The organism is uncultured Tateyamaria sp., assembly GCF_947494755.1.
Lineage (GTDB): Bacteria > Pseudomonadota > Alphaproteobacteria > Rhodobacterales > Rhodobacteraceae > Tateyamaria.
Window position 1 is genome coordinate 163,484 of sequence record NZ_CANLVZ010000005.1, and the last position, 54,073, is coordinate 217,556.

Consider the following 54,073-nt stretch of genomic DNA (forward strand, 5'->3'; position numbering starts at 1 on the left):
TGGCGTCATCCATCCGCCCGCGCATATAGGGATCAAGCGACATGTAGTGGACACGCACCAGTACCTCGCCCTCTCCGGGGGGCGGCACATCGCTGGTCTGCATCTCGAAATTGGCAGGGGTCGGCGCGCCGTCGGGGCGGCTTTTGAGGGTGATGTGGCGCATATGGTCGGGCATCGGACGCTCCTGTGATGTGTCCGTCAGCCTGCACATCCCGCGCCCCCCTTGGCAAGGGCATCCATGGGGCGTATAGCGCGGCTCTGGCCCCCTCATCCCTCGGAGAGACCTCATGCAAGGCAGCGCAAATCTGAACATCATGATGAAGGCCGCGCGCAAAGCGGGCCGCTCGTTGGTCAAGGACTTTCGCGAGGTCGAGAACCTGCAGGTGTCGATGAAGGGGGCGGGTGATTTCGTCTCCAAAGCCGATATCGCCGCCGAAGAGATCATACGTGACGAGTTGCGCACCGCCCGGCCCACTTATGGCTGGCTGGCCGAAGAGGGCGGCGAGGCGGATGGCGAGGACCCCACGCGTCGCTGGATCGTGGACCCGCTGGATGGGACCACAAACTTTCTGCATGGGCTGCCCCACTGGGCGGTGTCCATTGCGCTGGAACACAAAGGGCAGGTCGTGGCGGGCGTGGTCTATGATCCGGCCAAGGACGAGATGTTTTTTGCCGAGAAAGGGCAGGGCGCGTTTATGAACGACACCCGCCTGCGGGTGTCGGGGCGCCACAAGATGATCGAGGGGCTGTTTTCGACCGGCCTACCGTTCGGGGGCCGCGCCGACCTGCCCGAGACGCTCAAGGAATTGGCGCGTGTCATGCCCGCCTGTTCGGGTGTGCGTCGGTTCGGGGCGGCGGCGCTTGATTTGGCCTATGTGGCGGCGGGCCGCTATGATGGCTATTGGGAACGTCGTCTCAATGCCTGGGACATCGCCGCAGGTCTGCTGATCGTGCGCGAAGCGGGTGGGCTGGTCGAACCGCTCACCCCCGGCAAGGACATGCTTGCCGATGGCGAGATCATCTGCGCCAACGAGGGTCTGTTTTCCCCGTTGGCCAAACTGGTGCGCGCCTAGTTGTCGCGATCGGACGGGTGGTTGATGCCATCGGTCCACGGGATCGGCTCGTGCCGGGCCGGGTTCACCCCCTCAAGCGTGCCCATGTTCACCCCGATCTCATCCGGGTCCGAGCGGCGATTGTGGTACATGTAGATACCGCAGATTTTGCAGAAGTGGTGCTTGGCGGTCTTGGTGCCCCATGTGTAGGTCGTGAGCGCATCAGCCCCTTGGATGACCTGCACGCCGTCCTTGGGCGCGGTAACGGCCGGGGCAGCGCGCCGGGCACAGAACGAACAATCACAACGCCCCGCCGTGCTCAGCCCGTCAGTCAGCGTGACTTCAAGCACAACCGCGCCGCAATGGCAGGACGCTTTCATCGGCGCACCTTTGGGATGCTTGAGCGGGCATAGACCGCTTCAGGATGAGGCGGCCGCCCATGGGTGCGGTCCCAGAATGTTGGCCCGCCAAGGCGCAGCCACAGCGGCGCGGTCAGGATCAGCCCTGCGATAAAGCCACCCGCGTGGGCCCAGTAAGCGACGCCTCCGGCTTGTGGATCAGAGCCAAGACCACCCATGAATTGCATCCCGAACCATACCGCCAGCATGATCCAAGCCGGGATGGGAAAGATTTTGACGTAGACAACCAGAAACAGAAAGATATCGACCCGTGCGCGTGGAAACAGCAGCAGATAGGCCCCCATGACCCCGGCAATCGCACCCGATGCCCCGACCGTGGGCACAAGTGAGTACGGGGCGGACACCACGTGGATCAGCCCGGCCGCAATGCCCGTGACAAGATAGAAGCCAAGGAAGGGCAGATGGCCCATCTCATCCTCCACATTGTCGCCAAAGATCCACAAAAACAGCATGTTACCGATCAGGTGCATCCAGCCGCCATGCAGGAACATGGATGTGACAAGCGTCTGAAAGCCATCTCCGGTCGAGATGCGCGCAGGCAGGATCGCGTAGGCGTTGAAGAAAGCGTTGATCGCACGCGCGTCGTCAAACAGTCCGACATAAGACACGAACATGCCGATATTGGCCGCGAGCAGCATGTAGGTGACATAGGGCGTGCGCCCCGACGGATTGTGATCGCGGATGGGAAACATATGCGCAGGCTGTGTCAGTCACACGGGCGGGTCAAGTGATTGTGTCGTGCAGCTGAGAATCGATATGGTACGTTATCCGAACTATATGGCGCGTGTCTGACAAAGGAAGCTCTGCATGAAACTTGGACTACAGATCGTCGTGGGGGTGCTGAGCCTGATCCCCGGGTTCTACGGGGTGGTAAACCTTTGGGTGGGGGCAGCGCGGTTCTTGCCGCCCGAGGCCGTCAATGCCGCAATAGACAGCCAGTTTCGGTTCCAGTCCGGCGTCTATTTCGGGCTCGCGGTGATGATCTGGTACGTGATCCCGCGCATTGATCGTGAGGTTGCGTTGTTTCGCATGATTGCGCTCGCGATCTTTGTGGGCGGGGTGGGGCGCGTGGTATCCTGGGTCACTGTGGGTCAGCCGGATGCGATCATGTCAGGGGCGACGGTGCTTGAACTGACCGTGCCCCTGTTGATCATTTGGCAAAACGCGATCCGGCAGAGCGCGGCCTAGCTGGCCGCCCCAAGCAGTGCCGCGTTCCCGCCCGACGCGGTTGTATCGACGCAGATGTGCCGCTCCACCGTCGCATGGGCGCGGTCGGGCGTGCCGGTGATCAGCGGGATGATCGCAGTTTGCCGGGCGGCAAGGGCACAGGCCATGGCGCGCCCCGTTTCGCTATCCCCCCACCACAGAACGCCGCCATACTCGGGGCCATCCGTCAGATCGGTGGGAGTGATCTGGCCCGTCGCCTGCACGGCCTGACCGCCCAATTTGGTGATCGCTTCGGCTTGTTGTGCCGCAGCATCCGCACCCGGACCAGCGCAGAGGATGGCGGGGCGGGCGCGGTGGCTCAACACGTTGGACTCGCCCGTTGGTCCGGGCAAGGGCATGTCGCCAAAGCTGACGCGCGCCGGTGTTGGAAGTGCAGGCAACGCCGCATCACTTGTCCATGTGCCAGCTTGCGGCGTGGCACCACCTAGGCGGAACCGGGACAGATAGTCCGGCCCGCCTGCTTTCGGCCCTGTGCCGGAAAAGCCAATACCACCAAAGGGTTGGCTGCCGACAATAGCCCCGATCTGGTTCCGGTTCACATAGATGTTGCCTGCCAAAATTCGATCCGACACGTGCTGCACCCGGTCATCGATGCGGGTGTGCAGCCCGAAGGTCAGCCCGTAGCCCGTTGCGTTGATGTCGTCGATCACCCGGTCCAAATCACGGGATTTGAAGGTACACAGGTGCAGAACGGGGCCAAAGACTTCGCGTTTCATGTCGCCGATGCCATCGACCTTGATCAAGGTTGGGGCGACAAACACGCCGTCCGTGGGCGTCTTGAGACGGTGCAACACCCGACCTTCGGACTGCGCGGTGGCGATATGGGCGTCGATGCCTTTACGGGCGTGCGTGTCGATCACAGGCCCCACATCGGTAGGCAAGTCCCACGGGTTGCCGACGCTCAGCGCGTCCATGGCCCCCATCAGCATCTCCGTGAAGGCGGGCGCGATATCGTCCTGCACATAGAGGCAGCGCAGTGCGGAACAGCGCTGGCCTGCGGACTGGAACGCGCTTTCGACAATGCTGCGCACCGCCTGTTCGGGCAGGGCGGTGCTGTCCACAATCATGGCGTTCAGCCCGCCGGTTTCCGCGATCAGCGGGGTGCCGGGGGCGGCGTGTTCGGCCAGTGAGGCGCGGATGCGCAGGGCGGTGGCAGTTGATCCGGTAAAGGCCACGCCACCCACGCGGCTGTCTGCCGTCAGGGCCGCCCCTACATCTCCATCACCGGGCAAAAGCTGTAGCGCGCTCAGCGGCACGCCCGCCTCGTGCAGCATCGATACGGCGCGATGCGCGATCAGGGGTGTTTGCGCTGCGGGTTTGGCAAGGACTGCGTTGCCCGATGCAAGGGCGGCTGCAATTTGGCCGGTGAAAATCGCCAGCGGAAAGTTCCAAGGCGAGATGCACACGAAAGTGCCTGCGGGTGCGTCATTCGTTGCTTGCGCTGCATAATAGCGCAGAAAATCGACGGCCTCGCGCAGTTCGGCAACCGCGTCCATCAGAGTCTTGCCAGCCTCTCGGGCCAAGAGGGCAAAGAGTTCGCCAAACTGCGCCTCATAAAGATCCGCAGCCGCATTGAGCACCGCGCGTCGGTCAGCCACCGGCGCATCCCACAGCTGCGCATCACCATAGGCCTGCGTCACAGTCTGGGTGGTTGCCGGGATGACAGTGCCCACCAGGTCATTCGGATTGGCGGGGTTGAGGACCGGGTACGCCGTGCCATTGGTCGCAGTCACCGTCACGGGCGCAGCCGTCCAGTGATGCGCACGAAACGGATCGCGGGCGGCGTCGATCCGCGCGAGCGTTGGCGTGTGCGAAATGTCAAAGCCGACGGAATTGACCCGCTCTGGCGCGAACAGCGCCGGGCCGGTTGGGATGGTGACGGCGGCATCTTCCAGTGCGGCAAAGGGGTCAGCGGCCACAACCTCGGGCGGCACATCTTCGTCCACGATCTGGTTCACGAAACTGGAGTTCGCCCCGTTTTCGAGCAGCCGTCGGACAAGATAGGCCAGCAAATCCTTGTGCGCGCCGACCGGGGCATAGATCCGGCAGCGCGTGCCCTGTGTGCGTAACACGATGGTGTGCAACGCCTCGCCCATGCCGTGAAGGCGCTGAAACTCAAAGGGCTGCCCGTCGGCCATATGAAGGATTGCCGCCACGGTATGGGCGTTATGCGTGGCAAATTGCGGATAGATGCGATCGGTCATGCCCAGCAGGCGCCGCCCGTTGGCGATGTAGGACACGTCCGTCGCGGGCTTGCGGGTGAAGACGGGAAACCCGTCCATCCCCTCGACCTGCGCGCGCTTGATTTCGGTGTCCCAATAGGCCCCCTTAACCAGCCGGACCATGATCTTGCGGTCGTGGCGGGTGGCCATGTCATAGACCGCCTCAATGGCCGCGCCCGCACGCGGGCTGTAGGCTTGCACGACGATGCCGAACCCGTCCCATCCCTCAAGCGCTGTGTCGCCCATCACCGCGTCGATCACCTCAAGGGACAGGGACATTCGGTTGGCTTCTTCGGCATCGACATTCAGCCCCATGCCAGCCGATTTCGCCAGCATCGCAAGCGAGCGTAGACGCGGCACCAGATCGCGCAGGACGCGGGCCTCCTGCGCGCGCTCATAGCGGGGGTGGAGGGCGGAGAGTTTGACGGAGATGCCCGGATTTTCGCGGATATCAGCGCTGGCGCAGGCTCGCGCGATGGCGGAAATCGCACGCGAATAGCTGAGATGGTAGCGCCGCGCATCCGCATCCGTCAGCGCCGCCTCGCCCAGCATATCGTAGGAATAGGTGAAGCCCTTGGCCTCCATCCCCGCCGCGCGGTCCATCGCGCGATCGATATCCTCGCCCAGCACAAACTGGCGGCCCATCTCCTTCATCGCCCGGCTAACGGCGGCACGAATGACCGGCTCGCCCAGGCGTTTGACCGCTCCGCGCAGGTGTTTGATGGGGCCGGGCTGGTCATCGTCCAACACGCGCCCTGTCAGCATCAGCGCCCATGTGGACGCATTCACGAGGCTTGAGGTGGAATGGCCCATATGCTTGCCCCAGTCGGAGGGCGCGATCTTGTCTTCGATCAGGGCATCAATGGTGTCGGCATCGGGCACGCGCAACAACGCCTCGGCCAGGCACATCAGCGCAATGCCTTCGTCGGTCGACAGCCCGTATTCGGCCAGAAACACTTCCATCAGCCCTGGCGCGGCGCTGGTGCGGATGCCAGTCACAAGGTCGGCGGCCTGTGTGCAAATGGCGGTGCGGTCCTGTGGTGACAGATCGGCCAGCTGGATCAGATCGGACAATGCGGCGCCAGGATCGCCATACATGCCCGTATCCAATGCTGTTGCCATGTCTTGCGCTGTATCACGTGCCATCGTGCATTCCCTTTTCCGCTTTGATCAGTGTAACAGGGTCCGCAAAGTGAATTTCATCGAAATGCGCGGTCAATACAGGTCATATGGGTAAAATACCATGAAACAGAAGTCATCCCGCCTGTCTGGGCTTGATGCGTTTGATCAGGCGATTCTGGTCGCCCTGGCCGAGGATGGGCGGATGAGCGTCACCGACCTTGCCGCCCGCATCGGTCTGTCCAAATCCCCCACCCAGGCCAGGGTGCGGCGGCTTGAGGCGACGGGAGTCATAATGGGCTACCGCGCCCTGCTGGATCCGATCCTGTTGGGGCTGGATCACGTCGCCTTTGTCGAAGTGCGCCTCAGCGATACCCGCGAGGCAGCGCTAAAGGCATTTAATGAGGCCGTTCAACAGGTTGCAGAGATTGAACAGGCCCACATGATCGCAGGTAATTTCGACTATCTGCTCAAGATACGCACCCGGAACATGGCGCAATATCGCGCCTTTCTGGGAGATGTCATTTCGACGTTGCCCTTTGTCGCCTCCACATCGACCTTCGTGGCGATGGAAGCGGTGAAAGAGATCATGCTGCCCGGTATCGACTGACCTTGGCGGGTGCGCACTTGACCTGCGGTGCGTGGGGCGCATCATTCAGGGATGAAACACATTTTGCTTTTGCTGGCCTTCGCCGCCCCCGCCTGGGCCGAAACGTGCCCCGATCTGCCCGACTATTCCGACGAATTAACCACCTTGATCGAAGCCGCCCGCTCCGCGCCAGACGAACAGGCAGGGCGGCCCATTTCGGATCAGATGTGGCAAATCTGGCTGCGTGCACCGGACGCTGCGGCCCAGGAGGTGCTGGACCGGGGCATGCGCCAGCGCAACAACTTCGATCTGATCGGCGCCGTTGCCACGTTTGATCAGCTTGTCGCCTACTGTCCTGACTATGCCGAAGGGTACAACCAGCGCGCGTTCAGCAACTTTCTGGGTGGAAATTATGAGGCCGCCTTGGACGATCTGGATGCCGCCCTTGCCCTGTCGCCGCGCCATGTGGCGGCCCAATCAGGGCGCGCGCTGACGTTGATGAACCTGGGCCGAAGAGCCGAAGCACGGCTTCAACTTTTGGCAGCGGTCGAAAACAATCCATGGCTGTCGGAGCGGGCATTGCTGGCCAAGGGGGCCGCATTGGGGCCGAACGGCGAAGATATCTGAGACGCTCTTGAGGTGTGCCGCCCGATTGCCTAACAAGAAGGCATGCGGGCGTGATGGAATGGTAGACATACCAGACTTAAAATCTGTTGGGGCCTCGCCCCGTGTGGGTTCGAGTCCCACCGCCCGCACCAAACTATCAAGAGAATCAACCGATTATGCCGGTCACTCCCTGCGTTCGACATGAGATCTTGATCCCCGTTCAGAAAAGTGAGGTGCGTGCGGTCGGAATTGTCCCGAAGCGCGACAGAGCGAGGGTCCTGACCCTAGACCGCAGGACCACGTGCGGGCGTCCCCACATCCCATATCCGCTGGCATTAAGGGAGTGGTAAGGCACGTGCGATAGGAGATCGGAACCGCGCCCCTTCAAGGTTGAGTGGCGCTTTCGGTCAAGGATCTTTCGATGGGCTTTTTCGACACTCTCAGGAAAACCGGATACCGGTTGAACACATTGCTCGTCAAATCGGCGCTGCTGACGGGTGTTTTGACAGTCGCCGTCTTGTCCGCGCAGACGACGATTGATCACCGCGAAAAACGTCTGATGGCAGCCGATCAGATGTCGGCACGGGCCGTTGATGTAACCCGATTGCTGGCGGATCAGATGGCTGGGTCCATCAAGTTTGGCAATGAGGTGGCCGTCGCGGACATCTCCACCGGGGTTGTTGAAACTGCGCAACCCGATGCCATAGGTGCGTTTGTGACGAATGCCGATTTGATTGTCATGTTCGCGAGTGAAGGATTAGACGGCAACAGATCGACGTTCATGGATTTGGCCGAACGGTCCCTTGCCAATGGTGAACTTGTGACATCCGATGACGGTTTATATGTCGCGGCACCGGCGACCTTTGGCGGTGAAGGGGCGATTGCAGGCGTTGTCGTCACGGCGTGGACCAATGACCACGTCATGGCGCAGGTTATCGCGGCTGAGCGGAGGGCCTACATCATCGCAGCCTTCATGTTTCTGGCGACCATGATGATGGCGGTGACGTATGTCTGGTACGCGGTGTCGCGTCCGGCCCTCTATTTGGGCCGATCCATGGAAAAGATGGCGCGCCGCGTCTATAATATCGAGATTCCTTACACCGGCCGTCGGGATGAGATCGGCGAAATCGCCCGCCAGATTGACGGGTTTCGCGTCTCCTTGTCCAAGGCAAAGCGGGCCCAACGCGACAGCGCCTTCAAAAGTGCAGCGTTCGAGGGAAGCACCGCGCCCATCATGATGGTGGATGAAGCCTGCAAGGTGATTTTTGTGAACCCGGCATGCTGTACGTTGTTGTCTCAACTGATGCCCGATTTGACGGAAGTCTGGCCTGATGCCGTCGATGGGGCTTGGGTCGGTGCGGATCTGACGACCATGTCCGGGGTCAAGAACGTGTTTGCCCAGGTCGGCGAGGCAGATGGTCAGGATGACATGTCGTTTTTCAGCCGGATCGGGGCGCGTCATGTCCGGATCAAACTCAACCCGGCGCGTGACCATAAGGACAGGCTGATAGGTGCCGTCATTGAGTGGAGCGATCGCACCAGTGCGCAGCGCGATGCGGCGGTTTTGCAGGGTATCGATACGACCCAGTTGCGGATGGAATTTGACGGGGCAGGGCGGTGCACGCTGATGAACGAGTTTGCAGCCAAATTGCTTGGATATGCCGAGGATCGTCCGAATAATTTGATGCTTCATGACATATTGAGTGACACGCAAACAGATGCCGCACTCCCTTCGAACTTGGCGGTCGCGGCGCTGTCTCACGCCTCGGTTCACGGTAAGATCGATATTCAGAGCAGGGATGAGGTGTGTCTGGTTGTTGATGGCGGCTTCATCACGGTCAATGCCGAGGACGGCAGCGTCGAACGCAGCATCCTCATCGCGTCCAATGTGACACAATCCGAGCAGGATATCCGGGCCGCGCGCCTGGATCAGGCTCGGGTCAGCGAAGAGCAGATGCGCGTTGTGCTGGCGTTGGGTGATGCATTGCAACGTTTGGCCAATGGGGATTTGACGACAGAGCTGTCACAGGACATTCCCGAGGATTATCAAACGCTTCGGACGAATTTCAACTTGGCCTTGGTCGCTCTGCGGGATGCGCTGACGACGGTTGCACAAAACGTGCACTCCATCCGTAGTGAAACGACCGAGATCACCAGCGCGGCTGATGACCTGTCACGCCGGACGGAACGGCAGGCGGCAACGCTGGAAGAAACCGCAGCAGCACTTGATGAGCTGACCTCGTCTGTCCGGTCGGCGGCCGAAGGTGCCGATGCGGCAAGCAAGATGTCGGGTGAGGCGCAGGCCAACGCTGAAAGAGGCGGCGAAATTGCCGGTCAGGCGGTTCACGCGATGGACGGGATCAAGACGTCTTCCCAGGAGATTTCGAAAATTACCAGCGTGATCGATGATATCGCCTTTCAGACCAACCTGCTGGCTTTGAATGCAGGCGTGGAAGCGGCGCGCGCGGGTGAGGCGGGGCGCGGGTTTGCGGTTGTTGCCACTGAAGTACGCGCCCTAGCGCAGCGATCATCGGATGCGGCACGCGAGATCAATACACTCATTTCAACAAGTGCCGAGCAGGTCGAACAGGGTGTAGAACTTGTGGACCGGACTGGAACAGCGCTGTCGGCGATTGTGTCGTCGGTTGCGGAAATCTCGGAAAGGGTTGCCGAGATTGCGAGCTCAGCGCGCGAGCAATCCACTGGTTTGAACGAAATCAACGTCGCTGTGAATGAGCTGGACCATGTCACGCAACAGAATGCCGCGATGTTTGAAGAGACGACAGCTGCAAGCCATGCGTTGACATCCGAAGCTGATGCGCTTGCCGCCGCCGTTGCCAAATTCCAACTTGGCGACGCAACGCAGGCCAAAGAGCCGGTTCCTGCGCCGACAGCACCTAGACATGCGTCCGCTGCCACGGTTGTTGGAAACACGGCACTGGCTTTGGACACGGAAATTGCCGCGGTGGAGACTGGTTGGGAAGAGTTCTGACCCAGACCTCTGACGGATCAGGGTGTGGACAGACTATGGCAGGGCCCGACGCCCACTCTGATCACATCGGATAGCAAGCGCCGCAGCAGTCCTTAGTCACGGGTGCCGGAAAATTGTTCTTTCCATTTTTCGGTGTCTTCACTGGTAATCTTTGTGAACAGATTGTCCGGCACGGTGAATGGGTGGTCGGGCGACAGCTGCGTGAGGGCTTGTGCCATATCCGACGGCCATTGCGCGTCTTCCACACCCATTGCCATCAGCATCTTTGCCGAGGCATCCGGGATGAAGGGGGACGACAAGGTCCCGTAAAGCGCGATGAGGTTCAATCCCATCCGGATTTGCATGGCGGCCGCTTCCGGATCTTCCTTTATGGTTGTCCATGGAGCACAGGATTGCAGATACTCGTTGCCCGCAACCCAGATGGCGCGCAATTCCTGAGCGGATTTGCGGACTTCCATCGCTTCCATCATGGCGACGTAGCGCGCAACGCGGGCATCCAGATCCTCGATCAGGGCCTGCTCGCGCGGCCCGTAGGCCGCCCCGGCCGGCACGGTTTCACCAAATTTCGAGCGGCAGAACTTTGTCACCCGGCTGACGAAGTTCCCCAACACGTCGGCGAGGTCCTTGTTGACACCCTGCTGAAACAGTTCCCACGTGAACTCCGAATCCGAGGTTTCCGGGCAGTTTGACAGCAACCACCACCGCCAATAGTCAGCGGGCAAAATCGCAAGAGCCTGATCCATGAACACGCCCCGGCCCTGGCTGGTCGAGAATTGGCCACCATCATAATTCAGATAATTGAACGATTTGAGGTGATCGACCATTTTCCAGGGCTCTCCCGAGCCAAGCAATGTGGCGGGAAAACTGAGCGTATGAAACGGTACGTTGTCCTTACCCATGAACTGGGTATAGCGCACATCGCCCGCGCCCTTGTCGGTGCGCCACCAGCGTTCCCAATCCGCGTGCCCGTTTGCGTCCGCCCATTCGCCCGCGCATGCGATGTACTCAATCGGGGCATCAAACCAGACATAGAACACCTTGCCTTCCATCCCGGGCCATTCCGCATCGCCGCGCCGCACCGGAATGCCCCAGTCAAGATCGCGCGTGATCCCGCGATCCTGTAGACCATCGCCGTCATGCAACCACTTTTTGGCGATGGACGTGGTCAGCACGGGCCAGTCGGTCTTGCTGTTGATCCAGGCATCAAGGTCGCCCTTGAGGGCGGATTGGCGCAAATACAGGTGCTTGGTGTTACGCACTTCAAGGTCCGTAGAGCCGGAAATGGCCGAGCGCGGTTCAATTAGATCAACCGGGTCAAGCTGTTTGGTGCAATTCTCGCATTGATCGCCGCGCGCCTTGTCATATCCGCAATTCGGGCAGGTCCCCTCAATGTAGCGATCCGGCAAATAGCGCCCGTCGGCGTTGGAATAGACCTGCTGCTCGGACACTTCGTGGATCAGATTTGCGTCCGCCAGCCGCCCGGCAAAGTGCTGCGTCAAGGCGTGGTTCTGGGGCGACGACGAGCGACCGAAGTGATCGAAAGACAGTCCGAACCCCTTTGCGATCTCGGCCTGGACCGCGTGCATCTCGGTGCAGTATTCCGCAACCGGTTTGCCCGCCTTGGCGGCTGCCAATTCCGCCGGGGTTCCGTGTTCATCGGTGGCGCACAAGAACAGCACTTCGTTGCCCCGCGCACGTTGGTAGCGGGCATATAGGTCGGCGGGCAGTTGGCTCCCGATCAAATTGCCGAGATGTTTGATCCCGTTGATATAGGGAATGGCGGATGTGATCAGGTGACGTTGCATGGCGGGCCTTTGGATGAATGTCGCCCGTGTACCAGCGCCGCGCGGCAGGGAAAAGGCCCTGTCGGCCCTAGTGGCGATCCCGGCTGCGCCCGGTCAGCCGCCCGATCAAGAACGACGTGCGCGGTGCGTAAATATAGGCGGTGCGTTTGCTGGGCGTGGCGCGGGCCCGCATCCGGGCCAGACCGAACAGGATCAGTCCGCCATGCCCAATCGCGATCATGGCAAACAGCGCCGGGGGCCCAAAGTTGTCGATGAGCGCCGAGGCGGTGAACGGTGCTGCGATTGCACCAAGCGCGAAATAGAACATGAGCGCGGCCGACAGCTCAACCCGTTCAGAACTATCAGCAAAATCATGGGCATGGGCGGCAGCGACGGAGTAAATCGGAAAGGTTGTCAGCCCGAACAGCCCGGCCGACAGCATGATCCCATAAGTGCCCAACCCGGCGCTGAGTGCTGTGATCGCACAACTGCACATGGCCGCCGCCGACAGCCAGATCAGAACCCAACGACGGTCATATTTGTCAGCGATCCAGCCCACCGGATATTGCGCCAGCGCGCCGCCAAGCACGAAAGACGCCATGAACCAAGCGATTTGCGGTGTCGTTAGCCCGACCTCCTGCCCATAGATCGGGCCCACCATTCGAAAAGAGGCGCTTGAAAGCGCGGCGACGATCACCCCCGCCGCCGCCAATGGAGAGCGTTGCGCGGCCAAGCGCGGGCGCAGCCGTGGGGCATCGGGTGTTTCGGGCTGTTTGATTGTGGTCAATGTCAGCGGCAACAGAGCCGCGCAGCAAACAATTGCAAGCAGATTATAGCTGACATAGCTGGCTGGTTCGAGCACCCCAATGACCAGTTGGGCCGCCAGTGATCCGCCCATGTCGATCAGCCGATAGACCCCCATGGCCCGCCCACGGGACTCGTTGGTGACCTTGGCCTGCAACCACGCCTCGACCACGGTATAGCAGCCCGCCACGCACATGCCGGACGCCACCCGCATCAAGGCCCATGCGATGGGATCGACGATCAGCATATGCGCGATCAACCCGATTGCACCCGCTGCGGTAAAGGCGGCAAAGGCGCGCGAGTGGCCGACACTGCCCATCAGGCGCGGGGCCCACCAGCATCCGATGAAAAACCCCAGGAAATGGGCCGAGCCGAGCATGCCGATCTCTTGCCGTGTGAAATCGAGCGCGAGGCCCGACAGGGCGTCCAATGGCCCGAGTGAGCCGGAGCTGAGCTGCAACAGAACAACGGACAAAAAGAGAGCGGCAAAGGAAATGATCAGGCGCATATGGGAGCACCTTGGCGTAGGTGGGTGCGCGGTCCATGTGCGGATTCGACCGCCGCGCGTCGTTTTTATCCGTTTGCCGAGATTTCTGCGGTGATGTCGATGCCCACGATGTCTTCGACCAGATCGGGATAGCCGACGGCCCCAAAGTCGCGCCGGTTGATCTGGCTTGAAAGCTTGACAATGAGCGCGCTGAAATCATTGGAACTGCTGCCGCGTGCGCGGAACAAGCCTGCCTGAAACTGAATGAGGCGGGTCACACCGCGCAGGGTCAAATCCCCCCGCAACGCGGCTCCGTCCGAAATACGCCCGCCCGGTCCCAGTATCACTTGGGTCGAGCGGAAGCGCGCCAACGGGAATTCTGCGGCGTTGAGCACGCTGGCCGACTTCAACGCTTCGGTGGCAAAGATCAGCCCGGTGCGTGCGGCCCGCACGTCGGCCGTCACATCTGCGGTGGAGGCGGCGAGATTGGTGGGATCGACTGTCACATCCGCTTGGGTGATCGGCACGGTGCCCTGCACGCGGTTTCCATTCAGCACGAATGTATAGGTGATGGTTGAGCGGCCGGGCGCCAGACCATAGGGCTGCGGTGCCCCGATGCTGGGCGCTGCAATCGAGGCGAGGGCGAGTGTCAGAAACTGTCGGCGAAACATGCGCGTGTCCTTTTCGGGCATGAAGTTATGTCAGGGTAACACGGCAATCCGCGAATTTATGCGCGGACACATGTTGTTGATATGTGGGCGAGGGCTGAACCTGATGATGGTCCGCCCGTGATTTTACTGCCCGAGGGTGCTGGCGAAAATCTACTTGCCCGTGTACGCCGCACCGCTAGGGTCAGCCCCGATCACAACTCAAAGGACATCCCCATGGAAAGACGCAAACTCGGCCGCACGGATATCGACGTCTCGGCCCTGTGCCTGGGGTCAATGACCTGGGGCACCCAGAACACCGCCGAAGAGGGGCACGCCCAGATTGATCGCGCTTTGGACGCGGGCATCAACTTTGTCGATACGGCTGAGATGTACCCCGTCAATCCGGTCAGTGCCGAAACCATCGGGCGGACTGAGCGGATCATCGGCCTGTGGGTCGAGCGGGGCGGCACCCGTTCGGACATGGTGCTTGCAACCAAGCATTCGGGGGCGGGGTTGTCCCATGTGCGCGATGGCGCGCCCATCACGGCGGACACAATCCCTGCGACCATCGAGGGCTCTCTGCGCCGTTTGCAGACGGACTACATCGATCTTTACCAGTTTCACTGGCCCAATCGCGGCAGCTACATGTTCCGCCAGAACTGGACATTTGACCCCTCCGATCAGGACCCCGCAGCCGTGCGGCAGAATATGGAGGACTGCCTTGGCGCGTTGCAGGCCGAGGTTGATCGCGGCACCATCCGCGCCTTTGGTCTGTCCAATGAAAGCGCGTGGGGAACGGCTGAATGGCTTTCGGCGGCTGCGCGCAATGGTGGGCCGCGCGTGGCGTCGATGCAGAATGAATACTCGCTGATGTGCCGGCTTTACGACACTGACATGGCAGAGTTGAGCGTCAACGAAGACGTTGGTTTGCTTGCATTTTCCCCGTTGGCCGCCGGGCTGCTGACCGGCAAGTACCAGGGCGGCGCGGTCCCGGACGGTTCCCGCCTGTCGTTGAGCCCGGATCTGGGCGGGCGCAAGACCGCGCGCGCGTTTGAGGCGGTGGATGCTTACCTTTCTGTGGCGGGGCGGCATGGGCTGGACCCTGCGCAGATGGCGCTTGCGTGGTGCATGACCCGTCCCTTCATGACCTCTGTCATCTTCGGGGCGACAACTCTGGATCAATTGGAGGTCGCGCTCGGGGCTGCTGATCTGACACTGAGCCAAGAGGTGATGGACGATATCGACGCTGCTCACCGTGCCCATCCGATGCCGTATTGACCGGGCTTGCGCTTATCTTTGAGGTGAAAGCGCCTGCCGTGTCTTGCGCGGTTGCTCTCCAAAGCGCGCCATATAGGCACGGCTAAAGGTCGAACCGGACGTGAAGCCGGTGGCCAGCGCCACTTGCTGAACGGTGTCCATGCCGATGCTGAGCAGGCGATGTGCCTCTGTCAGTCGCAGCGCGAGATACTGGGCCTTGGCAGTCGTGTTCAGGACGTCGCGGAAATGCAGTTGCAGGTTGCGCGGCGTTAGACCCAGTTGCGCAGCGATGGCGGGCAGGGGCAGGGGATGTTCCAGATGCGCCTCCATCAGTCTGTGGGCGCGGGCGGTCATGGGGGTGTGCGGTCGCGTCGGCGGGTGGCGCATCTGCGGATCCGATGGGGCCGGGCGACTTGTGTGGATAAAGCTCGCCGCGACTTGCGCTGCACAGCGGGCCCCTGCTTTGAGCTGGACCAGGTGCAACATCATATCAAGCGCGGGGGCCGCCCCACCGCTGGTCCAGCGTTGATCTGACACCACGTAGCGCGCGTTGATCGTCTCGACCTCTGCAAAGGTGGTTGCGAATTTGTCCAAGTCTTCCCAGTGGGTTGTGGCCTGTTTCCCATCCAGAAGCCCGGATTTGGCCACGACCCACGGGCCCCCGTCAATTGCGAGGACGGTCGTGTCCGGCTTGGCCAGGCGACGCAGGCTGGCCATCAAATGGGGTGTGGCCTAGGCATCAAGGTCAAAGCCCGCCACCACGATCAGTACATCACAGACGGGCACGCGGTGCAGCGGTGCAGCCGCCACCCGCAACCCACTGGTCAGCATCACATCCTGGGAACTCGGCGTCGCGAACTGCCAGTCAAACACCGCGCGCCCGGCCTGCCGGTTCGCCGCCCTCAGCGGATCAACGGCGGCGGCAAGCGACAGCGTGTTGGTGTCTTGCAGCACAAGAACTACGGTTTTTGTCATTTTCATTCGTTTTTTGACAAGTTTGTTGTCCCTTCATCCGCAAACTGGCGAAAAACGCAAGGATATAGACAGATGCCGCTCGCCATGAACACCGATGTTTTCATCACCTGCGCCGTAACCGGATCGGGCGGCACGCAGGATCGCAGCCCCCATGTCCCACGCAGTCCAAAGAAGATCGCCGACAGCGCGATTGCGGCAGCCAAGGCGGGCGCGGCGATTGTACACTGCCATGTGCGGGACCCCGAAACCGGCGCGCCGTCGCGCAAGCTGGATTATTACCGCGAAGTGACGGACCGCATTCGCGACGCCGATGTGGATGTGGTGCTGAACCTGACGGCGGGCATGGGGGGCGACATGATCTTTGGCGACGTCGAGTCACCGCTGCCCTTGCAAGAGGCGGGCACCGACATGATCGGCGCGTCGGCCCGGGTCGCCCATGTGGCCGAATGCCTGCCCGAGATTTGCACGCTTGATTGCGGCACGATGAACTTTGCCGAGGCCGATTACGTGATGACCAACACGCCCGGCATGTTGACCGCCATGGGGTCGATGATGACCAAGCTGGGAGTGAAGCCCGAGATCGAAGCCTTTGACACTGGCCATTTATGGTATGCAAAACAGCTGGTTAAGGATGGTGTGCTGGACGCGCCCGCCTTGGTTCAGCTGTGCATGGGGGTGCCATGGGGCGCGCCGGATGACCTCAATACGTTTATGGCCATGGTCAACAACGTGCCGGATGACTGGACGTTTTCGGCCTTTGGATTGGGACGCAACCAGATGGCCTACGTGGCCGCTGCGGTCCTCGCAGGGGGCAATGTGCGCGTCGGTCTTGAGGATAACCTGTGGCTGGCCAAGGGTGCGTTGGCCCAAAACTGGCAACTGGTCGAGCGGGCCGGTACCATCATCGAAAACATGGGCGCACGCGTGATCGGACCTGCCGAGGTGCGCGAAAAACTGGGCCTTGTGAAACGGGCCCCGGGCGCTTGAGCGTCGCGCGCGCATTTGTCGTCACGCTGTTTGGGTTGGCGCTGGTGGCCTGCGCACCGCCGCCAGACGACGGTGCCTTGCGCGATCCGAATGCGCCGATTGGAGTGACCAGCCGCTATGACGACGCCCGGTTTGGCGGTGCATGGCAGGTGCGCGGAGCATATCCGGTAGATGGCGACCTTGTCACGGTCGAACGGCTTGAACGAGCCCAAGAGGGGGCTGCGTGGGTTCTGGCCGCTCAGCCATGTCCGACATGTCCTGTCAACCAGACCACATGGGTGGCCGAGGTCGATGTGCCCGGTGCGGACCGGTTGCGCAGCCCCACGGGCGCGATGCGCCGCGCTGTGGTGATCTGGGTGGACGAGGGGTTCCGCACAGCCGCCATTGCCGATCCGGATGGGCAATTTGCGTGGATCCTTGATCGCAGTGCGACAGGCGGGGCGGATCGCATCGAGGCTGCCCGTCAAATCCTTGAGTTTTCAGGCTTTGACCTTGCCACCATGCAGGTGCGCCCCTGATGGACAACGTGCTGATCTACGCAGGCATTCCGGTGCTGGCCGCGCTTGCTGCCTATCTCTGGACATGGACGCCGGTGTGGTTGGGCGGGCTGCTTGTCGGTGCGGCAGCGGCGGGGGCCTATGCTGCGGGCGTTCTGGGCACGGCGTGGAGCATATATGGTCTGATCGTGCTTGGCCTTGGCTGGATTGGCGCGGTGATAGGCCACCGCTACGGCGCGGATGAAGAGACGGTGGCGGGCCTTGTCTGGTTCATCCTGTCGGTCCTTTGCGTGCTGATCTGGATCATTGGCCCGGAGGGCCTGTTTGGCTGAAGGACGCGCCTGAGAGCGTCGTCAAAAAAAGGAAGGGGGCTGTAATGTCACAGACAGCGGCGATCATTGGCGGAGGTGTCATCGGCGGCGGTTGGGCCGCGCGGTTCTTGCTGAATGGCTGGGACGTGCGGGTGTTTGACCCGGACCCGGATGCGGCAGACAAGCTGGCCCCGGTTTTGGCACAGGCGCGCCGGGCCTTGCCCAGTTTGGTTGATGTGGCGCTGCCGCCCGAGGGGCGTTTGACCTTTCATACCGACTTGGCGGAGGTCGTGACAGGCGTGGATTGGATACAGGAGAGCGTGCCGGAACGTCTTGAGATCAAACACAAAGTTCTGGCCGACATTCAGGCGGCCTGCCCGGAGGACGCCATCATTGGCTCTTCAACCTCGGGCTTCAAGCCGAGTGAGTTGCAGCAGGGCGCGGCGCGCAAGGGGCAGATCATGGTCTGCCATCCGTTTAACCCGGTCTACTTGATGCCCCTGATCGAGGTCGTGCCGTCGCCGGACACCGACCTCGCGCTGGTCGAAAAGGCCGAACATATCCTGCGCTCACTCGGCCACCACCCCCTGCGCGTGCGCAAGGAGATCGACGCCCATATCGCTGATCGCTTCCTTGAGGCGGTGTGGCGCGAGGCGTTGTGGCTGGTCAAGGACGGGATCGCCACCACCGAAGAGATCGACGAGGCGATCCGTATGGGTTTCGGCATCCGGTGGGCGCAGATGGGTCTGTTTGACACCTACCGCACGGCGGGCGGCGAGGCAGGGATGCGACATTTCATGGCCCAATTCGGCCCGGCCTTGCAGTGGCCGTGGACCAAGCTCATGGATGTGCCCGAGTTTACCGACGAATTGGTCGAGTTGATCGCGGGCCAGTCGGATGCGCAATCGGGCCATATGAGCATTGCCCAGATGCTGGCGGCACGTGACGACAATCTGGTGGGGATGATGCGTGCGCTCAAGGCCAATGACTGGGGCGCGGGGGCGGTGATGAATGCGCATGAGGCGCGCCTGAGGGCCAGCACGGTGCTGGGCGCGCATGTGGATCAGGTTGAGGATGTGTCGGTGCCGCTGCTGACAGTGCGCCGTGCGGTGCCGCTCGATTGGACAGACTATAACGGGCACATGAACGAGGCGCGTTACTTGCAAGCCTTTGGCGATGCGACGGACCGGTTCATGGGGATGATCGGCTGTGATGCGGATTATATCGCGACGGGCGGCAGCTATTTCACCGCCGAGACGCATATCCGCCATGTGGATGAGGTGCGCGCGGGGGCCGTGATCGAGGTGCGCACCCAAGTGCTGGCTGGAGCGGGTAAGAAGCTGCATCTGTTCCACGAGATGTTTGAGGGCGAGCGGCTGTTGGCGACGGGTGAGCATTTCCTGCTTCATGTGAGCCTTGAGACCCGCCGCCCGAGCGATCCGGCCCCGCAGATTGTGCAGGCACTGGACCGTGTGGCCGAGGCCCATGCCGGGCTGCCCACGCCCGAAGGCGTGGGGCGTCACGTCGGACAACGGCCATGAGCCGCGTTCTGATCACGGCGGGTGCGTCCGGCATCGGGCGCGCCATGGCCCATGCGTTTGATCGATCCGGCTATGAGGTGTGGGTGTCGGATGTGGACGCTGCGGCTGTTGCTGCGCTGCCGTCTCATTGGCACGCGCATATGTGTGACGCAGTGGATGAGGCCGGTGTTGCCGAGCTGATCACGCGCGCCGGACCCTTGGACGTGCTGTGCGCCAATGCCGGGATCGCAGGACCAACCGCACAGGTTGAGGATGTGGACTTGGCTGCTTGGCGCGCGTGCGTGTCCGTTAATCTGGAGGGGGCCTTTCTGGCCGCCAAACATGCGCTGCCTGCAATGAAGGCGGCGGGGCAGGGGACGGTGATCTTTACCTCGTCAACGGCGGGGATTTACGGCTATCCCAACCGCGCGCCCTATGCGGCTGCCAAATGGGCCATCATCGGATTGATGAAGACCGTCGCGATGGAGGCCGGGCCCTTTGGTGTGCGCGCCAATGCGATCTGCCCCGGTGCCGTGGAGGGGCCACGCATGGAGGGCGTGCTGGCCCGCGAGGCCGCGGCCAAGGGCATGAGCCGCGATCAGGTCTATGCGGGCTATGCGGCGGGGACGTCGATGCGCAGCTTTGTGGAGGCGGAGGATATTGCCGATATGGCCCTGTTTTTGGCCTCGGATGCCGCGCGGCGTGTATCGGGGCAGGTGATTGCGGTGGATGGGCATACCGAAAACCCCGATCCCAAGCTTTAGGCCGGTGCGCGGCTCTGTTTGCCTGTCGGCAAAGACGCCCGCCCACCGACCCGGAGGCGACGCCTAATTGATCAACATGCGCAGACTTTCGAAATGCTCGGGCATATCGCGCGCTGTATGCGCCGCCTGCCGCACCAGATCGTCAAAGTGCAGCGATAGCGTTTCAATCCGTTCGCGATCCCGAAACGCCATATAGTGCCCGCCCGTATAGAGCACGGCGAGCAGCGGACCGAAGACGGTGATGGGCGCGGAGTAGAGCGCGCGTTGATCAAACAGGTACAGCCGCAACCGGGGGTAAAGGTGGCGCGACAACTCAAGCAGTTGATCCAGTTGGTCATGCCGGGTTTGCGCGGGCAGACCTGTGTAATAGCCCGTTCCCGCCGCAAAACTGTGCAGTTCAAAGATCGGCAGCGCGATTTCATAGTCTGATTGCGCCGCCCGCATCCAGTTCAGCCGATCCCGTGAGGCATTGATGGCTTGGGTTGTGGTGCGGCCGAGGTGGGGGCGATATTCCCATTCGAGCATGGCGTTCGTTTTCAGCATATCGGGCAGGCCCGCTGGCACGTGCCGGATTTTGTAGCCTGCCGCCTCCTGGTGCCAGCCAAAGATCCGCTCATCAACGAGCGCGCGCGGCGCGTGGGTCAGCGATAGTGCTGCGGCGGTCAGAGCGGCTGCGCTTTCGGGCCGATCGGATAGGCCCAGCAACCAATCTGCCGACACTCCAAGCGCCTGCGCACAGGCCGCCACCACATGCGCGCCCGGCAAACGCGCCCCATCGTCGGACAAGGCCTGGCTGATGGTCGAGCGGTCCGTGCCGATGTGGCGCGCCAGCGCGCTTTGGGACATGGACCTGTCCTGCATGGCCCGCTGGAGGCGCTGGCGAAACCGATCCGCCCGGTCGCGTTTGTCGAGAATGTCACTCATCTGGTGGTTTTTGTCACAGAATGAAGGCTTTGTTAACATCTTTCGGAATGGCTACCCGCGGATCATGTCCCTAGCCTTAGCGTGTCTTTCTTACCCAAAGCAGCTTGTATCAGTGCCCTCTCAAAACGCGTCCCGTCGCTTGCCCAGAGCTCGCCCTGCGCGGGTGGAATGGATCACGCTTGCTCTGTTTGCCGCCTGCCTATCGGGCTGGAGCGTTGGAGTTTTTTGGCTCTCGTCCGTCTCGACCGGCATTTCGGTCGTCGCGGTTGGAGTGATGCTGGTGCTGCACGCGTCACTCACCCATGAGATACTCCATGGGCACCCGTTCCGGTCCCGGCTGGCCAGCGAGGCCCTCGGGATGGTCAATCCGGGCCTATTTATCCCCTATCTGCGGTTCCGCGACACCCATTTGGCGCACCATCAGGACGCAAACCTGACAGACCCTTATGACGATCCCGAAACGAATTACGTGGATCCCGTCCGATGGCGACAGCTTCCAAGGGCAGCGCAGCGCATGCTGGAGGTCAACAACACCTTGGCCGGGCGCATGCTGATCGGGCCGCTGATGGCGCAGGTCTGTTTCACGCGCTCAGATTGGGCGGCGATGCGGCGCGGGGATCGACAGGTCATCCTGGGCTGGGTGCTGCATGTGCCGGGCGTGCTGGCGGTGCTGTGGCTGGTTGCCCTCTCGCCGATGCCCATCTGGGCCTATCTGCTGGCCTGTTACGCAGCTCTGTCCGTCCTGAAAATCCGCACCTTTCTGGAACATCAGGCGCATAGCAAAGCGCGCGGGCGCACGGTGATCATCGAAGATCGCGGACTCCTCGCGTTTCTGTTTCTGAACAACAACTTCCACGTGGTGCATCACATGCATCCCGGCGTGCCGTGGTATCGGCTGCCGGGCCTGTACCGGGCCCATGCGGCCCGCTATCTGGCCTGCAACGAAGGCTACCGCTATCGCAATTACGCGCAGGTCTTTGCCCGGCATTTCTGGCGGGCCAAGGACAGCGTGCCCCATCCGCTCTGGTCCTCTGATCGCTGATCGGTGATAGAGGGCCATGGCCCTTTGGATCCCCATCACCCTTGCAGCGGCGTTCTTTCAGACGTTGCGGTTCATGTTGCAGCGACAGTTGTCGCTCAAGACGCTGACGCCGGGCGGCGCAACGCTGGCGCGGTTCCTTTATTCCGCGCCTTTGGTGGTGGTCCTGATCACGGTCTATATGGGCGCGCGAGGCCAGACATGGCCCGCCTTTCCACCTGCATTCTGGTTCTACGGGGCCGCAGGTGGACTGGCGCAAATCCTCGCCACTGTTGCCACAGTCAGCCTGTTCAAGTCGCGCAATTTCGCCGTCGGGATCACTTTCAAAAAGACCGAAACCATGCAGGCGGTTCTCGTGGGTTGGCTCATTCTTGGCGATCAGGTCACGACCTTCGGGTTTGTGGCTATCGGGATCGGGCTGGTTGGGGTGCTGTTGCTGTCCACGCCCCCGGACCTCTCGGGTTTTCGCTGGCGGGACATGGCCAACCGGTCGGTGGGGCTGGGCCTGAGCGCCGGTATTCTGTTTGCGGTGTCGGCGGTCACGTATCGTGGCGCGTCCCTGAGCCTTGGATTGGACGACCCGCTTGCGCGAGCCGGTCTGACGCTGGCAGCAGTGACAACGATGCAGACGATCGCGATGCTGGTCTGGCTGCGCCTGCGCGATCCGGGGCAGGTCAGCGCCGTCTGGGCCGCGCGACGCATCGCGGTTTGGGTGGGCATGATGTCGATGGCCGGATCATTCTGCTGGTTTGTGGCCTTCACGCTGCAGAATGCGGCCTACGTGAAGGCTGTCGGGCAGGTGGAACTGGTGTTCAGCATGCTGGTCACGGTGCTGATCTTTCGGGAGGCGATCAGCGCGCGGGAATGGATTGGCATGGCGGTGCTGATGACGTCGATCCTGATGCTGGTTGCGACCATCTGAAGGGGCCACCGTAAGGCGGACGTGTCGTCCGCCACCATCACGCTCAGTTCTGCATCACTGTGCCGCGCAACCGCAAGAACAGGCTCTCTTCATCATCATTCTTGAAGTAAGGCACGCTCGCGGGCGGGGCCGGATCGGTGAGGCGGGCGCTGATCTCGCTCAGTACGACTTCGGTGATAAAGGGCATGTCAAAGCGGCGCATATCTTCCAATGCGACCCATTGCAGATGCGATAACTCGTCCGAGGCCGCGCTGAAATCATCCGGGTCCGACGCCAGATCACCCGCATCAATCAGGAAAAACCGCGCATCAAAGCGGCGGGGCCGCCCCGGCGGGGTCAACGCGCGAAACACGAATTGCAACGGTGCGGCATGGGGCAAGTGTCCGGTGGCGGCAAAGCCCTCCCAATCGGGGGGTGGCGCATCCCATGTGCCGGGCCGACCCAGGACTTGGCCGGTCTCTTCGAATAACTCACGGATCGCGGCGACGGCCAGCGCCGGACCAATGTCCGCGGCGCTCTCCTCACGCAGCCGTTGGTCGTTTGGCGCGCTAAGCGTTGAACTCAGGGGGATCGCATGATCGCCTGCATCCACGGCTCCGCCCGGAAAGACGAACTTGCCCGGCATGAACACGGCCTTCGCCCCGCGCTGACCCATCAGAATGCGCGGCGACGTGGCGCGGTCGCGCAGCACGATGACGGTGGAGGCATCGCGCACTTGGGTCTTGTCGATGGGATCCGCTGTCATGTCTGCGCCTTTGATCTGTGATCCGGGGGCGTGTCGCTAGGTCTGTACGTGCCCGAACCCGCCCATTTGCCGGGCCCACTGAAAGGCAACAATCGCCCCCTTGAGCCGCGGCAGAAGGTACAGCGACAACCCCACACAGCCAACCGCAAAGATGGTGAACAGCACAAGTGGTTCCGGTCGCCATGTCACAAAAACAACGTGCAACAGCGGGGCCATCAGGTGTCCGACCAGCAGAATGGTGACATAGGCGGGCCCGTCATCAGCGCGGTGATGGCTGTAATCCAGCTTGCAGACCGGGCACGAAGGGGCCACCTGCAAATAGCCCTTGAGCAATTTGCCCTGCCCACAGCGGGGGCACCGGTTGCGCCAGCCCCGGAACAGGGCCGGGCGAAGCGGGTGCTGTGCTGCGCCGTCTGCGATGTGGTCGGTGTGCATGATCTGCGTCCTTGATGCCCGCGTGGCTCCCTAAATGGGCGCTGCGCGTGCAGAACGAAATGGTGCAAAACGTCCTTGCGTCGCGATGTCGCGCGCCACCCCCCAAAACCAACAGCGAAATTTTTTCGACGGAATGCGGTGCGGGGCCCGTTTGATCGTCATGAGGCGCTCGGAGATGACCCTGACGCCCTCGATCCAAAAACGGAGAACAAGATGAAAAGCACAACCTATATCGCACTGGTCGCAACCATCGCTTTGGGCGTGAGCACAGTGCTGGCGATGGCCGCCAACCAGGGACCGGATTTCGGCACATTGGACACTGACGCCAACGGCGAAATCACGATGCAAGAGTTGCAAGCCCGCGCCGCCGCCCGGTTTGACGAGGCGGACACGAACGCCGACGGCTTTCTGGACCAGGCCGAGATCGAAGCCCGCGCCGCCGCCCGCAGCGGCGACCGCGCCACCAAGATGATCGAACGGATGGATGCAAACGCGGATGGCAAATTGTCACCCCAAGAGATGCAGAACAAACGCCGCAACCCCGCCCGCTTCTTTGAGCGCATGGATGCCGACAACAATGGTGCCATCAGCGAGGCCGAATTTGAAGAGGCCCGTGCCAAGATGCAGGACCGTCGCGCCAAGCGCATCAACAAGAACTAAGTACCAGAGCTTGGCCCGCCCCTTGCACAAGGGGTTGGGCCAAGGCTACGCCGGACAGATGACCATGCCGCTTGATACCAGCCCCGACACGGATGATGCCGCGTTTCTTGCGCGATACGGTCGTGGGGATGCGGCGGCGGCGCGTAGTCTCACGGTGCGCCTTGTCCCGCGTGTCCACGCTCAGGCCTACCGGATGCTGGGCGATGCGGCCGAGGCCGAGGATGTCGCCCAGGAGGCGATGATGCGGCTGTGGAAGATCGCGCCCGACTGGCGTGAGGGCGAGGCGAAAGTCTCGACCTGGCTGTTTCGGGTGGTGGCCAACCTATGCACGGATCGTCTGCGCAAACGCCGGGGCGGCAATGTCCCGCTTGAGGATGTGGCCGAACCCGCTGATCCCACCCCCTCGGTCGAGGCGAACATGCAGACCCGCGCCCGGCAGGATGCATTGCGCGCCGCCCTTGCAGAGTTGCCCGAACGCCAGCGTAATGCGGTTGCGATGCGCCACTTTGACGGGGCCTCGAACCCTGAAATCGCTGCGGCCCTGTCGATCAGCACCGAAGCAGTTGAAAGTCTGACCGCACGGGGCAAACGCGCCCTCGCACACGCACTGAAAGGGCAGGCCGATGCCCTTGGATATAAAGGATGACGGATATGACCCGCCCCCCAGACCGCCGCGATGATGCGGCTTGGCTTGACGAGATGCTGGATGAGATGGCCGGGTCGGATGTGCCCGCCCCCGCGCCGGATCTGATGGCCCGTGTTCTGGCGGACGCAGTTGCGCAGATGCCCCCGCCGGGCGGCGCGCCCGCCTCTGCCCCGCTCTGGCGTCAGATCGTGCGCGGCCTTGGCGGGTGGAGCGCTGTGGGCGGTCTGGTGGCAGCGGCGGCCACGGGCTTTGTCGTGGGGCTTGGGGGGCTTGAGACAGTTGGTGCAGACGCGCTCTGGTCGGATACATATTATGACAGCTCAACTGCGCTCGACGCATTTGGCTGGGATTACGAGGAGGGCTGAGCATGAATGACTCCCCCGAACAACGACGCTGCCCGGTGTGGGTGAAGGTCGCGTTGGGCCTATCGCTCGCGCTTAATCTGGCGGTGGCGGGCCTGGTGACTGGCCTTGCCTTGCGCGCTGGCGGTGGGCCGGGGGGCGCGCGAGCGCCCGGCATCGGGTATGCGCTGCCCTATGTCGTGGCGTTGCCACGCGAAAGCCGGCGCGCTGTTTTTGATGCGGTGCGTGAGAATCCGGCCTTGCCGGACCGTCGGGCACGGCGCGCGGATTATGCAGCCATGGTCGGTGCCTTGACGCAAGACCCCTTTGATCGGGGCGCGGTGCAGGCCATTCTGGAGCGCCAGCAAAATGGTGTAGCAGGCGTGCAGCGTGCCGCCCAATCCAAGTGGCTGGATGTGGTTGCCGCCATGCCCGCCGAGACGCGCGCGTCTTATGCTGCGCGGATCGAAGAGGTTCTGAAACGTGGCCCGAAGCGGTCCAACCGCGGCCCTAAACCCTGAGGTTTCAGGCCGCTGGACGGCTGAGCGTGACCCTGTCGCGCCCTTTGGCCTTGGCCCCGTACAGCGCCTTGTCCGCCCGGTCGAGCAGGGTTTCGGGGCTGTGCGCCGACGTTTGTGCGGCCCGGTTGGTGGGATCATAGACCGTCATCCCCACGGAGATGGTGGCCGGGATGCCCACGGGCTGTCCCGGCACCTCAAACGCGGTGTCGCGGATCACACGGCACAGCCGTTGGGCCGCCTTCTTCGCATTGGCCAGTTCTGCGCCCGGCAGGACGATTAGAAATTCTTCGCCCCCGATGCGGGCCACAAGATCAACCGCCCGCAGGTTTTCGCGCAGCCGTGTGGCCGTTTCCACCAGCACCGCATCACCCGCCGCATGGCCGTGGGTGTCGTTGATCGCCTTGAAGTGGTCCATGTCGGCCACCATCACGGCAAAGGGCTTGCCGGTTTGGGCCGCCCGTTCGGCGATCCGCGCCAGATGCGGCATCGCATAGCGGCGATTGTGCAGCCCGGTCAGCGGATCGATCACCGCGGCCTCAATGCCACTGCGCACCGTGTCGCGCAGCGCATCCGTCATCCGCTTGCGCGTCAACTGCGCCGCGAGCCGCAAGGCAAGTTCGGCAGGGTCGCGGTCAAAGGCCATAAGGTCATTAGCCCCCATATCCAGCAATTGCGCCCCAAGTCGCGCATCCGGTTCGATCAGCACGGCCAGAATGGCGCTGTGGCGGGTGTCGGCATGGCTGCGGATCGTGGCCAACAGGCCCAGCATGTCGCCCCCCGTTCCGGGTTCAACTACCAGGATGAACGCATCCGGGGCGTGGCCGGGGCTGTGATCACTGACCGCATCCCCCGGCAGGCACGTGCTGAGCGTGGCGGTGGATTTGCGCCCCAAGGCCGGACGCCACAGCTCGATACAGGTCGGATCGTAAGAGACGATGCGCGCATGTTGGGCCGGGCCGAAATGCGCGTTGGGTTCCGCAAAGCCAAGTGCCCGCGAGGTGCCATCGCGCAGTTTCCATTCGCTGGCCGACGCATAGGCTCGGATCACACTGCGGGCACGGGCCAGCAGCAACATATCCTCGACCGGCTTGGGCAACACATCATCAACGCCCGCAGCCAGCAATTGCAGCCGCGCTGCCGGGGCATCATCGCTGCTCAGCACGATCATCGGCACTTTGCCCGCAAGGCCCGCCTTGCGCAGCCGCGCCATCAGGCGCAGTGGCCCGCCATCCGGCAACGTATCGGCGCACAGGATCAGGTCCGGCGTCGATTGGGCGATGGCCCGCATCGCGTCCGCCACGCTGTCGGCCTGGGCCATGTCATAGTGATTGGCTGCAAGTTTGACGCGCAGGACAATGCGATTTGTCGCGATGGGGTCTATGACGAGGACCTTGCCATGCATCTTATGTGTCCAATTCCAAACAATTAACGTACGTTTGTTTTTTGTTGGTTTAGGTTAACAAAGGGTTTCGAAATGGCCGGGAAGGGCTTTTGACATGGCGATGTCGCAAGAATCCGCCGAAGTGATCGGCTTAAAAGCGCTGGCATGGCTGGCGTCCCACGAAGAATTGCTGCCCGTCTTCCTTGGCGCGACCGGTGCAAACGAGGCTGATGTGCGCAGCGGTGCAACCGATCCGGCGTTTCTGGGGGCGCTTCTGGACTTTGTGATGATGGACGACGCGTGGGTGCGAGAATTCTGTGACGGGGCCGGCTTGCCCTACGAGCAGCCCATGATTGCACGTATGTCTTTGCCCGGCGGCGGTCAGGTGCATTGGACATGAGCGCGCCGGTGCGCGGCATCATCTTTGACAAGGACGGTACCCTATTCGATTTCGGCACCACGTGGGAGGCGTGGGCCGCCGCCTTCCTGCTGAACGCGACCGACAATGACACCGTGCGGGCGACCAAGATTGGCCATGCCATCGGCTTTGATCTGGCCAAGCGCAAGTTTCGCCGCGACAGCCTGGTGATCGCCGGCACGGCTGGTGAAATCACCGACGCCCTGTTGCCGCATTTTCCGGGCATGGGGCGCGACGCGATGCTGAACATGCTGAATGCCGAGGCCGAAGTCGCGCCTCAGGCCGAGGCCGTCGCACTGGCCCCGTTCCTGCAAGGCTTGCGCAGGCGCGGCCTGGCCCTTGGCGTTGCAACGAATGATGCCGAAAGCCCGGCACGCGCGCATCTGCAGGGGGCGGGTGTCGTCGATCTGTTCGATTTCGTCGCTGGCTTTGACAGCGGCCATGGCGGCAAACCGGCCCCGGGCCAATTGCTCGCATTTTGCGCGCAATGCGGGCTGGAGCCTGTCGATGTGATCATGGTCGGCGACAGCTTGCATGATTTGCGTGCGGGGCGCGCGGCTGGAATGCGCACTCTGGGTGTGTTGACAGGCATGGCAAGCGAGGCCGACCTTGCCCCTCTTGCCGAGACGGTCCTGCCTGACATCGGGCACATCCCCGCTTGGCTCGATCAGCAGGGCGTTTGAGGCAAACGGCACTCCGTCCCTGAAAAACGACACTTCCGGTCGCTATTGGCAATGTGATCCGCCGCCCGCTGCGCTGTCTTGGTGCGACACCAAGGCAAGAGGGCGATCACATGAGCGATACCGGTCAAAGGCGCAGAACACGTGGTGGCGGACGGGCAGGGGCCGCTGCACGACGCGGTGGGGCCGTGATCGAACAGATGCCGTGGAACCCGCCGATGATGATCGACGCCCCGATTGAGCCGCTGAAACCCGAAGGCGTCGCTGCGATCCATGACGGTGCAATGCGCATCCTCGAAGAGATCGGCGTGCAGTTCCTGAACGAAGAGGCCCTCGGGATCCTCAAAGAGGCGGGGTGCAAGATCGATGGTGACATCGTGCGCATGGACCGCGATTTCGTGATGGAGATGATTGGCAAAGCCCCGTCCGAGTTTACGCTGACCCCGCGCAATGAGGCCCGCAAGATCACCATCGGCGGCAATCACCTGACGTTCGGCAACGTGTCCTCCCCTCCCAACTATTGGGATATGGAGATCGGGACCAAGGTCGCGGGCACCCGCGAAATGTGCGCCAACCTGCTTAAGCTTACCCAGTATTTCAACTGCATCCACTTTGCAGGCGGCTACCCGGTGGAGCCGGTCGATATTCACGCCTCGATCCGGCATCTGGACGTCGTCTATGACAAGCTGACGCTGACGGATAAAGTCATGCACGCCTACTCGCTAGGCAAGGAGCGGGTCGAGGACGTGATGGAGATGGTGCGCATCGCAGGCGGCCTTACCCATGAGGAGTTCGAGGCGAGCCCGCGGATGTATACCAACATCAACTCGACCTCACCGCTGAAACATGACCACCCGATGATTGACGGATGCCTGCGGCTGGTGCGGCGCGGGCAGGCGGTGGTCGTGACGCCGTTTACCTTGGCGGGTGCGATGGCCCCGGTGACGATGGCGGGGGCGGTGGCCCAATCGATTGCCGAAGGGCTCTGTGCGATTGCATTGTTCCAGTACGTCGCGCCGGGCTGTCCCTGCGCGATTGGGACGTTTACCTCAAATGTGGACATGAAGTCGGGCGCGCCCGCCTTTGGCACCCCTGAATACATGCGCGCGACGCAAATGACCGGCCAATTGGCGCGGTTTTACGGGTTGCCTATGCGCTCGTCGGGGGTGTGCGCGGCGAACGTGCCGGACGGGCAGGCCATGTGGGAGACATCCAACAGCCTGTGGTCGGCGGTGCATTCGGGCACCAACATGGTTTACCATGCCGCCGGCTGGCTTGAGGGCGGGTTGATCGCAAGCCCCGAGAAATTCATCATGGATTGCGAGATTTTGCAGCAAATTCAGCGGTATCTGGATCCTTCGATCACCTCGACGGCACCTGACGACATCGCACTCGATGCGATCAAGTCGGTCGGCAATGACGGGCACTTTTTTGGCATTCAGCACACGCAGGATCGCTATACGACCGCGTTTTACCAGCCCTTCCTGAGCGATTGGAAAAACTACGAAGGATGGGAGGTCGCGGGGGGTATTTGGACGCCCGAACGGGCTCACGTGATGTACAAAGACATTCTCGCCAATTTTGAAGCCCCCGAGATGGACGCAGCCATTCACGAAGAACTTGTGGCCTTTGTCGAACGGCGTAAAGCCGAAGGGGGCGCGCCGACCGACTTCTGATGAGGTCCCGAAAAATAGCTCAAATTGCATCTGTTATCTGAATATTTAGAGCTGACCGTGCATGTATGGCGCGAAGATTTGGGATATCTGCGCGATGCATGGTCTGATCAATAGGGCAATCCAGTGCTTTGTCACTGACAGTTACGGCGCTGACAAATGGGTCGAAGCGACCCGTGTGGCCGACCTTGATTTCGTCGAATTCGAGGCGATGTTGACCTATGATGATGACATTACCCCGGCTTTGCTCGACGCGGTCAGCGATGTTCTGGACCGTCCCCGCGACGAGGTGATGGAGGATATTGGCACCTATCTGGTATCCCATCCCAATGTGGAGGCGCTGCGCCGTCTGTTGCGTTTTGGCGGGGTGACCTTTGTCGAGTTTCTGCACTCTCTCGATGATCTGCCGGATCGTGCGCGCCTTGCGGTGTCCGATCTGAACCTGCCGCGTATCGAATTGCGCGACCATTCCCCCACCCAGTTCAGCCTGATCTGCCAAAGCCCTGTCGCGGGATATGGTCACGTGATGATGGGCATATTGCGCACCATGGCGGATGATTACGGAACGCTGGCCATGCTCGAACATACCGGGGCTGGCAACGGGGTCGAAACGATCTCCGTCTCTCTGATCGAAACCGAGTTTGCGGAAGGCCGGGTGTTTGACCTCGGCGCGCGTGCCTCATGAGTGATGTCGGCCAAATGTACCAGACCTTGGATGTCTTGTGCCCGATGCATGTGGTGTTGTCGGCGACCGGTCATGTGACCCATGCCGGGCCAACGGTGCAGAAGCTACGGCCTGATACGGCCATGATCGGGCGTCGGTTCCTCGAAATTTTTGACCTCAAACGCCCGCGGGCGATCTCGACAATGGACCAGTTGCGCGATACCGCAGGCACAAAGTTGCATTTGCAGCTGCGCGATGCCCCCCAGACCGAAGTAAAAGGTATTCTGGTGCCAGGGTTTGCGCCGGATCATAGCATCGTGAACCTGTCCTTTGGTATTTCCGTTGTCGATGCGGTGTCGGACTATGCGCTGAGCAGCGCTGATTTCGCGGCCACGGATCTGACGGTGGAAATGCTGTATCTGGTCGAGGCAAAGTCGGCCGCCATGGACGCCTCGCGCAAGCTGAACCTGCGGTTGCAAGGCGCGATGATCGCCGCCGAAGAACAGGCGTTTACCGACACGCTGACGGGGCTGAAAAACCGCCGGGCCATGGATCATGTGCTGGCCCGTCATATCCAATGGGACACGCGCTTTGGTCTGATGCAGATCGATCTGGACTGGTTCAAAGCGGTGAACGACACCCTCGGCCATGCGGCAGGAGATCATGTGTTGCAGACTGTGGCCCGCGTCATGGTCGAGGAAACCCGTGAAACAGACACCGTGGCCCGTGTCGGTGGTGATGAATTCGTGATCATCCTGCCCCATGCCAAAGGGCCCGATAGCCTGCTGAGCATCGGTCGGCGCATCATCAAACGACTGTCCCGACCGATCCCCTTTCAGGGGGAGGAGTGCAAGATTTCAGCCAGCATAGGCGCCGCGGTCTTTGAGCCGGAATCAGGCCTGACAGTGGCGGAGATTCTCGACAATGCGGATGTGGCTTTGTACGCCTCCAAGCATGGCGGGCGCAGCCAACAGACCATTTACCACCCGGACCTGCGCGCACAGACACACAACCTCGCGCCGCCGGTCGGGCGCGCCGATACCCGGACCGCGTAGATCGCAGGACATTGGCAGGCCTGAGGCTTTGCCACCGTGGACGATGAGTCGGCCTTGGATCGGCAAATTCCAAGGCGCGCCCCATTTCCATCCGGCTCCGTTTGCAGGATGTTTTGACCGTTGTGGTCTTTGATCCCTGTAAGTATTTGATGCGCCTTCGTGATGAGCGCGGTTTGCCGGACCAACCATTCCCGCAAAGTGTCAGGATATATTTACACTTGAAATTGTAAGTTTTTGCTGACACTCTGGCTGGTACAGTGTGTGTTTAGAGGCGACAGGACCGGGGCATGGCAAGCCTGATTCTGGCGCAAAGCTTCGAAACACGGAGGAATGAACGTGGCGGATAGTGACGACAAAGTGTGGCCGACGGGGCTCACGCTTGAAGAGGCTGAGGAAGTCCACAGCTACCTCATCGATGGGACGCGCGTCTTTGGCGCAATTGCCCTTTTGGCCCACATCTTGGTCGCTGTGTCGACCCCGTGGTTGGGATAGGGGAGTCCTCACATGAACAATGCAAAAATGTGGTTGGTCGTAAATCCAACAGTTGGTGTGCCGCTGTTTCTGAGCGCGGTTGCGGTCGGATCCTTCGCGGTTCATGTCGCAGTGCTCAGCAACACATCCTGGGTGTCTGACTTCTTGTCGGGCAACGAACTGGGCTCGGGTGACGAGGTGTCTGCAAGGCTGCTGCCGAATGCGGACACAGATGTGGCCAAGGCGACTTACGTCGTGCCCGGCGCGGATGGGTCACGTGAAGTGACGATCATCATGTCCGATGGCACGCCCGTCAAAGCGATCCTGCAACCATCTGAGTTGCATGCCGCGTCAGGCGCAACGCCACTGATCTCGCAATAAAACACATCAGCCCGCGCTGTAGGCAGGGCGGGCTGAGCACGTCCAGGGGCGGGCGCGCGACGCGCGGCACGTCGGAATATGGCGGACCACGCATGTTCGACTATCGTACATATGCAACGCGGAAATTGGCGGCTGTTGGCCCCAAATATCTGCCGTTTGCGGATGTGGCGAGTGACGAGGTCCCCCTGTCGCGTCTTTTACGTTTGTCGTTGTTTCAGGTCACTGTCGGGATGGCGTTGGTGTTGCTTGTCGGCACGCTGAACCGGGTGATGATCGTTGAGCTGTCAGTGCCCGCGACGCTTGTGGCGTTGATGCTGGCACTGCCTTTGATATTTGCGCCGCTGCGGACCCTGATCGGTTTCAAGTCGGACACCCATGTCTCGGCCCTTGGCCTGCGCCGCGTGCCCTATATCTGGAAGGGCACATTGCTGCAATTTGGCGGCTTTGCGATCATGCCCTTCGCGCTGCTTGTGCTGTCGGGATATGGCGAGGCGGTCGATGCGCCCCGCTGGATCGGATACAGTTCTGCGGCGCTGTCGTTTCTGCTGGTGGGGGCCGGGGTGCACATGGTGCAGACCATCGGCTTAGCTTTGGCCACTGATCTGGTCCCGCAAGAGGATCACCCCAAGGTCGTTGGACTGATGTATGTCATGTTGTTGCTTGGCATGGTCGCGAGTGCGCTGGTTTTTGGCGCGCTGCTGGAGACCTACACGCCGGGCCGGTTGATCCAAGTCATACAGGGGGCGGCCGTCGCGACGGTTGCGCTGAACATGTGCGCCATGTGGAAGCAGGAGGCCCGCAATCGCCCCCGTGCAGCTGCCATGAAGGCCGCGCAACCCGTTGAATTTACACACGCCCTTTCCAGCCTTATCAAGGCCAAGGGCATGACCTGTTTGCTTGGCGTGATCGCCCTGGGCACATTCGGCTTTGGTATGGCGGATGTCCTGCTGGAACCTTACGGCGGACAGGTTCTGGGCCTGTCGGTGGCGGGCACGACCAAGCTGACCGCACTCTTGGCAGCCGGAACACTTTGCGGCTTCGTGCTGGCGGCGCGCAATCTGGGGCAGGGCGGATCGCCCACCCGGTTTTCCATGATCGGGGCGGCCATCGGTATCCCCGGGTTCCTGGCGGTCATTGTGTCGGCGCAAGGCTTTGGCATCCCGTTGTTTCTCGCAGGCACGCTGGCCACCGGGATTGGCGCGGGCCTGTTCGGACACGCCACTTTGACTGCGACCATCCGCAACGCGCCCAAGGACCGCATCGGCCTCGCGCTTGGCGCGTGGGGTGCCGTGCAGGCGACGGCGGCGGGCATCGGCATTGCTTTGGCCGGGATTGTGCGTGATGTCATTGTGGGCTGGCACGGCGATGTTGGACGCGCCGCGCAAACGCCCTACACTTTGGTATTCATGATAGAAATCGTGTTTCTTGTATTGGCCATTCTGATCTTGCTGCCGACCTTGAAACGCCCTTTACGACCTAATGATCGGCTGGAACTGTGCGCGCCTGCTGAACCGACAAACCAAAATTCAAACCCGGTGGAGGTTCCATGACCAATATTATCTCACGTGTATTCGAGGATGAGGCCGCAGCCCGCTATGCGGCCGAACGGATCGTGTTTCGCGGGGTGCCAAGCCGTGACGTCAAAGTGATCGCGGGCTCGGATGCCGAGGCCACGAACGCCAAGATGGCCCAAGCCGAAGTGGATGACGGCACGATGAGTGCATATGCTTCGGCGCTGGAGAAAGGGCAGGCCGTTCTTGTCGTGCGGGCCACCTACAAACCGCTGACAGCGGCCACGGTTGTGCGCGATCTGCTGTCCAAGATGGACACCATCGATGTTGGCGATGTGGTCGAGGATTACTACCGTGTCGATGGCCCCGAGGTCGCCTCCAGCGTGCTCAAAGAGCATCCGCTCTTCCTGACGGTGCGGTTTGACCGCACGGGGTATTCCGGTGGGCCGGTCACCAAGGGTCTTGGGTGGCGCATGCTCAGCCAGCGGCGCGCCCGCACCTCGGCCATTCGCGGCGGTGGGTTCAAGTCGCGCGTGTTCTGGCCGATGCCCCTTTTGTCGACCAAACAGCGCAAGAAGTCCGTTATCAGCGGCGGGCGATACATGTCCAAGGCGTTCTGGCCAATGGCGCTTTTGTCGACGAAGCCCCGTTCGAATTCGGTGATAAAGGGCGGTGATTTGCCCTTGTCGCGTGCCTTGGGTTGGCCTGCCGTCAGCTGATCACACCCCACATCTTTCGAGCGGCGTACCCATCGGGGCGCGCCGCTTTTTCATGCGCTGCGTCAAAGGCTTATGCGCGCAGCGTCTAACCCGTTGGTCATCTTGAGTTGTGCGGAAAGATGCAATTGGCATCCCGTAGGGGAATCGAACCCCTCTTTCCAGGTTGAAAACCTGGCGTCCTAACCGATAGACGAACGGGACACAAACTGTGAGCGGTGAGATAGGCGTTTCAGGGATAAGGCGCAACCCAAAAAGTTATCAAAATGATTTATCTCTGTTCTCAGGCCAGGGCGGCATCCTCCAGTCTCAGCTGCACCGATTGACGTCCCCGGAAACTGTTGATCTCAAGCCGTCCGGCCAAGTGAAACGGCGCGCCCCCATGGTCGATCAGCGCTTGCCCCAATGTGCTATCAAATGCGCCAAAGGCAATGGCATCGAGCCGCGCACCGCCGGTTTCGCCGAATGTGACCTTGAGGTGCGTTTCCCCGACCCGGCGCGCATTCAGGATCCGCATGCCGGAAAACGCATAGCGGGGCGCGGGCGCACCTGCGCCGAACGGGCCCGCCGCGTCGATCTGTTCCAGCAATTCAATGGTTGCCGCGGCGGGCATCAAGGCCCCGTCCAATCGCAAGTCCGCAGGCCCGAGCGTGTCGGCCCCCTGACGCGCCAGCAATTCGCTCAGCCGCGCCATTGCGGCCTCGATCTTGTCTTCTGCCACGGTAAGCCCCGCAGCCATCTTGTGCCCGCCGCCCTTGATCAGCAGCCCCTCGGCGGCCAGCCGTTGGATGGGTGCGCCCAGATCAATGCCCGACACCGACCGCCCCGATCCTTTGCCGATCCCGTTCTCTATCCCGATCACGATGGAGGGACGGTTTGTCGCCTCTTTAAGCCGGGCCGCCACGATCCCCACGACACCGGGATGCCAGCCCGCACCCGCCGCCCAGGCCAAAGCGCCATCGGTTCCGCGCGTCTCGCTCTGGGCGATGGCCTCGGCGCGCACCGTTGCCTCAATCTCGCGGCGATCCGCGTTCAGGGTGTTGAGCCGCTCGGCCAGCGCTTCGGCCTCGTGGGGGTCTTGCGTGCTCAGCAAACGTGCGCCCAGATCGGCCTGGCCAATCCGCCCGCCTGCGTTGATCCGTGGGCCAAGCATATAGCCCAGATGGTAGGGCGTGGGCGCTGTATCCATCCCCGCAATGTCCGCCAGTGCCACCAGGCCGGGCCGATCCCGCCGCCCCATGACGGTCAGCCCCTGGCGCACAAAGGCCCGGTTGACCCCGATCAGCGGGGCCACATCCGCAACGGTGGCGAGGCCAACAAGATCCAGCATCGACATCAGGTCGGGCCCTTGCGTCCCGGCCTCGCGCATCTGCCGCCCGGCCTCGACCAAGACTAGAAACACCACCGCCGCCGCACAGAGGTGCGCCAGGGCTCCGTCTTCGTCCTGCCGGTTGGGGTTCACGACGGCCAGGGCCGAGGGCAGGGTTTCGCCGCCCAAATGGTGATCCAGCACAATCACATCCGCCGCGGAGGCCGCGTCAATCGGACCATGGGACAAGGTTCCGCAATCCACGCAGATGATCAGATCATGGCGCGCGGCGAGGTCCGCCATGGCGGCCTCATTGGGCCCATACCCTTCGTCGATTCGGTCGGGGACATAAAGCGTCGCGCTGTGGCCGAGCGCGTGCAGCCACGTGATCAGCAGGGCCGCCGAACTGCCCCCATCCACGTCATAATCGGCAAAGACGGCGATGCGCTGGCGCTGCTCGACAGCCGCCACAAGACGCGCGGCGGCAGGCTCCATATCCCGCAAACTGCGCGGATCGGGCATCAATGCACGTAAAGTCGGTGCCAGATAGGCGGCGGCCTCAGAGGCATCGACACCCATCCGGGCCAGGATCTGACAGACGGGGCGGGGCAGGCTGCTTTGCTGGGCCAGCGCCTCTGCCGCGCGGCTCAGCTCAGCGTCCGGGCCAACCCAACGCCGCCCGGTCAGGGACTGCTCTACATCCAGAAATGCCATTCGCCCCCACTTCCTTTCGCCAAAAATACCTCCGCCGGAGGCGCACCTCAATGCACGCGCGCGCCGGATTGTAAGGCGGACGTGTCGTCCGCCAAGACCTCAGACGGTGTGGGTCGGGGTGCGGTAGCTCATGCGCCGCACCGATCCGGTTTTCGAGCGCATCAGCAGTGTTTCGCAGGTCAACCAACCCGGTTCGCGGTGCACGGCGGCCAACAATGAACCGTCCGTCACGCCCGTCGCGGCAAAGATCACATCCTGCGTCACCATCTCGTCGCGCGCATAGATCCGGTCCAGATCGGTGATCCCGGCCTTGGCCGCACGGCCGCGCTCGTCATCATTGCGGAACAGCAACTTGCCATAGATCTGGCCGCCCATGCACTTTAACGCGGCGGCCGCCAGCACTCCCTCGGGCGCGCCACCTTCGCCCATATACATGTCGATGCCCGTGGAGGGGTCGGCGCAGTGCATGACCCCCGCCACATCGCCATCGGTGATCAGACGGATCGACGCGCCGGTGCCGCGCACCGCTTCGATCATCGCCGTGTGGCGGGGACGTTCCAGAATGCAGACGGTGATGTCAGAGGCTTCGCAATTTTTGGCCTTGGCCAGCGCATGCACACGATCGGCGTGATCCATCTCGAGCGTGACGGTGTCGGTCGCAAAACCCGGCCCAATCGCCAGTTTGTCCATATAGACATCCGGCGCATGCAGCATCGATCCGCGCGGCCCCATCGCGATGACGGTCAGCGCGTTGGGCATGTCCTTGGCCGTCAGGGTTGTGCCCTCAAGTGGGTCAAGCGCGATATCCACCCCGGGCCCGTTCCCGGTGCCCACCTCTTCGCCGATATAAAGCATTGGCGCTTCGTCCCGTTCGCCTTCGCCGATGACCACCACGCCTGCAATGTCGAGCAAGTTCAACTGTTCGCGCATCGCGTTGACGGCTGCCTGATCGGCGGCCTTTTCGTCGCCGTGCCCGACAAGGCGGGCCGAGGCGAGCGCGGCAGCCTCAGAGACACGGGCAAGGCCCAATGACAGCAAACGGTCCTGAAATTGTGCAGTGGCGGTCATGGCAAAATCCTTTTTGTGAAAATTTCGGGCACTAGGGTCAGACAGATTCGATGCGCAACACAACCGGTTCGGAGGCAATCACGCCAGTGCCATCCATGGCGGCAAGGGCCGTATCAAGGGCTGCGCGGGTGCATTTGTGCGTGACGATCAGCACAGGTGCGGTCGTATCGTTATGGCCATACTGGCGCATGCGGTCGATGCTGACGCCCGCTTCGCCCAGAACGGTCGCGATCTTGGCCAGCGCGCCTGGTTTGTCCACGAGGCTGGTGCGCAAATAGTAGGGCGCAGGCAGCAGGGAGGTGGTGCGCGTCGCCGCCTCAAGCCCTGTGGCGGGTTGGCCAAAGACGGGCAGGCGCAGACCGCGCGCGATGTCGGACACGTCGCCCATGACGGCGGAGGCCGTAGGCCCTTCGCCCGCGCCGGGCCCGCGCAGGACCACCTGTTCCACCGCGTCCCCTTCGATGGCGACCATGTTGGTGCCGCCCTGCAATTGTCCCATGGGCGAGGTCGCAGGCACAAGGCACGGCATCATCCGCTGTTCGAGGCCGCGCCCGGTTTTCTGGGCGACCCCAAGCAGCTTGATCTTGTAGCCCATGTCGTCGGCATGGCGGATGTCATCGATGCTGACGCGCTCGATCCCCTCAAGCTCGATCCCGTCGAAATCAACGCGGGTGCCAAAGGCGATGGCTGACAGGATCGCCAGCTTGTGCGCGGCGTCGATCCCGCCGACGTCCAGTTGCGGATCCGCCTCAAGATAGCCAAGTCCGTCCGCTTCGGCGAAGACGTCCGCATAGGGCAATCCGGCGCTTTCCATCCGCGTCAGGATGTAATTGCACGACCCGTTCATCACGCCCACGATCCGGGTGACCTGATTGCCCGCGAGCCCTTCGGTCAGGGCCTTGATCACAGGAATGCCGCCAGCGACGGCCGCTTCATAGCGCAAAGAAACCCCGGCGGCTTCGGCCGCTTCGGCGAGCGCCTGCCCGTGGATGGCCAGCATCGCCTTGTTGGCGGTGACCACATCCTTGCCCGCCTTGATCGCGGCCTCGACCGAGGCTTTGGCAGGTCCGTCGGTGCCGCCCATCAGCTCGATATAGACATCCACATCGTCGCGGGTGGCGAGGGCAACGGGGTCATCTTCCCAGGCATATCCAGACAGGTTCACGCCCCGGTCCTTGTCCCGGCTGCGCGCGCTGACGGCCGAGATGGTGATCTCGCGCCCGGTGCGTGCGCCCAGAAGGGCCGCGTGTTGGCGTACGATCTTGACCACACCGATCCCGACGGTGCCCAGACCCGCAATACCAAGGCGCAGGGGAGTGTTCATGGCGGAATCCTTTTGCAGCAAAAGCGCAGTGCGCGGCATTTCTGGCGATGTAGCGGGTTCCGCCGGGCGGTGCAATTGTCCCTTGGGCGCGCTCGCGCCGGATTAGCCGAGCCGGTCCTCGATGCGCCGCCGGGTTGCGGCGTCAACGATGGGTCGGCTTTGCAGGGACTGTGCCCGTGCACGCAGCGACGCGACCCGTGCCTCTAGCGTTTTGGTGGTGTCGGTGGGATCGCTCACGATGGGTGCGGCCTGTGCTTCGAACGTTTCGAACGGGATCAGGGTGGGGAAATTCGCCTTTTCCACCTCCGGCGAGATCGTGCCATCGAGCTCGGGAAACTGGGTGCATCCGCTGCAGGCGAGGGCAAGGATCAGAAAGGTGGCACGCATCTGGCGGGGTCCGGGTTCGGAAATGTGTTACGGTTGTGATGCACCATGGCGCGCGCGCAGGCAAGCGTGGCTTGCAGTGGTGGTGTATGAGCGTGCTTGGATTTAAACGGGTGTTCAGTTAAATCTGGCCCATGGCGCGCACAGCAGGGTCCCATTCCGATATCACCGGTCCGCGTGTGCGCGAAGCGGCCTTGCGCCTGTTTGCCCGCCACGGCTTTGCCGCGGTGTCCATGCGCCAGATCGCGTCAGAGGTCGGGGTGCAGGCGGGCGCGCTTTATAACTACACCCCCGACAAGCAGACCTTGTTGTTCGAGTTGATGCGCAACCACATGAATGAACTGCTCGCCGCGATGCGCCCCGATCCGGCCGGCTCACCTTCCGCTCAGCTTGACGGGTTTGTGCGCTTTCACATCGCCTTTCACCACGCCCGCCCGGATGCGGTGTTCATCGCCTATATGGAGTTGCGCAATCTCGAGCCGGAGAATTTCGCCACCATCGAAGCCTTGCGCCGTCAATACGAGACGGTGCTGGAGGATATCCTTTGCGCGGGCGTCGATGCGGGGCTGTTTGATGTCGCCGACACGAAGGTGGCGACATTGGCGGTGATTGCGATGCTGACGGGGGTCACCACTTGGTTTCGCCCCGATGGCCGGCTGAGTCTGGGTGACGTGCAGGACCAGTATTGCCAGATGGTGACCCGTCTGGTCGGTGCGCCGGGTGGCTCTGTTTGAGCGGACGCTCAAAAACGCCCACCCGCAGACCCTTGGACAGCGCCTTAATGCGCGGGTTTGATGAAAGTCCCGTTTTGCAGATCCCGCATGGCCTGTTGCAACTCGCTTTGCGTGTTCATCACGATGGGGCCGTGCCATGCGACGGGTTCGTCAATCGGCGCGCCCGAGATCAGCAGGAAGCGTGCGCCCTCCGGCCCGGCCTGCACCGTGACCTCATCCCCGGTGCCAAACCGGATCAGCGTGCGATCCCCCGACAGGTCCCGAATGTTGAGTTCCTGTCCGGCCACCTCTTTTTCCAGCAGCACGCCTGCGGGGGCTGAGGCATCGACAAAGGCTGCTGCCCCGCCGAAGACATAGGCGAACGCGCGTCGATAGGTGTCGATGGCAAAGGTCTTTTTTACCCCTGCGGGCAATGTGATGTCGAGGTATTGCGGATCGGCTGCGATCCCGTCCACGGGTCCGGTTACCCCCCAAAAGCTGCCAGTGATCACTTTGACGCGCGTGCCGTCATCGTCCGTCACCACCGGAATATCCGCACTGGTGATGTCCTGATAGCGCGGCGCGGTCATCTTTTGATCTGCGGGCAGGTTCCCCCACAGCTGGAAGCCGTGCATCTGCCCACGCGCGTTCCCTTGAGGCATTTCCTGATGGAGGATGCCCGACCCGGCCGTCATCCACTGCACATCGCCCGCCCCCAGGGTGCCCTGATTGCCGAGCGAATCCCCGTGTTCAACCGTGCCTTCAAGCACGTAGGTTATGGTTTCGATGCCCCTGTGCGGGTGCCACGGAAATCCCTTTTCGAAATGCGCCGGGATGTCGTTGCGGAAATCGTCAAATAGCAGGAAGGGGTCAAGCTCGCTTGGGTCCTGAAAGCCGAAGGCGCGGTGCAGATGCACGCCCGCACCTTCCATGGTGGGCATGGCCTGGCGGGTCTCAAGGGTGGGTCTGATGGACATGGGTGCGCTCCGGCGATCACGTTGGGCGCAGCATACCCGCCCGCCCCGCTGGCGCAATTGCGCAGGGACAAACGGGTGGTGTGCGTGGATGATTGGATGACGGGAACCACCACGACCGTTTGGTTCTCTCATTCCCGAGGACCTGTATGTACAGGTGGGTGCCAGGTAACCGGACCAGGATCCGGACAGAGCCAGCGCCCTCGGAATTGCTTAAGGCCACCGGAATGCAACCTGTCACGAGAAGGGCAGAACCCGTCACGCATTCACATAGGTGCGCGCGCAGGGCGGGGCAAGGGCCGGTCAGATGCAATCGACGCCGGTGCCGCGCGCTTGATCATCGGGGCAGTGCCCCGCCTGATCGTCTGGGCGACGTCCTGCTCAATCGTCGTGGATGTGTCCGCGCATCTGCATAAGGTGATCGTCCCATCCTTTGTCGAGCGCGAGCGTCAGCCCAAACGCGACCTCGCCTTGGGGCAAGCCGCTGTGTTCCAGGGCAAGTTGCGTGCCGCCCGGCACCTCTGTCAGGATCCATTTGACCGTGCTGACCGCGTCACCCATCGGCCCGACCGTAAAGCTGTATTCCAGATGATCAGGCGCGTTGGCCACGCGCACCTCGCCCCAGATCAGCTTGTCGCCGCTGGTGGTGCCGAACATTTCGAGCGGTTCACCCGCCTTGAGCGGCCCCTTGGGTGCATGAAACCACTTGGCAAGATGCTCGGGCTGGGTCAGATAATCCCACACCATTTGCCGTGGGGCCTTGAGAAAGATGGTTTTGCGCAGAACGGTGTCGGTCATTGGGTGTCCTTTTCGATGGCGGATTTGAGGTCTGACAGGCGGTCATCCCAGAACTGGTCAAAGATTTGCAGCCAGGTCAGCACGGGGGCCAACCCATTGGGGTTCAGCCGATTGATCCGTTCGCGCCCCCGCACCTCGACGGTGATCAGCCCGCCGTCACTCAGCACGGTCAGGTGCTTTTTCACAGCCGCCCGCGTCATGTCAAAGCGCGCGCTGACCTCGGCGATGGTCATCGCCTCGTGCCGCAGCAACTGGATGATCTCGCGCCGCGTTGGATCAGCGAGCGCGCGAAAGGTGGATTGTGTGGGATCGCTCATGGATTTCCGCTAAATGATGCCATTTGGTATCATTTAATTAGATACCTTTTGGTATCACGTCAAGGGTTGCCGTTACGGGCCCTAACTGTCGGGTGGCGTAAACCCGTAACGGGCCAATTCCTCGGGCAACAGCACATAGATCTCGTCCGGCGGGGTAGAAAGGGCATGCTGCATGACCAGCGGGTCGATCCCCATCTCGTCGAGGTACGTCATCACCTCGCCCTGTCCGCGCTGGATATCCTCGACCGCAAAGGCGGCGGGCAGAAACGTGTTTTCGCCGAAATAGTGTTGATGCACACCCACCGTCGCGTTCGCGTCGATCTCGCGGCTGGTCCCGGCGGCGAGAAGGTAGGGGCAGGCGGACATACAGAACTCACCCGAGAGCATACGCGTCGTCATCCCTTCGGCACGGATGTGGCGCCCGAGCTCCAGCGCGTCGCTGACCGAGCCGCCGGGCGATTGCAGGATCAGCGTTTCCGGGGTCGGCTCAGCGGCGTTGATCAAGCCGATCAGGCGCGGCGCGTCTCCTGCGCGGATGCCGCCCTCGAGCCGATAGGTCGCCCCGTCGGTCTGTGTCAGGACCAGCCGGTCGGGCAAATCACCGGGATCGCGCGCGGGCTGCATCGTGGGGCGGTCCCTGTCAGGGCGAAAGGTGCGGCGCTGGTCGCCCGGGCGCACCGGCTCGGTCAGGCGCGGGGCGTCTGGTCCGAAACTCGGCAGGCGCAGCCCTTGCATATCGCCAAGGATCAGCAGACCCCCAAGGCCAAGCTGAAAGATCAGCACGCCCATAAGGACGCGCGCCACCGGGCTGCGGGGCTTGGTGGCCTCCTCGCTCATTCGGCGGCCTTGGTCTTTGTGGGAAGTGGAATGTCGGGGGGCGCACTGTGCGTTTCGTGATCGGTCATGGCGGTTTCCACGTCCCGCGCGGCGGCAAGTGCGGCGCGCAATTCGGCGAGCGTCAGCGTGTCTTCGATGGCGGTGCCTTCGCGCCCGCCCCGGATGGCGGCTTGGGTAATGGCCACGATGAACACCAGCACGGCGGGCAGCAGGTCAATCGCAATGGCCCCGGCCCATGAGGGGATGAAATTGCGCGCATAAAGGATCACGGCATCCGCCGATGAGATGGGCGTATAGGTCACGTCGGGGGGCGGTTGCTGGGCCTGCACCGCTTGGGCGGCGCGTTCGAGCGTGGTGGCACGTTGGGCCAGTACTTCGAGGACCGAAGTAATCGTGGCAGCTTGATCGACGCGGCCTGCTTCGGTTTGCCCATCAAGTTCGGGCAGCACGACCGAGGCGGCAAGGTCCTGCGCGGCCCGTTCGACCAGCGGCGCGATAGAAAGCTGGCGCAATTGTGTGATCAGGCCCGCCAGACGCACGGCCTGTTCGGAGAATTCGACACTGCGCGCCTCTACGGGGCCGGGTTCGACGGTGAGCGCGCGCATCCGGCTGAGGATCGCGTTGCCCTCGGCAAAGGCGGATTGCACCAGAGGGGTCTGCGCGCTGATCTGGCCCTCAAGGCCCGACAACTCCGCCGCTTTCTGGCGCAGCACGCGGAACACCGCACCGCGTCCGGCGAGGCCCGACAGGGCCCCGGCCGCTTCCTGCTCGGACAGGTCTTCGAAGGATTGGCGGGTACGGGCCACGTCGCGCTCCAGCGATTGGGCGGTGATCGCAACTTCATGCGCCCGCTCAAGGCTGGTCTGATAATCCTGCACTGTCTTGGCGAGGTGCTGTTCGACGGCGGCGGAGCCGGCCAGGGCCGCCGCATTCAGCCAGGACGACATGGCCACAATCGCGAGGGAGCCGACGCCCATGGTGAGGATCAGCCCCACCCGCGCCTGCGCTGAGCGCACCGCCGGAAACAGGCGCATCATGTAAGACCAGAACACGAAGATGCCGACCGATACGGCGACGGAATAGGCGATGGCGGCAAACACCGACATGGCCCCGTTTTCGTCCAGCAGCGAGGACACGCCGAGATAGGTGTAGATGCCCGATGCCACCGCCAGCACCCCGAGGGCGGTGCCAGAAAATGTATCGAGCCAGCCAAGGTGCCCTTCAAGTTCGCGTGCATAGCGTACGCCGCGCGCTTGGGTGTCGCTCAGGCGGGGTTGGTTGGTCATAAAGGTCCCTCGTAAATGATCTGTTAACGTAAGGCGGGGTGGACGGATCGCCAAGGGGCTGATCTCGCGCTTGCTTTTGTTCAGGGTTTGTTCGTATTCTGCAGTATGCAAGGCGCACAAGATCTTTCAGTGATGATGCCGGGCCAGATGCTGGCGCGGGGCGTGTCGCGCCATCTGGCAAGTCTTGGCTGGGTCACGGTAGAAGAGCTGGTGCCCGCGCGCGGCTTGCGTGTGGACGTGATGGCACTGGGCCCGAAGGGCGAGATTTGGGTGGTGGAGTGCAAATCCAGCCGTGCGGATTTCATGACGGATGCCAAGTGGCAGGGCTATCTGGAATGGTGTGATCGGTTTTTCTGGGCCGTCGACAGCGATTTCCCCGTCGATCTGCTGCCCGACGACAGCGGCCTGATCATCGCGGACGCCTATGATGCAGAAATCATCCGGATGGGCCCCGAACACAAGCTCGCTGCCGCCCGGCGCAAGGTCATGGTACAGAAATTCGCGACCCATGCGGCGCGCCGTTTGCATAGCTTGCGCGACCCCGGCGCGGGGCTGGCGTGGTGATTTGATTGCCAAAAACCGACCGCCTACCGAAAATCGGGTATGGAGACGGCGCGAAATCGTCCCATCTTGGGTGACAACCCTATTTGAATACGTCTAGATGGGCTTGGAAACGCGCGTTTTTCCGCGAAAACGGCACGGGCTTGGCCTGTGCCGTGATCATGCGGGCGCTCGCTATACCAGACCAAAAGACCACCGCCGCAGGAGTTCGCGTGTCCCTCTTCTTTATCGTTGCTCTTCCGTTCTTTGGTGCATTGCTGCCGGGGCTCATGAATTCTGCGGGACGCTCGGCGTGCGCGGGGGTGACGTTCACGGTCTCGCTGGCGGCGTTTATCGGATTGCTCACCAATCTGCCGACGGTTCTGGCGGGCGAGGTCGTCACGGCCGGTGTCGATTGGATGCCCGTGCTTGGGCTGAACTTCACGCTGATGCTCGACGGGCTTGGCTTTTTCTTTGCGTTGCTGATCCTTGGGATCGGGCTGCTGATCATCGCCTATGCGCGCCACTACCTGAGCCGCGACGACAATATGGGGCAGTTTTTCACCTACCTGCTGCTGTTCCAAGGCGCGATGGTGGGAATCGTCCTGTCCGATAATATATTGCTTTTGCTTATTTTCTGGGAGCTCACGTCGCTGTCTTCATTCCTGCTGATCGGGTATTGGAAACATCTGCCGGAAGGTCGCCAAGGCGCGCGTATGGCGCTGACCGTCACTGGCATGGGTGGCCTTGCGATGATTGGGGGGATGCTGATCCTTGGTCAGATTGTGGGCAGCTATGATCTGAGCGTCATCCTGCAAAACCGCGATTTGATCCAAGCGGATCCGCTTTATGTCCCTGCGCTCATTCTGATCCTGCTGGGCTGTTTCACGAAGTCCGCACAGTTCCCGTTCCACTTCTGGCTGCCGCACGCCATGGCGGCCCCTACACCGGTCTCGGCCTACTTGCACTCGGCCACGATGGTCAAAGCGGGCATTTTCCTGATGGCGCGCATGTGGCCGGTGTTGTCAGGCACGACGGAGTGGTTTGTGATCGTGACCACGGCAGGACTGATCACGATGGTTTTGGGCGCGATCATTGCGCTGTTCAAACATGATCTCAAGGCGCTGCTGGCCTTTTCGACCGTGTCCCATCTGGGCCTGATCACGATGTTGCTGGGCACCGGCACAGCCTTCGGGGCGATGGCCGCGATGTTCCATATCCTCAACCACGCGACTTTCAAAGCGGCCTTGTTCATGTCCGCAGGGATCGTCGATCACGAGACCCACACCCGCGATATTCGCCGCCTTGGTGGGTTGCGCACCCTCATGCCGATCACCTTTGTCATCGTCGTGCTTGCGGCCTTGTCCATGGCGGGTATTCCGCTGCTTAACGGGTTCCTGTCCAAGGAAATGATGCTTGAGGAAGCGACACATACCGTCCTGTTCAATTCCCCATGGCTGGTGCCTGCGTTGGCCACGTTTGGTTCGCTTTTTTCGGCCGCCTATTGCTTCCGCCTGATCGGGCACACGTTCTTTGGGCCGGTGCGCGATGACTACCCGTCCAAGCCGCATGATCCGGGCTTTGGCCTGTGGGGGCCACCCGCGTTTCTGGTCTTGCTGGTTGTGGCCATTGGCGTCGCACCTTTCCTGGCCGAGCCGTTTGTGAAAATGGTCACCGCCTCCGTTCTGGGCGGTGAGGCCGAAGTGCCCAAGGCCTATTTCAAGATCTGGCACGGTCTGGTGCCCGCCCTGTTCATGTCGGCGATCGCGGTTGTTGGTGGGCTTGTCCTGTTGGCGGTGTTCAACCCGGCCTTGCGCCTATGGGACCGCGCCCCGCGCCCCGAAGCCAAGACCATCTTCGAAGCGCTGGTTGAGGCGGTGGCAAGCCTTGCCCGTCGCCTGATCCTGCCTTTGCATAACGGAGCCTTTTCGCGTTACGCGGCCATCGGGTCGGTGGCGATTGTCGTCCTTGGATTTCACGCGTGGAGCACGGGCACTGTCGGCCCCGCCACCCGTGTGATGCAGGACGTGACCCCTGTTTCGGTGGCTGGGTGGGCTATGCTGGTGGCCGCTACAATCGGAATGGTATTCCTACACCGCAACCGCTTTTTGTCGCTCATCCTGATCGGGATTGTCGGTCTGATGGTGTCCATCGGTTTTGTCTTTTTCAGTGCGCCGGATCTGGCGATGACCCAGTTCACGGTCGAGGTGGTGACGATCATCCTGCTGCTGCTGGCGCTGAATTTCCTGCCCAAGCACACGCCGGTCGAAAGCACGGTGCTGCGCCGCGTGCGCGACACCGGCATTGCGCTGTTCGGGGGGCTTGCGACCTTTGGGCTGGCCTATCATTACCTGCTGCGCGACGCGGTGACGGGACCCATCTCTGAGTTCCATCTGGCCAATTCCTACAAAGGCGGCGGGGGCACCAACGTGGTCAACGTAATCCTTGTCGATTTCCGGGGCTTTGACACCTATGGCGAGATCATCGTGCTGGGGATCGCGGCCCTGCTGATCTATGCGCTGACCGAGACCCTGTTGGGCGGGCCTGTGCGCGCACGCCTGCTGAACCGCACACCGGATGCGGCGCGGGCAGGGGATGCACATCCGATGATGATGGTGGTCCTGACCCGTGTGATCATGCCGGTCGTGTTGATGGTCGGCTTCTACATCTTTTTGCGAGGCCACAACGAACCGGGCGGGGGCTTTATCGCGGGTCTGATCGTTTCCATCGGGGTTGTGATGCAATACATGGCCAGCGGGTTCAGCTGGACCTCGGCCCGTCTGCGTTATCCCTATCACGGGGTGATCGGCGCAGGGGTGCTGATCGCGGGGCTGACCGGCATCGGGTCGTGGTTTGTGGGCAAGCCGTTCCTGACCTCGGATTTCACTTATGTGCGCATCCCGCCCTTCAACGAGTTCGAGCTGGCCACAGCCGCCCTCTTTGATCTTGGCGTGTTTCTTGCTGTCGTCGGCGCGGTGATGTTGTCGCTTGAGAGCTTCTCGCGGCTGGCGCGTCGCGCCCATGTGCCCGACAACGAACACCCGATGGATATCGACCCGTCGCGCGATGACAAACCGGTGCCCGGCACCCCTGCTGCACAGGGGGGCGTGTGATATGGAACTGCTTGTCGCATCCGCCATTGGCATCATGACCGCGGGGGGGCTGTACCTGCTGCTGCGCCTGCGCACCTTCCCGGTGATCCTGGGCATTTCGCTGCTGACCTATGCGGTCAACGTGTTCCTGTTTGCCTCGGGTCGCCTGACCATCGGCGCGCCGCCCATTCTGCGAGATGACATCACCCGCTATGCCGACCCGCTGCCGCAGGCCCTTGTGCTGACGGCCATCGTGATTTCGTTCGGGATGACAGCCGTTGTCGTGATGATCGGTCTTGGGGCGTATCTGGGTTCCCACGACGATCACGTGGACGACCTGCCTGAACCGGATGCAGATGCGTCGGAGGGCCGGTCATGACCCATTGGATCGTTGCGCCGGTCATTCTGCCCGCACTTGTTGCGCCTTTCATTGTGTTGGCGGCCCGGTACCACATCGGCATCCAGCGGGTGTTTTCGGTTGTGGGGGTGCTGGCCCTGATCGCCATCGCGGGCGGGCTGACATGGCAAGCCTCTGACGGCACGGTCACCCTGTATCAGCTTGGTGATTGGGCCGCGCCCTTTGGCATCGTACTGGTCGGGGATCGCCTGTCGACCATGATGGTGCTGCTGACGGCGGTGCTGGGCCTGTTCGTGCTGCTCTATGCCATCGGGTCGGGATGGGATGATCGCGGGCGGCACTTTCACGCCCTGTTCCAGTTTCAGCTGATGGGAATCATGGGCGCGTTCCTGACCGGCGACCTCTTCAACCTTTTTGTCTTTTTCGAGGTGCTGCTGATTGCCTCATACGGCTTGATGATCCATGCAGGGGGCAATGACCGGCTCCGGGCAGGCGTGCAATATGTGCTGTTCAACCTGATCGGCTCGACCCTGTTCCTGTTCGCGCTCGGGGCGATTTATGCCGAAACGGGCACGCTCAACATGGCCGATCTGGCCGAGCGCGTCCGCCTGATCGACGCCGAAGAGACGGTGGGCATCCGCGTGGCCGCCGTGCTTTTGTTGCTGGTCTTTGCAATCAAGGCCGCGCTTGTGCCGCTGCACTTCTGGCTGCCGTCCAGCTATGCCGAGGCACCCGCACCGGTGGCCGCGCTGTTTGCGATCATGACCAAGGTGGGGGCCTATGCGATCATCCGGGTCTACACGCTTGTCTTCCCGCCTGACCTTGAGGTGACGCAGGGCCTGCATGATCTTTGGCTGTTGCCCGCCGCGCTGGTCTCGCTCGCTATCGGGATGATCGGCGTGCTGGCCGCGAAAAAGCTCGACCGGCTGGTGGCCTTTTCGGTGATCGGGTCGATGGGGATGGTGATGATTTCCATCGCGCTGTTCACACCCGAAGGGATCGCGGCGGCGCTCTATTACATCATCCACTCGACCCTTGCCGGGGCCACGTTGTTTCTGATTGCGGACCTTGTGCGCTGTTCGAGGGCCAATTTGCAGCTGACCCCGCAGGCCCCCATGGCCGGTGCCGCGCTGACGGCGGCTTTGTTCTTTGCCGGGGCGATTGCGATGGCGGGTCTGCCGCCGCTTTCGGGGTTCCTGGGAAAGCTGCTGGTGCTGGATGCTGCTTTTGACACCGACCTTGTGGTCTGGATCTGGGCGGTCGTGCTGACCTCAAGCCTGATCAGCATTCTGGGATTTGCGCGCGCCGGCAGCGTCCTGTTCTGGAAAGCCCACAGCGTCACACCGCCCGAAGGTGAAACACCGCTGCCCCGGCCTGCACCGCTGTCCTATGTGGCCGTTGGCGGGCTGATCGCGCTGCTTGGGCTGCACACCGTTTTTGCAGGCATTGTGCACGGATACACGACCACCATGGCCCGCGATCTGTTTGCGCCGGGGACCTATATCGAGACGGTTGTGGACACGCCGGGCAAGCTGAGCAAACCCGACATCGACAAGGCCGCCGACAAGGAGGATCACTGACATGACCCGTGCATTCCGTTGGCTTCTGCCGCACCCCTTCCTGACACTGCTGCTGGCGGTGGTCTGGATATTGCTGCAAAATCAGGTGTCTGCCGGGATGGTGGTCTTTGGGATCATCCTGGGCGTGATCATCCCGTGGATGACGGCCGTCTGGTGGCCTGACACGCCGCAGGGGTTTCATCTGGGCAAGATGGTCAGCTACTCGATCATGGTGATCTGGGACATTCTGGTGGCCAACGTTGAGGTCGCGTGGATCGTGCTGACCGTCCCGAATGCCAAGCTCAAACCTGCATGGATCGTGATCCCGCTGGATTTGCGGCAGCCCGAGGCGATTACGGTGCTGGCGGGCACGATCACCCTAACACCCGGCACCGTGTCGGCGGATTTGTCGGATGAAGGGCACTCGCTGCTTGTGCATGTACTGCACACCGATGACCCCGATGGCGTCCGCGACGAGATCAAGACCCGCTACGAGGCCCGCCTTAAGGAGATTTTCGCATGAGTGCCGCCACTGATTTCATGAATACCGCGCTGATCATCACGTTCGTGGTGATTGTGCTGGCGCAGGTTCTGTCGATGGTACGCCTTGTGATGGGGCCGACCGCTGGCGACCGCATCCTGGCGCTGGACACGATGGTGATCAACGCGCTTGGGCTGGTTGTGCTGCTTGGGATTTATCAGGGCGTCCAGATCTACTTCGAAGTGTCGCTGCTGATTGCGATGCTGGGCTTTGTATCTACTGTCGCACTGGCGCGGTTCATTTTGCGGGGGGATATTATCGAATGATCGAGGTCGTTTTGACATATGCCGTTGCCGTCTTCCTGCTGATCGGGTCCGGCTTTGCCATTGTGGGCGTGATCGGGCTGCTCAAGTTCAACGACTCCATGACCCGCCTGCATGCGCCGACCAAAGTGGGCACTGTGGGGATTGGATCGCTGTTGATGGCGTCGATGCTGCATTCCTACACACTTGGCGAGACGTCCATGCATGAGCTGCTGATCATGTCGTTCCTGTTCGTGACCGCGCCGATCTCCGCCCACTTCATCGCCAAGGTGAACATCCATCGCCGTGCCTGCGACACGCCGCCGTCGCCGCCGCGCGATGACACATGGTCGACCCTCAACGTGCCCGAAGCGGACCGGGCCCTGGAAACCATCAAGGCCCCCTGAACGGAGATCAGACGGCGCGGGCGGCTTTGGCTGCGGCCCGAATTTCGTCCGCGATTTCCTCGGCCTCTTCGGGGTCGAAATCCATGGGGACTTCAACGCCTTTTGCTTCGATATAGATGCGCACCATGCCCTGATCGGTTGGGCCGATCTGCATGTTTGCCTCAATGTCGCGTTCGCTGTTGATACCCATGGTCGCCTCCGCTCTGGCCTGAAGAACCTGTGCTATCGCGCGGCCCCTTGAAAGGCAAGATCGCGGGTTGCAGGATAGGGCATGAGCCCGATCACCTTGCGCCCCTTTCGCCCCGAAGACACCGATTGGCTGGTCGAGCAACACGGCCTCCAATATGCGCAAGCCGAAGGGTTTGACGCCAGTTTCGGGGTGCTGGTGCGCGAGATTCTCGAAGGCTTCAACGCTGATCACGACCCTACTTGCGAACAGGGCTGGATTGCGCAGGCCGGTGATACGCGCCTGGGGTCCATCTTTTGCGTGCGCCTCAATGATCGTACCGCCAAACTGCGCCTGTTTCTGCTGGTGCCGGACGCGCGCGGGCAGGGGGTTGGAGCCAGGTTGCTTGCGGAGTGCATGGGCTATGCCAGATCCAAAGGGTATCGCGGCATGCAGCTATGGACCCATGAAAGCCACCGCGCCGCGTGCGCCCTCTATGCGCGCACCGGTTGGCAGTTGGGCGACAGCCGCCCGGTCCGATCCTTTGGACAGGATTTGGTCGAACAGATATGGTCCTACCGGTTCTGACGCTTTTTCTGGTTTTCACGGTCTTGCAATCGCGCGACCTCAGAGGTATCTCAGCCTCAGTGCCGCCTTAGCTCAGTAGGTTAGAGCGCTTGATTGTGGATCAAGAGGTCCCTGGTTCGAGACCAGGAGGTGGTACCACCCCCCCCCTTTTTTAGGTTAGTCCAGCGTTATGGTCCGGCGCAGCGTGCCCGTCACCTGATCAAAGATCAGGATTTCGTCCGTTTCGGTCACCACCGCGAACCAGTCCGAGCCGACGGTAAAGGCGGTCGCCACAGCGCCGTCCGGCAATGTCACCTGTTCGGGCAGTACCATCGGAGTGGGGTCCGCATTCAGGCGGATGACAAGCAGTCCGATCACCGTTAGAACGCCGAAAATCATGATGGCGGTCAGCACCGTCACCAACCGGCGCAGGAACCGCAGATTGGTCGGTTCGATAGGGGTTTCGATGTCGTCCAACACCATATCCTTTGTGATCGGCGAGGCACCCCCGCCGCGCCTTGATAAGGCCATTGCGCGCGACGTGCCAGAGGGGGCGGCGCTGTCGCGCACCCGGCTCGCCCGTCTGGTGGCGGACGGGGCGGTGTCCGTCGATGGCATCGTGACGGTCGATCCCAAGGGACGCGTGGTCGCGGGGGCGGCGATCACGGTGACAGTGGTTGAGGCGCAGGACAGCCATATTGCGCCCGAAGACATCCCGCTCGAGATCGTACACGAGGACGGCGACCTGATCGTGGTCAACAAACCCGCGGGCATGGTTGTGCATCCTGCCCCCGGCTCACCTTCGGGCACTTTGGTCAACGCGCTGATGTTTCACTGTGGCGATGATCTGTCCGGGGTAGGGGGGCTGAAACGCCCCGGCATCGTGCACCGGATCGACAAGGACACAAGCGGACTGTTGGTCGTGGCCAAATCCGACGCCGCCCATCACGGGTTGGCCGATCAATTCGCGGCCCACACGGTTGAGCGCTACTACCGCGCTTTGGTCTACGGTGTGCCCGATGCGGCCGATCCGCGTCTGCGCGGGATCAAGGGTACGAATTTCGAGTCCGGCAATGTGCTCAAGATCACGACCCAACTGGCGCGGCACAAGACGGATCGTCAACGCCAGGCGGTGCTGTTTCAGGGCGGGCGGCATGCGGTGACGCGGGCGCGGCTGGTCGAACGCTATGGCAGCCCCGAAGTGCTGGCGCAGATCGAATGCTGGCTCGAAACGGGGCGGACGCATCAGATCCGCGTGCACATGGCCCATGCCGGACATGGGCTGGTCGGTGATCCGGTCTATGGCGGGCGGCGCAAGCTGGCACGCGGCGCGCTCAGTGATGCGGCGGCGGTGGCCGTTTCCGGCTTTGGGCGTCAGGCGCTGCATGCGGCGGTGCTGGGCTTTGATCACCCCATCAGCGGCGAACAGATG

60 protein-coding genes, 3 tRNA genes and 1 other RNA gene (2 of these 64 cut by a window edge) are annotated in these 54,073 nt (G+C 62.1%); 38 read left to right on the forward strand and 26 right to left on the reverse strand.

Annotation, left to right across the window (positions count from 1 at the left end; translation table 11 throughout):
* Positions 1–175, reverse strand: the 5' portion of a protein-coding gene (locus tag Q0908_RS08230; protein WP_299282840.1) for an NADP-dependent oxidoreductase. It extends 863 nt beyond the left edge of the window; only the first 175 of its 1,038 coding nucleotides appear in the window; its start codon is at positions 173–175; its stop codon lies beyond the left edge, outside the window.
* 112 nt (positions 176–287) lie between these two features.
* Here Q0908_RS08230 and Q0908_RS08235 point away from each other — a divergent pair, with 112 nt between their 5' ends.
* The gene (locus Q0908_RS08235) at positions 288–1,073 is read left to right on the forward strand and encodes an inositol monophosphatase family protein (protein ID WP_299282842.1); all 786 of its coding nucleotides are present in this window, start codon (positions 288–290) and stop codon (positions 1,071–1,073) included.
* Here the strand turns inward: Q0908_RS08235 and Q0908_RS08240 are convergent.
* Both Q0908_RS08240 and Q0908_RS08245 read right to left on the reverse strand, forming a co-directional pair.
* On the reverse strand, positions 1,070–1,432 hold the full coding sequence (locus Q0908_RS08240) for a GFA family protein (RefSeq protein ID WP_299282846.1): 363 nt from the start codon (positions 1,430–1,432) through the stop codon (positions 1,070–1,072). The genes Q0908_RS08235 and Q0908_RS08240 overlap by 4 nt on opposite strands.
* Positions 1,429–2,163, reverse strand: coding sequence for a rhomboid family intramembrane serine protease (locus tag Q0908_RS08245; protein WP_299282849.1), 735 nt, complete (start codon positions 2,161–2,163; stop codon positions 1,429–1,431). Before Q0908_RS08245 ends, Q0908_RS08240 begins: the two co-directional genes overlap by 4 nt.
* Before the next feature lie 115 nt (positions 2,164–2,278).
* Here Q0908_RS08245 and Q0908_RS08250 point away from each other — a divergent pair, with 115 nt between their 5' ends.
* Complete coding sequence (locus tag Q0908_RS08250) at positions 2,279–2,659, forward strand: DUF4345 domain-containing protein (RefSeq protein ID WP_299282852.1); 381 nt, start codon at positions 2,279–2,281, stop codon at positions 2,657–2,659.
* Here Q0908_RS08250 and putA read toward each other — a convergent pair.
* A complete protein-coding gene (gene putA, locus Q0908_RS08255; protein WP_299282855.1) occupies positions 2,656–6,066 on the reverse strand; it encodes a bifunctional proline dehydrogenase/L-glutamate gamma-semialdehyde dehydrogenase PutA in 3,411 nt (1,136 codons plus the stop codon). The two genes, Q0908_RS08250 and putA, sit on opposite strands and share 4 nt — an antisense overlap.
* A gap of 97 nt (positions 6,067–6,163) precedes the next feature.
* On the opposite strand from putA, the gene Q0908_RS08260 reads away from it, so the two are divergent.
* The 4 genes from Q0908_RS08260 (at position 6,164) to Q0908_RS08275 (ending at position 10,226) form a co-directional block, all read left to right on the forward strand.
* The gene (locus Q0908_RS08260) at positions 6,164–6,649 is read left to right on the forward strand and encodes an Lrp/AsnC ligand binding domain-containing protein (RefSeq protein WP_299282858.1); all 486 of its coding nucleotides are present in this window, start codon (positions 6,164–6,166) and stop codon (positions 6,647–6,649) included.
* Positions 6,650–6,700: 51 nt separating this feature from the next.
* Entirely contained in the window at positions 6,701–7,255 is a 555-nt protein-coding gene (locus Q0908_RS08265; protein ID WP_299282861.1) for a hypothetical protein, read from the forward strand.
* Between the two features lie 44 nt (positions 7,256–7,299).
* Positions 7,300–7,386: transfer RNA gene (locus Q0908_RS08270), tRNA-Leu, on the forward strand.
* 269 nt (positions 7,387–7,655) lie between these two features.
* Positions 7,656–10,226: a methyl-accepting chemotaxis protein gene (locus tag Q0908_RS08275; protein WP_299282864.1), complete on the forward strand. Its 2,571-nt coding sequence runs from the start codon at positions 7,656–7,658 to the stop codon at positions 10,224–10,226.
* Positions 10,227–10,318: 92 nt separating this feature from the next.
* Here Q0908_RS08275 and metG read toward each other — a convergent pair whose 3' ends face one another.
* The 3 genes from metG to Q0908_RS08290 all read right to left on the reverse strand — a co-directional run bounded on the left by metG (position 10,319) and on the right by Q0908_RS08290 (position 13,972).
* A complete protein-coding gene (gene metG, locus Q0908_RS08280; RefSeq protein WP_299282867.1) occupies positions 10,319–12,031 on the reverse strand; it encodes a methionine--tRNA ligase in 1,713 nt (570 codons plus the stop codon).
* Positions 12,032–12,098: 67 nt separating this feature from the next.
* A complete protein-coding gene (locus Q0908_RS08285; protein WP_299282869.1) occupies positions 12,099–13,322 on the reverse strand; it encodes an MFS transporter in 1,224 nt (407 codons plus the stop codon).
* A gap of 65 nt (positions 13,323–13,387) precedes the next feature.
* Entirely contained in the window at positions 13,388–13,972 is a 585-nt protein-coding gene (locus Q0908_RS08290) for a YceI family protein (protein ID WP_299282871.1), read from the reverse strand.
* Positions 13,973–14,185: 213 nt separating this feature from the next.
* Between Q0908_RS08290 and Q0908_RS08295 the strand changes: the two genes are divergently transcribed.
* Positions 14,186–15,229, forward strand: coding sequence for an aldo/keto reductase (locus Q0908_RS08295; RefSeq protein WP_299282874.1), 1,044 nt, complete (start codon positions 14,186–14,188; stop codon positions 15,227–15,229).
* Positions 15,230–15,241: 12 nt separating this feature from the next.
* Here the strand turns inward: Q0908_RS08295 and Q0908_RS08300 are convergent, their stop codons facing one another.
* The gene (locus Q0908_RS08300; protein WP_299282877.1) at positions 15,242–15,925 is read right to left on the reverse strand and encodes a helix-turn-helix domain-containing protein; all 684 of its coding nucleotides are present in this window, start codon (positions 15,923–15,925) and stop codon (positions 15,242–15,244) included.
* Between the two features lie 15 nt (positions 15,926–15,940).
* On the reverse strand, positions 15,941–16,183 hold the full coding sequence (locus Q0908_RS08305) for a hypothetical protein (protein ID WP_299282880.1): 243 nt from the start codon (positions 16,181–16,183) through the stop codon (positions 15,941–15,943).
* A gap of 72 nt (positions 16,184–16,255) precedes the next feature.
* On the opposite strand from Q0908_RS08305, the gene Q0908_RS08310 reads away from it, so the two are divergent.
* The 5 genes from Q0908_RS08310 to Q0908_RS08330 are packed head-to-tail and all read left to right on the forward strand — an operon-like array spanning position 16,256 to position 20,262.
* Positions 16,256–17,170, forward strand: a complete 915-nt coding sequence (locus Q0908_RS08310) for a 3-keto-5-aminohexanoate cleavage protein (protein WP_299282883.1) — start codon at positions 16,256–16,258, stop codon at positions 17,168–17,170.
* Positions 17,167–17,688, forward strand: a complete 522-nt coding sequence (locus tag Q0908_RS08315) for a lipocalin (RefSeq protein ID WP_299282885.1) — start codon at positions 17,167–17,169, stop codon at positions 17,686–17,688. The genes Q0908_RS08310 and Q0908_RS08315 overlap by 4 nt, the downstream gene beginning before the upstream one ends.
* Entirely contained in the window at positions 17,688–17,999 is a 312-nt protein-coding gene (locus Q0908_RS08320; protein ID WP_299282888.1) for a hypothetical protein, read from the forward strand. Before Q0908_RS08315 ends, Q0908_RS08320 begins: the two co-directional genes overlap by 1 nt.
* Positions 18,000–18,043: 44 nt before the next feature.
* Positions 18,044–19,519: a carnitine 3-dehydrogenase gene (locus Q0908_RS08325; protein WP_299282890.1), complete on the forward strand. Its 1,476-nt coding sequence runs from the start codon at positions 18,044–18,046 to the stop codon at positions 19,517–19,519.
* Positions 19,516–20,262 carry an SDR family oxidoreductase gene (locus tag Q0908_RS08330; protein ID WP_299282893.1) on the forward strand — a complete coding sequence of 249 codons (747 nt, stop codon included), beginning with the start codon at positions 19,516–19,518 and terminating at the stop codon, positions 20,260–20,262. Before Q0908_RS08325 ends, Q0908_RS08330 begins: the two co-directional genes overlap by 4 nt.
* A 63-nt stretch (positions 20,263–20,325) precedes the next feature.
* Here the strand turns inward: Q0908_RS08330 and Q0908_RS08335 are convergent, their stop codons facing one another.
* Positions 20,326–21,186: a helix-turn-helix transcriptional regulator gene (locus Q0908_RS08335; RefSeq protein WP_299282896.1), complete on the reverse strand. Its 861-nt coding sequence runs from the start codon at positions 21,184–21,186 to the stop codon at positions 20,326–20,328.
* Positions 21,187–21,325: 139 nt separating this feature from the next.
* On the opposite strand from Q0908_RS08335, the gene Q0908_RS08340 reads away from it, so the two are divergent.
* Positions 21,326–22,228, forward strand: a complete 903-nt coding sequence (locus tag Q0908_RS08340; protein ID WP_299282898.1) for a fatty acid desaturase — start codon at positions 21,326–21,328, stop codon at positions 22,226–22,228.
* A gap of 16 nt (positions 22,229–22,244) precedes the next feature.
* Positions 22,245–23,147, forward strand: a complete 903-nt coding sequence (locus tag Q0908_RS08345) for a DMT family transporter (protein ID WP_299282899.1) — start codon at positions 22,245–22,247, stop codon at positions 23,145–23,147.
* 43 nt (positions 23,148–23,190) lie between these two features.
* Here Q0908_RS08345 and Q0908_RS08350 read toward each other — a convergent pair whose 3' ends face one another.
* A complete protein-coding gene (locus tag Q0908_RS08350) occupies positions 23,191–23,892 on the reverse strand; it encodes an NUDIX hydrolase (protein ID WP_299282901.1) in 702 nt (233 codons plus the stop codon).
* A gap of 36 nt (positions 23,893–23,928) precedes the next feature.
* A complete protein-coding gene (locus Q0908_RS08355; RefSeq protein WP_299282904.1) occupies positions 23,929–24,327 on the reverse strand; it encodes a DUF983 domain-containing protein in 399 nt (132 codons plus the stop codon).
* A gap of 213 nt (positions 24,328–24,540) precedes the next feature.
* Between Q0908_RS08355 and Q0908_RS08360 the strand changes: the two genes are divergently transcribed.
* From Q0908_RS08360 to Q0908_RS08375, 4 genes are read left to right on the forward strand one after another with little or no spacing between them, the layout of a single operon-like run.
* On the forward strand, positions 24,541–24,987 hold the full coding sequence (locus Q0908_RS08360; protein ID WP_299282906.1) for an EF-hand domain-containing protein: 447 nt from the start codon (positions 24,541–24,543) through the stop codon (positions 24,985–24,987).
* Positions 24,988–25,045: 58 nt separating this feature from the next.
* A complete protein-coding gene (locus tag Q0908_RS08365) occupies positions 25,046–25,633 on the forward strand; it encodes an RNA polymerase sigma factor (RefSeq protein WP_299283159.1) in 588 nt (195 codons plus the stop codon).
* Between the two features lie 5 nt (positions 25,634–25,638).
* Positions 25,639–25,998 carry a hypothetical protein gene (locus Q0908_RS08370; RefSeq protein WP_299282908.1) on the forward strand — a complete coding sequence of 120 codons (360 nt, stop codon included), beginning with the start codon at positions 25,639–25,641 and terminating at the stop codon, positions 25,996–25,998.
* 2 nt (positions 25,999–26,000) lie between these two features.
* Positions 26,001–26,495 (forward strand): periplasmic heavy metal sensor, encoded by a 495-nt coding sequence (locus Q0908_RS08375; protein ID WP_299282911.1) that lies wholly within the window; start codon positions 26,001–26,003, stop codon positions 26,493–26,495.
* A 4-nt stretch (positions 26,496–26,499) separates the two neighbouring features.
* Here the strand turns inward: Q0908_RS08375 and Q0908_RS08380 are convergent, their stop codons facing one another.
* The gene (locus Q0908_RS08380) at positions 26,500–27,897 is read right to left on the reverse strand and encodes a diguanylate cyclase (protein WP_299282914.1); all 1,398 of its coding nucleotides are present in this window, start codon (positions 27,895–27,897) and stop codon (positions 26,500–26,502) included.
* Positions 27,898–27,991: 94 nt separating this feature from the next.
* Between Q0908_RS08380 and Q0908_RS08385 the strand changes: the two genes are divergently transcribed.
* From Q0908_RS08385 to Q0908_RS08425, 9 genes are all read left to right on the forward strand, one after another.
* On the forward strand, positions 27,992–28,276 hold the full coding sequence (locus Q0908_RS08385; protein ID WP_299282918.1) for a DUF3572 domain-containing protein: 285 nt from the start codon (positions 27,992–27,994) through the stop codon (positions 28,274–28,276).
* Positions 28,273–28,977: an HAD family hydrolase gene (locus Q0908_RS08390; protein WP_299282921.1), complete on the forward strand. Its 705-nt coding sequence runs from the start codon at positions 28,273–28,275 to the stop codon at positions 28,975–28,977. Before Q0908_RS08385 ends, Q0908_RS08390 begins: the two co-directional genes overlap by 4 nt.
* Positions 28,978–29,087: 110 nt before the next feature.
* Positions 29,088–30,650, forward strand: coding sequence for a trimethylamine methyltransferase family protein (locus Q0908_RS08395; protein ID WP_299282923.1), 1,563 nt, complete (start codon positions 29,088–29,090; stop codon positions 30,648–30,650).
* 94 nt (positions 30,651–30,744) lie between these two features.
* Positions 30,745–31,332 carry a heme NO-binding domain-containing protein gene (locus Q0908_RS08400; protein WP_299282926.1) on the forward strand — a complete coding sequence of 196 codons (588 nt, stop codon included), beginning with the start codon at positions 30,745–30,747 and terminating at the stop codon, positions 31,330–31,332.
* Positions 31,329–32,366, forward strand: a complete 1,038-nt coding sequence (locus tag Q0908_RS08405) for a GGDEF domain-containing protein (protein ID WP_299282929.1) — start codon at positions 31,329–31,331, stop codon at positions 32,364–32,366. Before Q0908_RS08400 ends, Q0908_RS08405 begins: the two co-directional genes overlap by 4 nt.
* 330 nt (positions 32,367–32,696) lie before the next feature.
* Positions 32,697–32,858 carry a light-harvesting antenna LH1, beta subunit gene (gene pufB, locus Q0908_RS08410; protein ID WP_299282931.1) on the forward strand — a complete coding sequence of 54 codons (162 nt, stop codon included), beginning with the start codon at positions 32,697–32,699 and terminating at the stop codon, positions 32,856–32,858.
* A 12-nt stretch (positions 32,859–32,870) separates the two neighbouring features.
* A complete protein-coding gene (locus tag Q0908_RS08415; protein ID WP_299282934.1) occupies positions 32,871–33,218 on the forward strand; it encodes a light-harvesting protein in 348 nt (115 codons plus the stop codon).
* 92 nt (positions 33,219–33,310) lie between these two features.
* Complete coding sequence (locus tag Q0908_RS08420; protein WP_299282937.1) at positions 33,311–34,768, forward strand: PucC family protein; 1,458 nt, start codon at positions 33,311–33,313, stop codon at positions 34,766–34,768.
* Complete coding sequence (locus tag Q0908_RS08425; RefSeq protein WP_299282940.1) at positions 34,765–35,448, forward strand: hypothetical protein; 684 nt, start codon at positions 34,765–34,767, stop codon at positions 35,446–35,448. Before Q0908_RS08420 ends, Q0908_RS08425 begins: the two co-directional genes overlap by 4 nt.
* Positions 35,449–35,574: 126 nt before the next feature.
* Here Q0908_RS08425 and Q0908_RS08430 read toward each other — a convergent pair.
* From Q0908_RS08430 to Q0908_RS08450, 5 genes are all read right to left on the reverse strand, one after another.
* A tRNA-Glu gene (locus Q0908_RS08430) sits at positions 35,575–35,649 on the reverse strand.
* A 79-nt stretch (positions 35,650–35,728) separates the two neighbouring features.
* Positions 35,729–37,468, reverse strand: coding sequence for a single-stranded-DNA-specific exonuclease RecJ (recJ, locus tag Q0908_RS08435; RefSeq protein ID WP_299282943.1), 1,740 nt, complete (start codon positions 37,466–37,468; stop codon positions 35,729–35,731).
* Between the two features lie 99 nt (positions 37,469–37,567).
* A complete protein-coding gene (gene glpX / locus Q0908_RS08440; protein WP_299282944.1) occupies positions 37,568–38,536 on the reverse strand; it encodes a class II fructose-bisphosphatase in 969 nt (322 codons plus the stop codon).
* Positions 38,537–38,573: 37 nt separating this feature from the next.
* A complete protein-coding gene (locus Q0908_RS08445) occupies positions 38,574–39,860 on the reverse strand; it encodes a homoserine dehydrogenase (protein WP_299282945.1) in 1,287 nt (428 codons plus the stop codon).
* Between the two features lie 102 nt (positions 39,861–39,962).
* A complete protein-coding gene (locus Q0908_RS08450) occupies positions 39,963–40,247 on the reverse strand; it encodes a hypothetical protein (RefSeq protein ID WP_299282947.1) in 285 nt (94 codons plus the stop codon).
* A 131-nt stretch (positions 40,248–40,378) separates the two neighbouring features.
* Here Q0908_RS08450 and Q0908_RS08455 point away from each other — a divergent pair, with 131 nt between their 5' ends.
* Positions 40,379–40,978: a TetR/AcrR family transcriptional regulator gene (locus Q0908_RS08455; protein WP_299282950.1), complete on the forward strand. Its 600-nt coding sequence runs from the start codon at positions 40,379–40,381 to the stop codon at positions 40,976–40,978.
* A 44-nt stretch (positions 40,979–41,022) separates the two neighbouring features.
* Here Q0908_RS08455 and Q0908_RS08460 read toward each other — a convergent pair whose 3' ends face one another.
* The 6 genes from Q0908_RS08460 to Q0908_RS08485 all read right to left on the reverse strand — a co-directional run bounded on the left by Q0908_RS08460 (position 41,023) and on the right by Q0908_RS08485 (position 45,169).
* A complete protein-coding gene (locus tag Q0908_RS08460; protein WP_299282953.1) occupies positions 41,023–41,934 on the reverse strand; it encodes a pirin family protein in 912 nt (303 codons plus the stop codon).
* Between the two features lie 99 nt (positions 41,935–42,033).
* Positions 42,034–42,189, reverse strand: a non-coding RNA gene (gene ssrS / locus Q0908_RS08465) — 6S RNA.
* Between the two features lie 123 nt (positions 42,190–42,312).
* The gene (locus tag Q0908_RS08470; protein WP_299282956.1) at positions 42,313–42,729 is read right to left on the reverse strand and encodes an SRPBCC domain-containing protein; all 417 of its coding nucleotides are present in this window, start codon (positions 42,727–42,729) and stop codon (positions 42,313–42,315) included.
* Positions 42,726–43,046 (reverse strand): metalloregulator ArsR/SmtB family transcription factor, encoded by a 321-nt coding sequence (locus Q0908_RS08475; RefSeq protein WP_299282959.1) that lies wholly within the window; start codon positions 43,044–43,046, stop codon positions 42,726–42,728. The genes Q0908_RS08470 and Q0908_RS08475 overlap by 4 nt, the downstream gene beginning before the upstream one ends.
* 81 nt (positions 43,047–43,127) lie before the next feature.
* Complete coding sequence (locus tag Q0908_RS08480) at positions 43,128–43,883, reverse strand: hypothetical protein (protein WP_299282961.1); 756 nt, start codon at positions 43,881–43,883, stop codon at positions 43,128–43,130.
* Positions 43,880–45,169: a hypothetical protein gene (locus Q0908_RS08485; protein ID WP_299282964.1), complete on the reverse strand. Its 1,290-nt coding sequence runs from the start codon at positions 45,167–45,169 to the stop codon at positions 43,880–43,882. Before Q0908_RS08485 ends, Q0908_RS08480 begins: the two co-directional genes overlap by 4 nt.
* 132 nt (positions 45,170–45,301) lie before the next feature.
* Between Q0908_RS08485 and Q0908_RS08490 the strand changes: the two genes are divergently transcribed.
* From Q0908_RS08490 to Q0908_RS08520, 7 genes are all read left to right on the forward strand, one after another.
* Positions 45,302–45,733 carry an MmcB family DNA repair protein gene (locus tag Q0908_RS08490; protein ID WP_299282967.1) on the forward strand — a complete coding sequence of 144 codons (432 nt, stop codon included), beginning with the start codon at positions 45,302–45,304 and terminating at the stop codon, positions 45,731–45,733.
* Positions 45,734–45,942: 209 nt separating this feature from the next.
* Complete coding sequence (locus tag Q0908_RS08495; RefSeq protein ID WP_299282969.1) at positions 45,943–48,822, forward strand: monovalent cation/H+ antiporter subunit A; 2,880 nt, start codon at positions 45,943–45,945, stop codon at positions 48,820–48,822.
* Between the two features lies 1 nt (position 48,823).
* On the forward strand, positions 48,824–49,180 hold the full coding sequence (locus Q0908_RS08500; protein ID WP_299282971.1) for a Na+/H+ antiporter subunit C: 357 nt from the start codon (positions 48,824–48,826) through the stop codon (positions 49,178–49,180).
* Entirely contained in the window at positions 49,177–50,739 is a 1,563-nt protein-coding gene (locus Q0908_RS08505; RefSeq protein WP_299282975.1) for a monovalent cation/H+ antiporter subunit D, read from the forward strand. Before Q0908_RS08500 ends, Q0908_RS08505 begins: the two co-directional genes overlap by 4 nt.
* Position 50,740: 1 nt before the next feature.
* Complete coding sequence (locus tag Q0908_RS08510) at positions 50,741–51,241, forward strand: Na+/H+ antiporter subunit E (protein WP_299282978.1); 501 nt, start codon at positions 50,741–50,743, stop codon at positions 51,239–51,241.
* Positions 51,238–51,525 (forward strand): K+/H+ antiporter subunit F, encoded by a 288-nt coding sequence (locus Q0908_RS08515; RefSeq protein ID WP_299282981.1) that lies wholly within the window; start codon positions 51,238–51,240, stop codon positions 51,523–51,525. The genes Q0908_RS08510 and Q0908_RS08515 overlap by 4 nt, the downstream gene beginning before the upstream one ends.
* Positions 51,522–51,908 (forward strand): Na+/H+ antiporter subunit G, encoded by a 387-nt coding sequence (locus tag Q0908_RS08520; protein ID WP_299282984.1) that lies wholly within the window; start codon positions 51,522–51,524, stop codon positions 51,906–51,908. The genes Q0908_RS08515 and Q0908_RS08520 overlap by 4 nt, the downstream gene beginning before the upstream one ends.
* Before the next feature lie 7 nt (positions 51,909–51,915).
* Here Q0908_RS08520 and Q0908_RS08525 read toward each other — a convergent pair whose 3' ends face one another.
* A complete protein-coding gene (locus tag Q0908_RS08525; RefSeq protein WP_299282987.1) occupies positions 51,916–52,098 on the reverse strand; it encodes a DUF6324 family protein in 183 nt (60 codons plus the stop codon).
* Between the two features lie 81 nt (positions 52,099–52,179).
* Here Q0908_RS08525 and Q0908_RS08530 point away from each other — a divergent pair, with 81 nt between their 5' ends.
* Both Q0908_RS08530 and Q0908_RS08535 read left to right on the forward strand, forming a co-directional pair.
* A complete protein-coding gene (locus Q0908_RS08530) occupies positions 52,180–52,662 on the forward strand; it encodes a GNAT family N-acetyltransferase (RefSeq protein WP_299282989.1) in 483 nt (160 codons plus the stop codon).
* 61 nt (positions 52,663–52,723) lie between these two features.
* Positions 52,724–52,800: transfer RNA gene (locus tag Q0908_RS08535), tRNA-His, on the forward strand.
* Between the two features lie 18 nt (positions 52,801–52,818).
* On the opposite strand, the gene Q0908_RS08540 is transcribed toward Q0908_RS08535, so the two are convergent.
* Positions 52,819–53,124: a DUF6476 family protein gene (locus Q0908_RS08540; RefSeq protein WP_299282991.1), complete on the reverse strand. Its 306-nt coding sequence runs from the start codon at positions 53,122–53,124 to the stop codon at positions 52,819–52,821.
* Here Q0908_RS08540 and Q0908_RS08545 point away from each other — a divergent pair.
* Positions 53,108–54,073 carry the 5' portion of an RluA family pseudouridine synthase gene (locus Q0908_RS08545; RefSeq protein WP_299282994.1) on the forward strand. The gene runs 57 nt beyond the window's last position, so the window shows 966 of its 1,023 coding nt (coding positions 1–966); it begins with the start codon at positions 53,108–53,110; its stop codon lies beyond the right edge, outside the window. The genes Q0908_RS08540 and Q0908_RS08545 overlap by 17 nt on opposite strands.

Excerpts from the sequence above, each read along its gene's own strand:
- Q0908_RS08235 (WP_299282842.1), top strand. The coding sequence starts at position 288 with ATGCAAGGCAGCGCAAATCTGAACATCATGATGAAGGCCGCGCGCAAA.
- Q0908_RS08240 (WP_299282846.1), bottom strand. The coding sequence starts at position 1,432 with ATGAAAGCGTCCTGCCATTGCGGCGCGGTTGTGCTTGAAGTCACGCTG.
- Q0908_RS08245 (WP_299282849.1), bottom strand. The coding sequence starts at position 2,163 with ATGTTTCCCATCCGCGATCACAATCCGTCGGGGCGCACGCCCTATGTC.
- Q0908_RS08250 (WP_299282852.1), top strand. The coding sequence starts at position 2,279 with ATGAAACTTGGACTACAGATCGTCGTGGGGGTGCTGAGCCTGATCCCC.
- putA (WP_299282855.1), bottom strand. The coding sequence starts at position 6,066 with ATGGCACGTGATACAGCGCAAGACATGGCAACAGCATTGGATACGGGC.
- Q0908_RS08260 (WP_299282858.1), top strand. The coding sequence starts at position 6,164 with ATGAAACAGAAGTCATCCCGCCTGTCTGGGCTTGATGCGTTTGATCAG.
- Q0908_RS08265 (WP_299282861.1), top strand. The coding sequence starts at position 6,701 with ATGAAACACATTTTGCTTTTGCTGGCCTTCGCCGCCCCCGCCTGGGCC.
- Q0908_RS08275 (WP_299282864.1), top strand. The coding sequence starts at position 7,656 with ATGGGCTTTTTCGACACTCTCAGGAAAACCGGATACCGGTTGAACACA.
- metG (WP_299282867.1), bottom strand. The coding sequence starts at position 12,031 with ATGCAACGTCACCTGATCACATCCGCCATTCCCTATATCAACGGGATC.
- Q0908_RS08285 (WP_299282869.1), bottom strand. The coding sequence starts at position 13,322 with ATGCGCCTGATCATTTCCTTTGCCGCTCTCTTTTTGTCCGTTGTTCTG.
- Q0908_RS08290 (WP_299282871.1), bottom strand. The coding sequence starts at position 13,972 with ATGTTTCGCCGACAGTTTCTGACACTCGCCCTCGCCTCGATTGCAGCG.
- Q0908_RS08295 (WP_299282874.1), top strand. The coding sequence starts at position 14,186 with ATGGAAAGACGCAAACTCGGCCGCACGGATATCGACGTCTCGGCCCTG.
- Q0908_RS08300 (WP_299282877.1), bottom strand. The coding sequence starts at position 15,925 with ATGGCCAGCCTGCGTCGCCTGGCCAAGCCGGACACGACCGTCCTCGCA.
- Q0908_RS08305 (WP_299282880.1), bottom strand. The coding sequence starts at position 16,183 with ATGACAAAAACCGTAGTTCTTGTGCTGCAAGACACCAACACGCTGTCG.
- Q0908_RS08310 (WP_299282883.1), top strand. The coding sequence starts at position 16,256 with ATGCCGCTCGCCATGAACACCGATGTTTTCATCACCTGCGCCGTAACC.
- Q0908_RS08320 (WP_299282888.1), top strand. The coding sequence starts at position 17,688 with ATGGACAACGTGCTGATCTACGCAGGCATTCCGGTGCTGGCCGCGCTT.
- Q0908_RS08325 (WP_299282890.1), top strand. The coding sequence starts at position 18,044 with ATGTCACAGACAGCGGCGATCATTGGCGGAGGTGTCATCGGCGGCGGT.
- Q0908_RS08330 (WP_299282893.1), top strand. The coding sequence starts at position 19,516 with ATGAGCCGCGTTCTGATCACGGCGGGTGCGTCCGGCATCGGGCGCGCC.
- Q0908_RS08335 (WP_299282896.1), bottom strand. The coding sequence starts at position 21,186 with ATGAGTGACATTCTCGACAAACGCGACCGGGCGGATCGGTTTCGCCAG.
- Q0908_RS08345 (WP_299282899.1), top strand. The coding sequence starts at position 22,245 with ATGGCCCTTTGGATCCCCATCACCCTTGCAGCGGCGTTCTTTCAGACG.
- Q0908_RS08350 (WP_299282901.1), bottom strand. The coding sequence starts at position 23,892 with ATGACAGCGGATCCCATCGACAAGACCCAAGTGCGCGATGCCTCCACC.
- Q0908_RS08355 (WP_299282904.1), bottom strand. The coding sequence starts at position 24,327 with ATGCACACCGACCACATCGCAGACGGCGCAGCACAGCACCCGCTTCGC.
- Q0908_RS08360 (WP_299282906.1), top strand. The coding sequence starts at position 24,541 with ATGAAAAGCACAACCTATATCGCACTGGTCGCAACCATCGCTTTGGGC.
- Q0908_RS08365 (WP_299283159.1), top strand. The coding sequence starts at position 25,046 with ATGACCATGCCGCTTGATACCAGCCCCGACACGGATGATGCCGCGTTT.
- Q0908_RS08370 (WP_299282908.1), top strand. The coding sequence starts at position 25,639 with ATGACCCGCCCCCCAGACCGCCGCGATGATGCGGCTTGGCTTGACGAG.
- Q0908_RS08375 (WP_299282911.1), top strand. The coding sequence starts at position 26,001 with ATGAATGACTCCCCCGAACAACGACGCTGCCCGGTGTGGGTGAAGGTC.
- Q0908_RS08380 (WP_299282914.1), bottom strand. The coding sequence starts at position 27,897 with ATGCATGGCAAGGTCCTCGTCATAGACCCCATCGCGACAAATCGCATT.
- Q0908_RS08385 (WP_299282918.1), top strand. The coding sequence starts at position 27,992 with ATGGCGATGTCGCAAGAATCCGCCGAAGTGATCGGCTTAAAAGCGCTG.
- Q0908_RS08390 (WP_299282921.1), top strand. The coding sequence starts at position 28,273 with ATGAGCGCGCCGGTGCGCGGCATCATCTTTGACAAGGACGGTACCCTA.
- Q0908_RS08395 (WP_299282923.1), top strand. The coding sequence starts at position 29,088 with ATGAGCGATACCGGTCAAAGGCGCAGAACACGTGGTGGCGGACGGGCA.
- Q0908_RS08400 (WP_299282926.1), top strand. The coding sequence starts at position 30,745 with ATGCATGGTCTGATCAATAGGGCAATCCAGTGCTTTGTCACTGACAGT.
- Q0908_RS08405 (WP_299282929.1), top strand. The coding sequence starts at position 31,329 with ATGAGTGATGTCGGCCAAATGTACCAGACCTTGGATGTCTTGTGCCCG.
- pufB (WP_299282931.1), top strand. The coding sequence starts at position 32,697 with ATGAACGTGGCGGATAGTGACGACAAAGTGTGGCCGACGGGGCTCACG.
- Q0908_RS08415 (WP_299282934.1), top strand. The coding sequence starts at position 32,871 with ATGAACAATGCAAAAATGTGGTTGGTCGTAAATCCAACAGTTGGTGTG.
- Q0908_RS08420 (WP_299282937.1), top strand. The coding sequence starts at position 33,311 with ATGTTCGACTATCGTACATATGCAACGCGGAAATTGGCGGCTGTTGGC.
- Q0908_RS08425 (WP_299282940.1), top strand. The coding sequence starts at position 34,765 with ATGACCAATATTATCTCACGTGTATTCGAGGATGAGGCCGCAGCCCGC.
- recJ (WP_299282943.1), bottom strand. The coding sequence starts at position 37,468 with ATGGCATTTCTGGATGTAGAGCAGTCCCTGACCGGGCGGCGTTGGGTT.
- glpX (WP_299282944.1), bottom strand. The coding sequence starts at position 38,536 with ATGACCGCCACTGCACAATTTCAGGACCGTTTGCTGTCATTGGGCCTT.
- Q0908_RS08445 (WP_299282945.1), bottom strand. The coding sequence starts at position 39,860 with ATGAACACTCCCCTGCGCCTTGGTATTGCGGGTCTGGGCACCGTCGGG.
- Q0908_RS08450 (WP_299282947.1), bottom strand. The coding sequence starts at position 40,247 with ATGCGTGCCACCTTTCTGATCCTTGCCCTCGCCTGCAGCGGATGCACC.
- Q0908_RS08455 (WP_299282950.1), top strand. The coding sequence starts at position 40,379 with ATGGCGCGCACAGCAGGGTCCCATTCCGATATCACCGGTCCGCGTGTG.
- Q0908_RS08460 (WP_299282953.1), bottom strand. The coding sequence starts at position 41,934 with ATGTCCATCAGACCCACCCTTGAGACCCGCCAGGCCATGCCCACCATG.
- Q0908_RS08470 (WP_299282956.1), bottom strand. The coding sequence starts at position 42,729 with ATGACCGACACCGTTCTGCGCAAAACCATCTTTCTCAAGGCCCCACGG.
- Q0908_RS08475 (WP_299282959.1), bottom strand. The coding sequence starts at position 43,046 with ATGAGCGATCCCACACAATCCACCTTTCGCGCGCTCGCTGATCCAACG.
- Q0908_RS08480 (WP_299282961.1), bottom strand. The coding sequence starts at position 43,883 with ATGAGCGAGGAGGCCACCAAGCCCCGCAGCCCGGTGGCGCGCGTCCTT.
- Q0908_RS08485 (WP_299282964.1), bottom strand. The coding sequence starts at position 45,169 with ATGACCAACCAACCCCGCCTGAGCGACACCCAAGCGCGCGGCGTACGC.
- Q0908_RS08490 (WP_299282967.1), top strand. The coding sequence starts at position 45,302 with ATGATGCCGGGCCAGATGCTGGCGCGGGGCGTGTCGCGCCATCTGGCA.
- Q0908_RS08500 (WP_299282971.1), top strand. The coding sequence starts at position 48,824 with ATGGAACTGCTTGTCGCATCCGCCATTGGCATCATGACCGCGGGGGGG.
- Q0908_RS08505 (WP_299282975.1), top strand. The coding sequence starts at position 49,177 with ATGACCCATTGGATCGTTGCGCCGGTCATTCTGCCCGCACTTGTTGCG.
- Q0908_RS08510 (WP_299282978.1), top strand. The coding sequence starts at position 50,741 with ATGACCCGTGCATTCCGTTGGCTTCTGCCGCACCCCTTCCTGACACTG.
- Q0908_RS08515 (WP_299282981.1), top strand. The coding sequence starts at position 51,238 with ATGAGTGCCGCCACTGATTTCATGAATACCGCGCTGATCATCACGTTC.
- Q0908_RS08520 (WP_299282984.1), top strand. The coding sequence starts at position 51,522 with ATGATCGAGGTCGTTTTGACATATGCCGTTGCCGTCTTCCTGCTGATC.
- Q0908_RS08525 (WP_299282987.1), bottom strand. The coding sequence starts at position 52,098 with ATGGGTATCAACAGCGAACGCGACATTGAGGCAAACATGCAGATCGGC.
- Q0908_RS08530 (WP_299282989.1), top strand. The coding sequence starts at position 52,180 with ATGAGCCCGATCACCTTGCGCCCCTTTCGCCCCGAAGACACCGATTGG.
- Q0908_RS08540 (WP_299282991.1), bottom strand. The coding sequence starts at position 53,124 with ATGGTGTTGGACGACATCGAAACCCCTATCGAACCGACCAATCTGCGG.